At 72.1% G+C, this 45184-nt stretch carries 42 protein-coding genes, 1 pseudogene and 1 riboswitch; of the genes and pseudogenes, 17 read left to right on the forward strand and 26 right to left on the reverse strand.

What is annotated here, in order from left to right:
- The first annotated feature begins 182 nt into the window (after positions 1 to 182).
- Both ACTWQH_RS27280 and ACTWQH_RS27285 read left to right on the forward strand, forming a co-directional pair.
- On the forward strand, positions 183 to 521 hold the full coding sequence (locus ACTWQH_RS27280; protein WP_443289423.1) for a hypothetical protein: 339 nt from the start codon (positions 183 to 185) through the stop codon (positions 519 to 521).
- Positions 518 to 1408 (forward strand): NAD(P)-dependent oxidoreductase, encoded by an 891-nt coding sequence (locus ACTWQH_RS27285; protein WP_443289424.1) that lies wholly within the window; start codon positions 518 to 520, stop codon positions 1406 to 1408. The genes ACTWQH_RS27280 and ACTWQH_RS27285 overlap by 4 nt, the downstream gene beginning before the upstream one ends.
- A 62-nt stretch (positions 1409 to 1470) precedes the next feature.
- Here ACTWQH_RS27285 and ACTWQH_RS27290 read toward each other — a convergent pair whose 3' ends face one another.
- From ACTWQH_RS27290 to ACTWQH_RS27300, 3 genes are read right to left on the reverse strand one after another with little or no spacing between them, the layout of a single operon-like run.
- Positions 1471 to 2238, reverse strand: coding sequence for a leucine-rich repeat domain-containing protein (locus tag ACTWQH_RS27290; protein WP_443289425.1), 768 nt, complete (start codon positions 2236 to 2238; stop codon positions 1471 to 1473).
- Complete coding sequence (locus tag ACTWQH_RS27295) at positions 2223 to 2579, reverse strand: MerR family transcriptional regulator (RefSeq protein WP_443289426.1); 357 nt, start codon at positions 2577 to 2579, stop codon at positions 2223 to 2225. Before ACTWQH_RS27295 ends, ACTWQH_RS27290 begins: the two co-directional genes overlap by 16 nt.
- A 7-nt stretch (positions 2580 to 2586) precedes the next feature.
- Positions 2587 to 2862, reverse strand: coding sequence for a hypothetical protein (locus ACTWQH_RS27300; protein WP_443289465.1), 276 nt, complete (start codon positions 2860 to 2862; stop codon positions 2587 to 2589).
- Here ACTWQH_RS27300 and ACTWQH_RS27305 point away from each other — a divergent pair.
- A pseudogene (locus ACTWQH_RS27305) lies at positions 2821 to 3388 on the forward strand (aminotransferase class IV). The gene ACTWQH_RS27300 and the pseudogene ACTWQH_RS27305 sit on opposite strands and share 42 nt — an antisense overlap.
- A gap of 442 nt (positions 3389 to 3830) precedes the next feature.
- On the opposite strand, the gene ACTWQH_RS27310 reads toward ACTWQH_RS27305, so the two are convergent.
- The 3 genes from ACTWQH_RS27310 to ACTWQH_RS27320 all read right to left on the reverse strand — a co-directional run bounded on the left by ACTWQH_RS27310 (position 3831) and on the right by ACTWQH_RS27320 (position 7802).
- Complete coding sequence (locus ACTWQH_RS27310) at positions 3831 to 4931, reverse strand: Mu transposase domain-containing protein (protein ID WP_443289427.1); 1101 nt, start codon at positions 4929 to 4931, stop codon at positions 3831 to 3833.
- Positions 4932 to 5020: 89 nt separating this feature from the next.
- On the reverse strand, positions 5021 to 6220 hold the full coding sequence (locus ACTWQH_RS27315) for a hypothetical protein (RefSeq protein WP_443289429.1): 1200 nt from the start codon (positions 6218 to 6220) through the stop codon (positions 5021 to 5023).
- 919 nt (positions 6221 to 7139) lie between these two features.
- Entirely contained in the window at positions 7140 to 7802 is a 663-nt protein-coding gene (locus ACTWQH_RS27320) for a class I SAM-dependent methyltransferase (protein WP_443289430.1), read from the reverse strand.
- Between the two features lie 286 nt (positions 7803 to 8088).
- Between ACTWQH_RS27320 and ACTWQH_RS27325 the strand changes: the two genes are divergently transcribed.
- Positions 8089 to 10257, forward strand: a complete 2169-nt coding sequence (locus ACTWQH_RS27325) for an acyltransferase family protein (RefSeq protein WP_443289431.1) — start codon at positions 8089 to 8091, stop codon at positions 10255 to 10257.
- Positions 10258 to 10609: 352 nt separating this feature from the next.
- On the opposite strand, the gene ACTWQH_RS27330 is transcribed toward ACTWQH_RS27325, so the two are convergent.
- From ACTWQH_RS27330 to cutA, 3 genes are all read right to left on the reverse strand, one after another.
- Positions 10610 to 11650, reverse strand: a complete 1041-nt coding sequence (locus tag ACTWQH_RS27330; protein WP_443289432.1) for a glycoside hydrolase family 25 protein — start codon at positions 11648 to 11650, stop codon at positions 10610 to 10612.
- A gap of 277 nt (positions 11651 to 11927) precedes the next feature.
- Positions 11928 to 12314: a VOC family protein gene (locus ACTWQH_RS27335; RefSeq protein WP_443289433.1), complete on the reverse strand. Its 387-nt coding sequence runs from the start codon at positions 12312 to 12314 to the stop codon at positions 11928 to 11930.
- A 36-nt stretch (positions 12315 to 12350) separates the two neighbouring features.
- The gene (cutA, locus tag ACTWQH_RS27340; protein WP_443289434.1) at positions 12351 to 12698 is read right to left on the reverse strand and encodes a divalent-cation tolerance protein CutA; all 348 of its coding nucleotides are present in this window, start codon (positions 12696 to 12698) and stop codon (positions 12351 to 12353) included.
- Positions 12699 to 12964: 266 nt separating this feature from the next.
- Positions 12965 to 13134: riboswitch (cyclic di-AMP (ydaO/yuaA leader) on the forward strand.
- Between the two features lie 9 nt (positions 13135 to 13143).
- On the opposite strand from cutA, the gene ACTWQH_RS27345 reads away from it, so the two are divergent.
- Both ACTWQH_RS27345 and ACTWQH_RS27350 read left to right on the forward strand, forming a co-directional pair.
- The gene (locus ACTWQH_RS27345; RefSeq protein WP_443289435.1) at positions 13144 to 14565 is read left to right on the forward strand and encodes a M23 family metallopeptidase; all 1422 of its coding nucleotides are present in this window, start codon (positions 13144 to 13146) and stop codon (positions 14563 to 14565) included.
- A gap of 300 nt (positions 14566 to 14865) precedes the next feature.
- Entirely contained in the window at positions 14866 to 15171 is a 306-nt protein-coding gene (locus ACTWQH_RS27350) for a hypothetical protein (protein ID WP_443289436.1), read from the forward strand.
- Here ACTWQH_RS27350 and ACTWQH_RS27355 read toward each other — a convergent pair.
- Positions 15107 to 15706, reverse strand: coding sequence for a gamma carbonic anhydrase family protein (locus ACTWQH_RS27355; protein WP_443289437.1), 600 nt, complete (start codon positions 15704 to 15706; stop codon positions 15107 to 15109). The two genes, ACTWQH_RS27350 and ACTWQH_RS27355, sit on opposite strands and share 65 nt — an antisense overlap.
- Positions 15696 to 16184: a nuclear transport factor 2 family protein gene (locus ACTWQH_RS27360; protein ID WP_443289438.1), complete on the reverse strand. Its 489-nt coding sequence runs from the start codon at positions 16182 to 16184 to the stop codon at positions 15696 to 15698. Before ACTWQH_RS27360 ends, ACTWQH_RS27355 begins: the two co-directional genes overlap by 11 nt.
- 176 nt (positions 16185 to 16360) lie before the next feature.
- Here ACTWQH_RS27360 and ACTWQH_RS27365 point away from each other — a divergent pair, with 176 nt between their 5' ends.
- Entirely contained in the window at positions 16361 to 18397 is a 2037-nt protein-coding gene (locus tag ACTWQH_RS27365; protein ID WP_443289439.1) for an NPCBM/NEW2 domain-containing protein, read from the forward strand.
- Here the strand turns inward: ACTWQH_RS27365 and ACTWQH_RS27370 are convergent.
- Positions 18381 to 19202, reverse strand: coding sequence for an AraC family transcriptional regulator (locus tag ACTWQH_RS27370; RefSeq protein WP_443289440.1), 822 nt, complete (start codon positions 19200 to 19202; stop codon positions 18381 to 18383). The two genes, ACTWQH_RS27365 and ACTWQH_RS27370, sit on opposite strands and share 17 nt — an antisense overlap.
- 53 nt (positions 19203 to 19255) lie before the next feature.
- Between ACTWQH_RS27370 and ACTWQH_RS27375 the strand changes: the two genes are divergently transcribed.
- Positions 19256 to 19666: a DUF2000 family protein gene (locus ACTWQH_RS27375; protein ID WP_443289441.1), complete on the forward strand. Its 411-nt coding sequence runs from the start codon at positions 19256 to 19258 to the stop codon at positions 19664 to 19666.
- A gap of 239 nt (positions 19667 to 19905) precedes the next feature.
- The gene (locus ACTWQH_RS27380) at positions 19906 to 20484 is read left to right on the forward strand and encodes a hypothetical protein (protein ID WP_443289442.1); all 579 of its coding nucleotides are present in this window, start codon (positions 19906 to 19908) and stop codon (positions 20482 to 20484) included.
- An 88-nt stretch (positions 20485 to 20572) separates the two neighbouring features.
- On the opposite strand, the gene ACTWQH_RS27385 is transcribed toward ACTWQH_RS27380, so the two are convergent.
- Together ACTWQH_RS27385 and ACTWQH_RS27390 are read right to left on the reverse strand one after the other, a co-directional pair.
- Positions 20573 to 20770 carry a DUF397 domain-containing protein gene (locus tag ACTWQH_RS27385; RefSeq protein WP_443289443.1) on the reverse strand — a complete coding sequence of 66 codons (198 nt, stop codon included), beginning with the start codon at positions 20768 to 20770 and terminating at the stop codon, positions 20573 to 20575.
- Between the two features lie 12 nt (positions 20771 to 20782).
- Positions 20783 to 21676 (reverse strand): helix-turn-helix domain-containing protein, encoded by an 894-nt coding sequence (locus tag ACTWQH_RS27390; RefSeq protein ID WP_443289444.1) that lies wholly within the window; start codon positions 21674 to 21676, stop codon positions 20783 to 20785.
- Positions 21677 to 21916: 240 nt separating this feature from the next.
- Between ACTWQH_RS27390 and ACTWQH_RS27395 the strand changes: the two genes are divergently transcribed.
- Positions 21917 to 22204, forward strand: a complete 288-nt coding sequence (locus tag ACTWQH_RS27395) for an ATP-binding protein (RefSeq protein WP_443289445.1) — start codon at positions 21917 to 21919, stop codon at positions 22202 to 22204.
- 23 nt (positions 22205 to 22227) lie between these two features.
- A complete protein-coding gene (locus tag ACTWQH_RS27400) occupies positions 22228 to 22368 on the forward strand; it encodes a hypothetical protein (protein WP_443289446.1) in 141 nt (46 codons plus the stop codon).
- 180 nt (positions 22369 to 22548) lie between these two features.
- Here the strand turns inward: ACTWQH_RS27400 and ACTWQH_RS27405 are convergent, their stop codons facing one another.
- A complete protein-coding gene (locus tag ACTWQH_RS27405) occupies positions 22549 to 23001 on the reverse strand; it encodes a very short patch repair endonuclease (protein WP_443289447.1) in 453 nt (150 codons plus the stop codon).
- An 88-nt stretch (positions 23002 to 23089) separates the two neighbouring features.
- Between ACTWQH_RS27405 and ACTWQH_RS27410 the strand changes: the two genes are divergently transcribed.
- Positions 23090 to 24346, forward strand: a complete 1257-nt coding sequence (locus tag ACTWQH_RS27410) for a DNA cytosine methyltransferase (RefSeq protein ID WP_443289448.1) — start codon at positions 23090 to 23092, stop codon at positions 24344 to 24346.
- A 29-nt stretch (positions 24347 to 24375) separates the two neighbouring features.
- On the opposite strand, the gene ACTWQH_RS27415 is transcribed toward ACTWQH_RS27410, so the two are convergent.
- The 3 genes from ACTWQH_RS27415 to ACTWQH_RS27425 all read right to left on the reverse strand — a co-directional run bounded on the left by ACTWQH_RS27415 (position 24376) and on the right by ACTWQH_RS27425 (position 26873).
- Entirely contained in the window at positions 24376 to 25239 is an 864-nt protein-coding gene (locus tag ACTWQH_RS27415; RefSeq protein WP_443289449.1) for an NgoMIV family type II restriction endonuclease, read from the reverse strand.
- A gap of 13 nt (positions 25240 to 25252) precedes the next feature.
- Complete coding sequence (locus tag ACTWQH_RS27420) at positions 25253 to 26056, reverse strand: HNH endonuclease (RefSeq protein WP_443289450.1); 804 nt, start codon at positions 26054 to 26056, stop codon at positions 25253 to 25255.
- 208 nt (positions 26057 to 26264) lie between these two features.
- Positions 26265 to 26873 (reverse strand): hypothetical protein, encoded by a 609-nt coding sequence (locus ACTWQH_RS27425; RefSeq protein ID WP_443289451.1) that lies wholly within the window; start codon positions 26871 to 26873, stop codon positions 26265 to 26267.
- 197 nt (positions 26874 to 27070) lie between these two features.
- Here ACTWQH_RS27425 and ACTWQH_RS27430 point away from each other — a divergent pair, with 197 nt between their 5' ends.
- Positions 27071 to 28300: a hypothetical protein gene (locus tag ACTWQH_RS27430; RefSeq protein WP_443289452.1), complete on the forward strand. Its 1230-nt coding sequence runs from the start codon at positions 27071 to 27073 to the stop codon at positions 28298 to 28300.
- 133 nt (positions 28301 to 28433) lie between these two features.
- Here ACTWQH_RS27430 and ACTWQH_RS27435 read toward each other — a convergent pair whose 3' ends face one another.
- The 3 genes from ACTWQH_RS27435 to ACTWQH_RS27445 all read right to left on the reverse strand — a co-directional run bounded on the left by ACTWQH_RS27435 (position 28434) and on the right by ACTWQH_RS27445 (position 30641).
- Complete coding sequence (locus tag ACTWQH_RS27435) at positions 28434 to 28958, reverse strand: SRPBCC family protein (protein ID WP_443289453.1); 525 nt, start codon at positions 28956 to 28958, stop codon at positions 28434 to 28436.
- 32 nt (positions 28959 to 28990) lie between these two features.
- A complete protein-coding gene (locus tag ACTWQH_RS27440; protein ID WP_443289454.1) occupies positions 28991 to 29326 on the reverse strand; it encodes an ArsR/SmtB family transcription factor in 336 nt (111 codons plus the stop codon).
- 94 nt (positions 29327 to 29420) lie between these two features.
- Entirely contained in the window at positions 29421 to 30641 is a 1221-nt protein-coding gene (locus ACTWQH_RS27445; RefSeq protein WP_443289455.1) for a PrsW family intramembrane metalloprotease, read from the reverse strand.
- 95 nt (positions 30642 to 30736) lie between these two features.
- On the opposite strand from ACTWQH_RS27445, the gene ACTWQH_RS27450 reads away from it, so the two are divergent.
- Positions 30737 to 32092 (forward strand): outer membrane protein assembly factor BamB family protein, encoded by a 1356-nt coding sequence (locus ACTWQH_RS27450; RefSeq protein WP_443289456.1) that lies wholly within the window; start codon positions 30737 to 30739, stop codon positions 32090 to 32092.
- 118 nt (positions 32093 to 32210) lie between these two features.
- Here ACTWQH_RS27450 and trmB read toward each other — a convergent pair whose 3' ends face one another.
- Genes trmB through ACTWQH_RS27465 form a run of 3 tightly spaced genes read right to left on the reverse strand, consistent with a single transcriptional unit; the run spans position 32211 to position 35805 of the window.
- On the reverse strand, positions 32211 to 33026 hold the full coding sequence (gene trmB, locus ACTWQH_RS27455; RefSeq protein WP_443289464.1) for a tRNA (guanosine(46)-N7)-methyltransferase TrmB: 816 nt from the start codon (positions 33024 to 33026) through the stop codon (positions 32211 to 32213).
- A gap of 14 nt (positions 33027 to 33040) precedes the next feature.
- Positions 33041 to 34273, reverse strand: coding sequence for an L-2-hydroxyglutarate oxidase (gene lhgO / locus ACTWQH_RS27460; protein WP_443289457.1), 1233 nt, complete (start codon positions 34271 to 34273; stop codon positions 33041 to 33043).
- Between the two features lie 50 nt (positions 34274 to 34323).
- Positions 34324 to 35805, reverse strand: a complete 1482-nt coding sequence (locus ACTWQH_RS27465; RefSeq protein ID WP_443289458.1) for an MFS transporter — start codon at positions 35803 to 35805, stop codon at positions 34324 to 34326.
- Positions 35806 to 36564: 759 nt separating this feature from the next.
- On the opposite strand from ACTWQH_RS27465, the gene ACTWQH_RS27470 reads away from it, so the two are divergent.
- Entirely contained in the window at positions 36565 to 38667 is a 2103-nt protein-coding gene (locus tag ACTWQH_RS27470) for an asparagine synthase-related protein (protein WP_443289459.1), read from the forward strand.
- An 84-nt stretch (positions 38668 to 38751) separates the two neighbouring features.
- Here the strand turns inward: ACTWQH_RS27470 and ACTWQH_RS27475 are convergent, their stop codons facing one another.
- Together ACTWQH_RS27475 and ACTWQH_RS27480 are read right to left on the reverse strand one after the other, a co-directional pair.
- Complete coding sequence (locus tag ACTWQH_RS27475) at positions 38752 to 40569, reverse strand: sigma-70 family RNA polymerase sigma factor (RefSeq protein WP_443289460.1); 1818 nt, start codon at positions 40567 to 40569, stop codon at positions 38752 to 38754.
- Between the two features lie 109 nt (positions 40570 to 40678).
- Entirely contained in the window at positions 40679 to 41512 is an 834-nt protein-coding gene (locus tag ACTWQH_RS27480; RefSeq protein WP_443289461.1) for a helix-turn-helix domain-containing protein, read from the reverse strand.
- 228 nt (positions 41513 to 41740) lie between these two features.
- Here ACTWQH_RS27480 and ACTWQH_RS27485 point away from each other — a divergent pair, with 228 nt between their 5' ends.
- Together ACTWQH_RS27485 and ACTWQH_RS27490 are read left to right on the forward strand one after the other, a co-directional pair.
- Positions 41741 to 43093, forward strand: a complete 1353-nt coding sequence (locus ACTWQH_RS27485; protein WP_443289462.1) for an NAD(P)/FAD-dependent oxidoreductase — start codon at positions 41741 to 41743, stop codon at positions 43091 to 43093.
- A gap of 81 nt (positions 43094 to 43174) precedes the next feature.
- Positions 43175 to 44881, forward strand: coding sequence for an ATP-binding SpoIIE family protein phosphatase (locus ACTWQH_RS27490; RefSeq protein WP_443289463.1), 1707 nt, complete (start codon positions 43175 to 43177; stop codon positions 44879 to 44881).
- The last annotated feature ends 303 nt before the right edge of the window (positions 44882 to 45184 follow it).

Raw genomic sequence — 45184 nt, forward strand, 5'->3', positions numbered from 1 at the left:
GTGGGGGAGAGCGACGGCTGAACGATATTGACATGCCCGGATCAGGTGACGCGGCGGTGACGGATCGGCCAAGGGCGAACGCCGATGCCGAACGCCGAGTTCGAACGCCGAGTTCGAACGCCGCACGGGCGCCCGCGCCGCAGCGCAAATCCGCGGGGATGCTTGGATGCTGACATGGCACCATGAGCCCGACCCTGGCAGGCATTCTCGCCCGGCCGAGACGGCCACCGCGCGATCGTCGCCGACATCCCCCTGCTGCCGGACGCGGCGGTCGGACCGGGCTGCCGGGGGCGTTCAACGCCGGCGGGCTGCTGTTCTCCGCCGGCACCACCGACGAGCCCCGCCGGATGCTCGCCGCCAACCTCGCGCCGCTCGAGCTCCTCGCGCTGGTGTGGCTCGTCGCCGAGAAACACCGGGGCGACAGCGGGAAACGGCCCACCGCCGGCTTCCGCCGCCCTGGAGCGGACCGTCAGGGGACCGGCAGCGAACCGCAAGCCCGCCGGGGCACCGTGGCGCCATGAACGCACCATTGACCCCCGTCACCGTGATCGGCCTCGGCAACCTGGGCCGCGCGCTCGCCCTCGCGCTCGTCGAGCGCGGTCACCCCACGACCGTGTGGAACCGCTCGCCCGCCAAGGCCGACCCGCTCGTCGCCAAGGGCGCGCGCCGCGTCGGCACGGTCGCCGAGGCCGTCGCCGCCAGCCCTCTCGTCATCGTCTGCGTCCTCGACTACGACGCCGCCCGCGCCGCCCTCACCCCCAGCGCCGGTGCGCTCGCGGGCCGCGCCCTGGTCAACATCACCTCCGGAACGCCCGAGCCCGTCCGCGCCATGGCCGACTGGGCCGCCGAGCAGGGCGCGGACTACCTCGACGGCGCGGTCTACGCCGTCCCGCAGACCATCGGCACGCCCGAGGCGTTCGTCCTCTACAGCGGCTCGCGCGCCGCCTTCGACGCCCACCACCCGACCCTCGACGCGGTCCTCGGCGCCGGCACCTTCACCGGCGAGGACCCGGCCCTGGCCTCCGTCCACGACATGGCCGTGCTCGGCGGCATGTACGGCATGTTCGCCGGCTTCTTCCACGGCATCACCCTGGCGGGAACCGAAGGCATACCCGCCGCCGACATCACGCGCCCGATGGTGAGGTGGCTGGTCCAGGCGGCCCAGGCGCTGCCCGAGTTCGCCGGGGACATCGACTCGGGCGACTACGCCACGGACACCTCCACCATCGACATCAACCGCTGGGGCCTGGACGCGATCCTGACGGCGGGCCGCGCACGCGGCGTTGACGACCGCCTGCTCGCCCCGCTGCTCGGCCTCTTCGAACGCCAGGCCGCCGAGGGCCACGGCTCCGCCAGCCTGGCCCGGGCCTATGAGTCGTTCGCCCCTGGGGCCCGCCGCGCGGGTTAGAAGCCGAAGGTGAGCCGCTGGGCCCGGCCCGGCCCGGCCCGGCCCGTTGCCCGCCGGAGGGCTCACAGCAGGACGACGCAGCCGCGCGCCTCAAGCTCGGCGAGCAGCCGCTCGGCGGGCTCGCAGGCGCCGTTCCAGCGCAGGTCCAGCTTCTCCAGGGAGGGCAGGCGGGCGACCCAGCCGGGGAGGTGGGTGATGTGGTTGGCGCGCACGTCGAGGTGGCGGAGGCGGGGGAGGGCGGACAGCGGCTCGGGGAGGGCGGTGAGGGCGTTGTCGCGCAGGTCGAGGTGGCGCAGCTCGCGCAGGTCGGCCGTGGACGGCGGCAGGGTCTCGATCGCGTTGCCGCGGAGCCAGAGTTCGCGGAGGTGGGGGAGGCGGCCGAGGTCGGCGGGCAGGGCGGTGAGGCGGTTGTGCTGGGCCCGGAGCTCGATCAGGCTGGTCATGTGGGGGAGGGTGCCCGGGAGCGCGGTGAGGGCGTTCTCGCCGACGTTCAGGTAGCGCAGGCGGGTCAGGTTTCCCAGGGTGTCCGGGAGGCGGGTCAGGGCGTTGTCGTGCAGGTAGAGGCAGCCGCTCAGCCCGGTGAGGGCGCCCAGTTCCTCGGGGAGCGAGGCGAGTCGGTTGTGCCCGAGGTCGAGCGTGGTCAGGCGGCGCAGGCGGCCGATCTCGGGTGGGAGGGTGGTGAGGTCGTTGTCGGCGAGGACCAGCACCTGGACATCGGTGCGCCGCCAGACCGACGCGGGGACGGCGCCGAGGCGGTGGCGCCACAGGTTCAGCGTCAGCCGCCCGCTCTGCCTGTTCGGCTCGCTCAGCCTGTTCAGGTCGCGGGGCATGGCCCGCCCAGGTAGTCGGCGAGCGTGCTGCGGCGGCGCTGGAGGCTGCCGATCTGCTCGTCGATGGCGGCCAGCTCGTGGCCCAGGATGGCGCGCAGGTCGACGCACATGTCGATCTCGGGCCGCTCGCCCCGGGCGCAGGGCAGGACCTCGCGGATCACGTCGGTCGTCAGCCCGGCGTTCAGCAGGGCGCGGATCTGCCGCACGGTGACGACGGCGTCCTCGTCGTAGTCGCGGTAGCCGTTGGGGCCCCGCCGGGCTTCGAGCAGCCGCTGCTCCTCGTAGTAGCGCAGCAGCCGCGCGCTGACGCCCGTATGCCGGGACAGCTCGCCGATCAGCATCGCTCGCTCACTTGACCTTTCCACCGGTGTGAGGCCATAGCGTCGCGATCGGCAGCGGATATTCCATGGTCCGAGTTTTCTGTTTTCGGATTTTTACGAGCTTTTCCAGTTTTCCGAGAGTGCCGAGATTTCCGGGAGCCCACGCATGTCCACGTCCTTCGTCGTCCACCGCAATGAGCAGCCCGCGACCGCTGAGGAGCTGGCGCCGCTCGCCTTCGCCGGCTACGCCCACTTCACCGCGATGCAGGTGCGCGGCGGCCGGGTCCGGGGCCTGGATCTGCACCTGGAGCGGCTGCGGAACGCCTCGGTGGAGCTCTTCGGCCGGGACCTGCCCGACGACCGGGTACGGGCCTGCCGGGCCGCTGGCGCTCGCGGCCGTGGCGTACGAGCGGGTGCTGCCGGCCGTCAAGCACGTCGGCGAGGTGGCCAAGACCTACTTCCTGCGGCGGGCCGCCGCCGACGGCTTCGACGACGCCGCCTTCGTCGACCGCCGCGGCCGGCTCAGCGAGGGCACGATCTGGAACCTGGCGTTCTGGGACGGCACGGCGGTGGTCTGGCCCGTCGCCGAGATGCTGGGTGGGACGACGATGGGCGTCGTACGCCGCCAGCTCGACCGCCTCGGCGTGCCGCAGCGCGCCCGGGAGATCACGCTCGACGACGTGCCGGGGCTGGCCGGGGCCGTGGTCATGAACTCGTGGACGCCGGGAGTGCCGGTGAACCGGATCGGGCCGGTGCCCCTGCCCGAGGCGCCCGCGTTCCTGGAACTGCTGCATCGGGCGTACCGGGCGGAGCCGCTCGCCGCCCCGTGAGCGCGAACGCGAAAGCGCCCCGGACACCGGGGGGTGCGTCCGGGGCGGGCCTCCCGCAATAGGGGGACGGGAAGAGGCCGGGACCAAGAGTGTCGGGGGAAAGGGGGCACGTCAACGGCGGTGAGCGGGGCGGACGAGCGGCGTTGAGGCGCGGGGTGGGAGTGGTGTATAGGGCGGTTTGGGGCCTACGGGGACGGGGGGTTGAGTGGGTGGGGTCGTCACGGATGCGGTGGTGTGGACAGGATTGTTCCGGGTCGCCGGACAAGGCCGTGCGGGGTTGCCGGACAGGGGTGCCGGGCGGGAGTGGCGGACGGGGGGTGGCGGACGGGGTGCCGGGCAGAGGTGACCGGGCGGAGACGACCGGACAGAGGCGCTTGGACAGGCGACCGGCCGCCGACGGGGGTGGTGTCGGCGGCCGGTCGCGTCTGGTGGACGACGGAGGTCAGCCCGAGCCCGGGATGCGGTACCGGGCAACCTCCGTCAGGCCGGGGCGTATCGGCGCGGACCCCAGGTCGGCGACGACGATGAGCTCGCCGCGCGCCACCCGTATCCACACCTCACCGCCGGCCAGGCCGGGCGGCACCGGGTACCGCACCGACTCGAACTCCACGGTGTGATCGCGCCGCACGCCCGTTGCCGGCCCCAGCGCGCGGGTGTGCGGCGAGGGCGGCAAGGGGTGCAGGCGGGCGCGTTCGACTGGCAGGCGCTGGTGCGCCCCGCGCTGGTTGGTGCGGCGGGTCGCCTCGCGGCAGGCGTTCTGCAATTCGGTGAACGACCAGTACCGCGGGCGCAGCCGTACCCCCGTGGGCAGGGCGGGCAGCATGTCCTCCGCGTCGACCGGAACGCTCGCGGGCGTTCCGTCGTCGGGCGCGTCGTCGGGCACGCAGGTCAGCAGCTGAACGCCGTAGTGGCGGGCCGCCTCGATGAGGAGGGGGTGCCGGATTCCGGCGCCCGCGCTGGGCCTGCTGAGCACGTACGTCGGCGCGCCGCCCAGGGACCGGAACGAGGCGTCCAGGCAGCAGATCAGCGTGGCGAGCGAGCGGTCGCGGCACGGGATCACGATGCGGAACCGCGACCACGCGAGCCATGCGCTGAAGAGGAAAGTGCTGCGGGGATAGCCGTCCGGCCCCGGCACGACGGGACCTGGGCTCCAGCCGAACTGAAGCCATAAACCCGGCTCGGCGGTCCAGGGGCGACGCGCGCGGCGGGCCCCCTGACGCCAGCGGTCCTTGGCCTCGGCCACCATGCGGCGCGTGGTCCGCTCGCTGCCGGTGAAGCCGAGGCGCACCAGGCGCTGGTGGGCATTGGTCGCGCTGATCAGACCCTGCGACCGGTCCACCCACTCCTCGATCTTCGCCGCATACGGGTCGGCCAGGCGCGGCCGGCGTACGGTGCCGGTCATGGGCTGGCCCGTGTTCCGCGCGGTGACATACCGGTGAACGGTCTTCGGGTCGCAGCCCGCGATCTTCGCGGCCGCGTAGACGGATTCCGTGGCGTCGTAGGCCACGAGAATGTCGATGATCTCCTTGTCAGACTTTTTCACGGTCTCTCCCCTGAGGCGAGAGCGTGCAACGCCAGGCCCGGCGTGCATGCGCTCTCTGACTGGACTGACGGGGCGTTGGTACGCCCAGGTCAGCCGGGGAGTTCCGAGGGGGAGTGGGGCCGGTCGGGCAGCGGCGAGTCGGTGTCGTCGGGTCGGTGCTCGTCGCCCAAGAGGGTGGGGAGGGCGAACGCCGGGAGGCTCGCGTAGGTGTCGAGGGCCCGCTGGGTGTGCTCGCTGCCGAACTGGGAGGAGGAAGATCCGGGGGCGCCGCCGCCGGGTGCGGGTACCGGGGGAACGGCCGGGACGCGGGGGCCGGCCGGGGTGCCGCCGGGGCCGTTCGGGTGGGACGGGCTCGAGGGCGCGAGGTCGGGGGGTGCGTCGGCGAGCTGGCGCGTGTCGGGCTGCGCGGACGCGCGGTCGTTCCGGGGGGACGGCGCCTGCTGGTTGGCGTCGGGGCCCGTGCCGTACGCCTGCGGGCCGTGGACGGGGCGGTCGGCGCCGGCCGAGTTGCCCTGCGGCTTGGAGGCGTTGGAGGCGTGGGACGCGTCGGGGGTGGCGGGGGTGCTGGGCGGGGTGGCGGCGCTGGAGCCGGTCGACGCCTCGTCGGGCAGCGCGGGCGGCTCGCCGCCCGCCGCGTCGCCAGCCCCGGCGTCCACGGCGTTCGAGCCCTCGTCCGAGGACGGGTCCTGCGCCTCCGAGGGCCTCTCCGCGACCGGGGCCGCGGGCTCTGCCGCCTCGTCCCCGGCCTGATCGGGCGCCTGCCCCGCGTCGTCGGCGACGTCGTCGGCGGCCTGCTCCGGCTTGTCGTTGGCGATGTGGTCCGTGTCGGTGTCGTCGCCGGTGTTCGTGTCGTTGTGCGCGGGCGGTGGCAAGACAAGGCCGGCATTGTCTGGCTTGCCGGGGGTGGCGCCTTCGTCGTCGACGCCAGGCGCTGTGCCGGTGCCGGTGCCGGTGCCGGTGCCGGGGTTCGTGTCGTTCTCGGCGTGGGGCGGTGGTGTGGCGGCGCCAGGGCTGTCTGGCTTACCGGGAGTGGCGCTTTCCCCATCGACGCCGGCGTCTGCCTCGTTGCCGGTGCCCGGGTTCGTGTCGTTGTGCGCGGGCGGCGGCGTGGCGGCGCCGGGCTCGTCTGGCCTGCCGGGCGCGGGGGCGGGCGCGTGCTCGTGGGGGGCGGCGCCTTCCCCACCCGCGTCCTGCTCCTGCGGCGGCGCGGCGGCGCCAGCGTTGGTGCCTGCCTCCGGGGCGGGGCCTCCGGGCTGTGTGTGGTCGGGCTTCGCCGGCCTGCCCGGCACGGAGGCGTGCTCGCCCGGGCCGACGCCTTCGCCGCCCGTGCCGGCACCGGTTCCAACGCCGGGGTCCGGGGCAGCTCCTTCAGCGGAACCGGCGCCGCCAGCGTTACCACCTGGAGTCGGGGCAGGGCCTGACGGGCTGTCGGCTGGGGCGTCTCCACCAGCAGCGTCAGCGTCAGCGCCTGCACCTGCGGCGTCCGTCCCGGTGCTGCCGTCGGGGCCGGCCCCCGGGGGCGCGCCTCCGTTCGCAGCTGAGCCTGCGGAGCTTCCTGCCGCGCTGCCCGGGTCCGTGCCGTTGAACGCACCCGTGTTCGCGTCCGTGTTCGCGTCGGCTCCGGCCGAGTCGCTTTCCGCGTCAGCGGCTGCCGGTTCCGCTTCCGGTTCCGCATCCGCGTCTGGCTGCTGAGCAGTGTCGGCGCTGGGGTCCGTGCTGGTGGCAGCGTCAGCGTCCGCGCCAGCGGCGTCCGTCTCGGTTCCCGCGTCAACGCCGGAGTCGAGGGCTGCCGCGTCGGTTTCCGTGTCTGCGCTCGTGTCGCTTCCGCTCGCGGCGGCGTCGTCCGCGTCGCCCGCGTCCGTGCTCGTCGTGCTACCTGAGTCCGCGTCGGTCTCGGCGTCGGTCTCCGTGTCCGCGGCATCGGTGGCATCGGCGGCATCCGCCGCGTCGGCGTCCGTGCTGGTGTCAGCCGCGTCAGCGTCAGCATCAGCTTCCGCGTCGGCGTCCGTGGTCGCGGCGCTTGCGTCCGCGCCCGCGTCAGCGGCCTCCGCACCGGCGCCCGCCTCCGCGGCCTCCGCGCGGGTAGCGAGGATCGTCGCCAGGATCAGGATTCCGGCCGTGAAGAGCAGCACAAGCAGCAGGCGTTGCATCACAGATGCAGTACGGCGGAGAACGCTTGCCGTCACGGTCCGGGTCCCCTCCCTCCGGCTACCGCAATGGGCGGTTTATCGCAGGAATCAAACAGGAGCATTCGTGTTCTGGCAAGCCCTCTCTCACATTCGACGGTTTCGACGACGAGGAGCACGTGGGATCACGCTGGAAGCGGTAGGGGACTGGTGAGAGTCCTGTGGAGCAGCCTGCCGCGTGGAGATGTGAACGCAGCTCGTCGAGAAAGTCGACGGATCGACCTGTTCCCTGAACGACAAGCAGGTAGATGCGAACCTCGTGCCGGGAGACGCGCACCAGTTCGTCGAGAGTGGCGCGGTGCCAGGCGGCGTCGAGGCGATCCGACCACGTAAAGAGCGCGTGCGAACACAGCACGAGATCGAAACTGCCGTCGGCGAAGGGCAGGTGCGGCAGAGTCGCGGCGATGTAGCGGCCCGGGTGCGCGGTGAAGTCGCTCAGGCAGGAAGCGGCGCGCCGACGTCCGCCGCATCGTTGTGCGGCGTTCGGGCGTTCCGTATCAATCCCACTCGAAACGGTCGGCGTGTGCCTCGAAGATGCGGTCGCCGTCGTGCAGCGCGGCGTCGACGCGGGCGGCGAGATCGCGCCGCCCGCGCAGCAGTCCAGCACCGAGGCGTTGGCCAGCTCCCCTGCCGACAGGCCGAACATGGCGCGGTACTCCGCGCCCGACATGTACGTGATCAACACAACACCAGTGCCGCAGAGGCAGAGAAGGCGGACGGAAACGGATCCGGGATCGCGTACAACCCATCCCGGGGGAGCCGAGTCGTACGAAGTGCATCGGATAACCGGGGCCCGGGTGACAGCCCAGAGGACCATGAGGGGGGTTTGCCTCTGCCGGGCCGGCGGCTCCGTCTGTCTTTCGCGCTCCTTGCCGCATTCCGTCAGCGTCCTGAAGCCCTGAAGTCGTCCTGAAGTCCTGAAGTCAACTCTGCCCGGGGGGAAGCATGTTCATGCACGTCCAGGCCGGTCTATGGTGACCCTGGCCACCGGCGAGATCCGCGTCCCGCCGCGCGACGTCCGACGCCGGGAAAACGGGGAGGAGAACGCCGGACACGCGCTGCGTCTCGACATTCAGGGACTGCGCGCCCTCGCCGTCTCGCTCGTCGTTCTCTCGCACGCCGGCGTGGACCGGCTGAGCGGCGGATATGTCGGCGTCGACGTTTTCTTCGTCATTTCCGGCTTTCTCATCACCTCACTCCTCCACCGCGAACTCGCCGCCACCGGACGCATTTCTCTCCGCGGCTTCTACGCCCGCCGGGCGCTGCGGCTGCTGCCGCTGGCGACGCTCGTCTCCGTGACGACGCTGGCCGGCGCCTGGCTGTTCCTGTCCAAGGTGCGGTTCGAGGAGTACGCCGGCGACGCGCTCGGCAGCGTGCTGTACGCCATGAACCTCCGCCTGGCGGGCAACGAGACCGACTATCTCGACGCCGGCGCCCCGCCCTCTCCCTTACAGCACTTCTGGTCGCTCGCGGTCGAGGAGCAGTTCTACCTGCTGTGGCCACTGCTGTTACTGCTGAGCTGGCGACTGGCCAGGGGCACGGGCAGGGACAGGATCACGGGCAGGGACATCGCGCGGCGGCGGCGCCTCGCGCTGCCCCTCGCGCTGCCCCTCGCCGCGCTCTGCGCGGTCTCCCTCTCGCTGAGTGTGTGGCTGGGCTCCGGCCCCTGGGCGTACTTCGGCTCGCACACCCGCTTCTGGGAGCTCGGCACCGGCGCGCTGGTGGCGCTCTCCGCCCCCCGCCTGGCCCGCCTGCCCGCCGCCCTCGCCGCGCCCATGACCTGGCTCGGGCTCGGCTGCATCGGCCTGGCTGCGGTCCGGTTCGACGAGGCAACACCCTTCCCCGGCCATCACGCGCTGCTGCCGGTCCTCGGCACGGCCCTGGTGCTGGCCGGCGGCTGCGCCCCCGCGCCCGGCGACGCGCGCCTGGTGCTGGCCCGGCGCCCTGCCGTGTGGGTGGGCGGGCTGTCGTACGGCTGGTACCTGTGGCACTGGCCGGCGCTGATCATCGGCCCTGCCGCGCTGGACCGGCCCGGCGGCGTGCGGACGCGGCTCGCGCTCAGCGCGGCGGCGCTGGTGCTGGCCTGGCTCACGTTCCGCCTGGTCGAGAATCCGGTGCGGTTCCATGCGGCGTTCCGCCGTCGGCCCCGGCGCGCGCTGGCGCTCGGGCTCGGACTGACGGCGGGCGCGACGGCGTTAACCCTGGTCGCCGCCGCCTTCCCGCCGCAGATCCCGTCGGGCGCGCCGGGGACCGAGTTGGGGCCTGCCCTGGCCGGGGCGCCGGATCCGGAGGCGGAGCTGGTGGCGCTGGTGGAGTCGGCGGCGGACGTCGATCGGCTGCCGGGGAACCTCTCGCCGCCGCTCCTGGATATCAAGGAGGGCCGGTCGGCGGTCTACGAGGACGGCTGCCACGTCGGCTTCACCAGCACCGAGACGCCGATGTGCGAGTACGGCGATCCGGACTCCGACACGGTGGTCGTGCTCTTCGGCGACTCGCACGCCGCCCAGTGGTTCCCGGCGCTGGAGCCGCTGGCGGTGGAGCGGGGCTGGCGGCTGGTCTCGCTGACGAAGGCGTCCTGCAAGATCGCCGAGGTGACGGTCGCCAAGAGCGGCGGGCCGTACGACTCCTGCGACGAGTGGCGCGGCAAGGCCCTGGAGATGATCGCGGAGCTGGACCCCTCGCTGGTGCTCGCCTCCTCCTCGGAGGCGGGACAGGGCTGGCGCGACAACAGCCGGGGGGCGTGGACCGAGGGGTTCGCGGAGACCTTCGGGCGGCTGACGGACACGGGCGCGGAGGTGGCGGCCCTCCTCGACACGCCGTGGCCCCGGCGTGACGCCGTCGAGTGCGCCGCCGCGCACCCGCTGCGGCTCGATGCGTGTGCCAGCGGCCTGCCGGAGGCGTATCGCGACCCGGTGCGGCGGGCGGCGACGGAGCGGGCGGCGGAGGCGAGCGGCGTCGCCGTCGTCGATCCCCTGCCATGGCTGTGTTCGGGCACCGGGGCGTGCCCGGTGGTCGTCGGGGACACGCTCGTCTACCGCGACGCCAACCACATGAGCGAGGCGTACGCCGAGGTCATCGCGCCCGTGCTGGACCAGCGGCTGGCCGCGCTCTTCGGAGGCTCGGAAGTCTTTCGGCGGTAGTACCGGAAGGGTGCCGGAATATTGGTGGTGCCGACGATCGGTGACGCCTCGCGCCGCCAAGCGGCCACCGCGTCTGTCCAGTTCGCTTGAGGTGGCACGATGCGCCGAAGGCCGAAAACGATCCGATAATTTCCGGAAGACGGCGTTGACGGGGGGTGGGGACGGCGCAATACTCCCAGCGATCGTCACGGGCGAAACAGCCACGGGCGAAACAGACGGCGCGGCGGCCCCCGGGCGGGTTGGGCCGCCGCGCCTTACGCCTCCTCCGGCGCCGCGTGAGGGCGTTGTCGCCCCAGCCGTCAGCTTGGAACGTTGAACGTGGTCAGTGGCGCAACTACGGTTCGCCCGTTCCTCACCCAGCGGGCCACCACAGGGTCTCGGCGCGGGCACGGTCGACGGTGACGGGCTCGTCGCCCTTGTGCCTGACCTCCACGCGCACCCGGCCCCGACGCGCGCCCGGCACGAAGCCGGTCCAGGTGTGGACGACGTGAAGGTCGCCGCCGACATGGACCGGGGACTGGCTCGGCATCCCCACCGTGCGTTCGAACTCGCCGCTGCCGTCGCCCTTCTCCCGGTAGTTCGCCAGCCGCACGCTGAACTCCCCGCCCCGTGACAGGCCCTTCACCCGCACCCCGACCGACGCCGTGTAGTAGCACGGCCCGTAGATGATGCCGGTCTCGTCGTCCTTACCGACCCAGTCGCCGTCCTCGTAGCGGCGGTTGAAGCGGAGCGTGGTCCACGCTCCCGGACGCACGGTCCGCGTCAGCTCGTGGGCGTCGAAGAGCGAGCGTCTGGGAGGCTCCTCGTCCTCGCCGCCCTCGCCGCCGCCGCCCGAGCCGCTCTCCCCGGCCGCCCACGCGCGCATGTCCTCGCGGCTGTCGAACCGGGCGACGTTGGTGTCGATCGGGTCGGAGGTGTACTGGTGGATCAGCCAGCGGTGCTCGATGTCGGGGTTGCCCGGGTCGCCGTTGTACTGCGCTATCCACAGGCCGTCGCCCGCGAACGACGAGGTGTCGCGGTTGAGCCAGAAGTCGACGTTGCAGTACAGGAGCACCTTGCGGCCGCCCGCGCGGTCCTGGAGGCGGCGGATGGCGTCGTCCTTCTCGTCGCTGGAGACGCCGCTGTCCTCCCAGTCCACCGCCAGGAACTCGTCCTTCCGGGCCGCGATGTGGTCCAGGAAGTAGTCCATCTGCGCGGAGATGCCGCTGCTGGGGCTGATGAAGTGGTAGTGGCCGACGACCCGGTTGTTGGACCGGGCGCGGTCGACCTGAGCGGAGTGCCGGGGGTTGACGTAGCTGGTGCCCTCGGTCGCCTTGACTATCACGAAGTCGTGGCCGTCGAGCGGGTAGTCGGTTGACTGGTACCCGGATACGTCGATGCCTTTGATCGTCATTCGGGCCTCCCTGCCCCTCGCTGGGCGTTCGCTTCGTCTACCTGGCCCCTTCCCGGAATCCGGGGCGTTTCACCATGGATCGCCCTGGAACTGCCGTGAGGCTGTGGGCAATTCTCTCCTCGCCGAGGGCGCGGGCTGGCGGGAGGCGCTGGACTTGCCGGGTCGTTGACCCGCGCACGACTGGGCGTTCGCCTACTGGCGTTCGCCTAAGGGGCGTTCGCCTCGCGACGCCCGTGGTGTGCCCACCCGTGGCCTGGGGGAGGACGCCTCGACGGCCTCAGCCCTCGACCCACAGGCAGAACGGGTGCCCCGCCGGGTCGAGGCAGACCCGCACGTCGTCCTGCGGCTGGCTCGCGGCGAGCGTGGCCCCGCACGCGGTGGCGTGGGCGACGGCCACGTCCAGGTCCTCGACCCGTATCTCCAGGTGCATCATCATCTGCTGTTCGCCCGGACTCGCGGGCCACGCCGGCCGGGCGTAGTCCGACTCGCTCTGGCAGGCCAGCGCCATCCCGCCCCGCGGATCCCGCAGCAGCACCCAGCCCGGCTCCTCGACGGCGATCTCGTACCCGAGCAGCCGGTGGTAGAAGCGGGCGAGGGCGGGAGGGTCGGGCGCGCTGATGTTGACGGTGGTGATGGTGAGCATGGGGCGTGTGTCGTTGCTCATGCCGTTCATCGTGCCGCACGCCACTGACAACGCCGCTCAGTCCACGTCGGCCTCGCGCGTCTCCTCCTCCAGCCACGCCAGATAGTCCGCGCTGCCCCGGACCACCCCCGTCGCGATGATCTCCGGCGTGGCGTAGCCGTGCTCGCTCCTGATGTGTGCCTCCAGCGCCTCGTACCGGGCGGCCGTCGTCTTGTACAGCACCCGCCACTCCGGCTCGCTCTCGATGGCGCCCTGCCACCGGTACACGCTCCGGATCGGCCCGTCGATCTGCGCGCACGCGGCCAGCCGAGCCTGTACCGCGCCGCGGGCGAGACGTTCGGCAACCTCCTCGCTGTCAGTGGTGGTCATGACGGTCAGGAAGGGAGACGAGAAATCGGCGGCCATGGGAACCACGGTATCCGCGAGGCGGGGAGGTGACTAGGAGTAGCGAGTGCGCGCCGCTCCATAACAACTGACGCTCGATCAGGTATCAGTCCGGCGCGAAGCGGACTACATTTCCTCTGAAGTTATGCCCGGTTTGCAGGGCTTGTGGGCTGAAAGTCCTGGCCAAGACAGGGTTTTATTTCGCGTAGGCCCTTGGAATCTGGCGAGCCCGTCTATTAACGTTCGATAACGCAGCGCGGTCGTCACTGTCGTCGCAAGGACGGCACCGTGCTCCGTCGCCGAATCTGGCGCGTGCGTCACAACTGCACCAAAGGAACCGGGGAACCATCATCCGGGGTGAATCGGGCAGCTGGCAGCCACCGCCGCCTGCCGCTCGTAGGAGACCTTCCTGCTCCGAACCCGTCAGCTAACCCGGTAGGCGAAGGAAGGAAAGGAGAGCGCCTCCGTGGCGTCGAACCGGTATGCCGCCCCCGCGGACACGGATCCCCATCCGTACGCCTATGCGGGCTCCAGCGAAGACCCCCATGGCACACACGTCACGTACGGCGGGCACGGAACGGCCACCGCCTACGCCGACCCCCACACCGCCACGGTGGCCACGCCCGGCATACCCGAACCCCACGACCCCTACGGCCCGCACGGCTCGTTCGCCCCGCACGAGGCGTACGGCCCGCACGAGGCGTACGGCTCCACCGGCCCGGGCTCGGACGACCCCTACGGCCCCGGCCCCGACGCCGGCCCTCCTCCCGGCGACGGCTTCGACGGCTTCGACGGGCTCGGCCGCCTCGACGGTCTCGACGGTCTCCACCCGCACGACCAGCTCACCGACCTCGCGGCGTTCGACGCCCCGGCGAGCCTCGCCCCCACCGCCACCGGCGAGTGGAACCCGGGCGGCGACGACGACCTCCCCCCCATACGCGGCCGCCACCGCGTCACCCGCAGCCGCGGCGGCACCATCGCCCGCAGCCGCGCCGTCCTCGGCGTCGGCGTCATAGCGGCGGTCGGCGCCGGCGGCATGGCCACGGCCAACGAGGACGGCGCCGCCGTCCCCGGCCTCGACGGCGCCGCCGACCGGGTCAGGGCCATCCAGGACAGCATCCCGCTGATCAACGGCATCGTCCCCGGCCAGGGCTCCGGCTCCGGCTCCGACTCCACGCCCGACACCCACGCCGAGATGGTGGCGCAGGCGCCCTTCACCACCGCCGGCATCACCGAGGCCGACGTCGAGGCGGGCCAGACCGACGCGGGCGAGGCGTTGCGAGCCCGCATCCTCCAGCAGGCCGACCAGCAGGAGACCAACGCCGACGCCGAGGCCCGCGAGGCCGCCATTGCCGAGGCCGAGGCGGCCGCCGCACAGGAAGCCGCCGCCCAGGCCGAGGCCGAGCGCCAGGCCGAGCTGGAACGCCAGCGCCAGGAGGAGCTGGAACGCCAGCGCCGCGAGGAGGAGGAGCGGCTGCGCCGGCTCCGCGAGAGCTACACCATCCCGCTCTCCGACTACACCCTCACCTCCAGCTTCGGCGAGTCCGGCTCCTACTGGTCCTCCACCCACACCGGCCAGGACTTCGCCTCCCCCACCGGCACCCCCGTCAAGAACATCCACACCGGCGTCGTCGCCGAGGCCGCCTGGGCGGGCGACTACGGCTACCGCATCATCGTCGAGCTGGAGGACGGCACCGAGGTCTGGTACTGCCACCTGTCCTCGATGAACGTCAGCGTCGGCCAGGAGGTCGTCACCGAGGACGTCATCGGCAACGTCGGCTCCACCGGCAACTCCAGCGGTCCCCACCTCCACGTCGAGGTCCGCCCGGGCGGCGGCGACCCCGTCGACCCCCTCGCCTGGCTGCGCGACAAGGGCCTCACCATCTGACCCGCTCCCGCTCCCCGCGCGCGCGTCCCCCCACCGCCAAGACGCCGACGGCCCTGGTGACTCCCCCCGACGCCGGGGCCGTCGGCCTCCACATGTCCCGCCATCTGTTCATCGTCCCTACATCGTCGCTGCATCGATTCGGCAGCGCCGCTGCGTCACACTCGTGGCGTGTGAGGCTCCGCGCCGAGCGACGGGGGTAGGCACAATCGGCCGGAACGCAGGAGATGCCGACCGCTTGTGCCTCAACGCCCGGCGGCGGGCCCTCACCGACATCGACTCCTCTAGGACTCCTCTAGCCTGGTGTGCGCCGGAGAGACGCGGAGACGATACGCGCGCGGCCTGAAGCTCAGCCGCGAGATCGGCACCCGCCGTATGGAGGCGGTCATCCTCAACCGGCTGGGCGACACCCACGCCGCCGTCGGCGACCCCCGCGCCGCCCACCACGCCTGGCGGGACGCCCTCACCATCCTCACCGACCTCGCCCACCCCGACGCCGCCGCCGTCCGGGCCAAGCTCAGCAAGGTCAGCAAGCTCAGCAAGCTCAGCCGTCCTCCATCGGCCGGTCGTCCCGATGCGCCGCGTAGAACTCGGCCTGCCGCGCCATGATCGCGCGCATCGACGTCCCCCGCGGCACCCCGTACACCGTCCCGGGAAAGTCCATCCCCCGCTGCCGCTCCCAGATCTCCTCGTGCCTGTCGGGGGAGAAGACCTCGGCCGGGTCCCCCACCGCCACCCACCCGATCGGCACGACCGCCCCGGGCGCCAGCCGCGAGTTCACGTGCACCACGCTGTTGATCCGCAGCTCCGAGCCCGCGCCGGCCACCGCCCCCGGGAAGATCGACACCCCCGTCGCCACGAACACCTCGTCCTCGACCACCGCCCCGTTGACGTGCGCGTGCGGCCCGATCAGCACCGCGTCCCCCACCACGGCCGGATGAGCGGCCCGCCCCCGCACCAGGGCGTTCTCCATCACCACCACGTCCGCGCCCGTCCGCACCTCCCCGTCCTCGGCGGTGAGCACGGCCCCGTGCAGAACCCGCGCCCGTTCCCCCAGCACGACGGCCCCGCACAGCACGGCGGACGGCGCCACGTACGCCGACTCAGGAACGACGGGCCGCTTCCCCCGGTGCTCAAGCAGCATCTGAAGACCCCTCCGGGGTGAGCCGCTCGGTCGCCCCGCCGAACGCCAGCACCAGTGTCCGCCTCGCCAGCAGCCAGGCGCCGTCGGCCCTCCGGAACGTGTCCTCGTAGTGCCCGACGTTCGCCGGCAGCCGGGGCGGCACCAGCGTGCCCTCCGCCCAGCCGTCGACCCGGTAGGTCGCGAAGTACGTGGTCGCGCGGGCGGCGTCCGGGGAGTCGACGGTAACCAGGACGTTCGTGCAGATCCGCCGCGAGAGGCGATCCGCCGGCCGCGACCCGAAGTACGCCCGCAGCGCCTCCTGCCCCTCGACGCGCCGCTCGCCCGCCGGCCACTCCCACACGCCGTCGGGCGTGAACAGCTCCGCCACCGTGCCCGGCTCGCCCAGGTCGAGCCGCCTCACCAACTCCAGGATCAGCCGCTCGCATGCGCGCTCCACGAGGAGGCGTTCCAGCGGCTCAAGCTCCGCAGGACTGCTCATCCCCACTTCCTACCAGCCCCACCGCCACGCCCACGAACATCGACCACCCCTCTGCCCGGATGCGAAGTAACTGATCATCTTCCGCCATCTTCCACCACGTTGACGCAGGACCTAACATGAGCGGGCTCCTGCGCCGACAGGAGCAGATCCGGATGACATCGTGCGAGGAGGCACGCATGCGCAGAACCGACCGGAAGCCGAGCCGAAAAACCGCCGCCGCCCTGACCGCCGTCCTCATCGGCGCCGGAGCCCTCACCGGGCCCGCGACAGCGGCCGACCGCCCCGCCGACACGAGCGCCGACACGAGCGCCGACGCCAGCGCCCGGCTCGACGACGGCCTCGCCCTCACGCCACCCATGGGCTTCAACAACTGGAACTCCACCCACTGCCGCCCGGAGTTCGACGAGGAAATGATCAAGGGCGTCGCCGACATCATCGTCGAGACCGGCCTGAAGGACGCCGGATACGAATACGTCAACCTCGACGACTGCTGGGCCCTGCCCGAGCGCGACGCCGACGGCAAGCTCGTGCCCGACCCCGAGCGCTTCCCCAGCGGCATCGCCGCGCTCGCCGACTACGTCCACGCCAAGGGCCTCAAGTTCGGCATCTACACCAGCGCGGGCACCATGACCTGCGCCAACGACATGCCCGGCGCGCTGGGCCACGAGTACAGCGACGCCCAGCAGTTCGCCGACTGGGGAGTCGACTACCTCAAGTACGACAACTGCAACAACCAGGGCGTTGACGCCATCGAGCGCTACACCACGATGCGCGACGCCCTCGCCGCCACCGGCCGCCCCATCGTCTACAGCATCTGCGAGTGGGGACAGAACGACCCCTGGACCTGGGGCGCGGACGTCGGCCACCTGTGGCGCACCACCGGCGACATCAGCGACAACTGGCCCAGCGTCCTGTCGATCTTCGAGGCGAACGTGCGTCTCGCCGAGTACGCCGGACCCGGCCACTGGAACGACCCCGACATGCTGGAGGTCGGAAACGGCGGGATGACCGCCACCGAGTACCGCAGCCACTTCAGCCTGTGGTCGATCATGGCCGCACCACTCCTCATCGGCACCGACCTGCGCGTCGCCACCGACGAGACCATCGACATCCTCGGCAACCGCGAGGTCATAGCCGTGGACCAGGACCCGCTCGGCAGGCAGGCCACGGTCGTCTCATCCGAAGGCGGCCGCTGGGTTCTCACCAAGAAGATGTCCGACGGCAGCCGCGCCGTCGCGCTCTTCAACGCCTCCGACACGGCCCAGCGCATCGAGACCACCGCCGCGGCCGCCGGGCTGCCCGAGGCCCCCGGCTACCGGATGCGCGACCTGTGGCAGCACACGACGTCCCACACCGCCGGGACCATCGCGGCCACCGTGCCCGCGCACGGCACCGCGCTCTACCGCGTCCGGCCGGACGACGGCTGGGCCGCCTACCCGCCCGCCGTCGAGGTCGGCGCCACGGGCATCGCGGACGCCGAGGCCGGCACCACCTCCGAGGTGACGGCCAGCGCCACCAACCTGGGCGGCACCCCCGCGCGTTCCGTCTCCCTCACCATCACCGGCCCGGACGGCTGGGACATCCAGCCCACCACCGCCACCCGCGCCCCTCGCCTCCGCCCCGGCGAGACCCTCACCACCCGCTGGACCCTCCGCATCCCCGAGGACACCCCACCAGACACCTACGAGATCACGGTCTCGGCCACCCACCGCCCCTCCGCCCACACCACGACCACCTTCACCACCCACGTACTCCAGCCACCCCCAGCGGGCACCTCTCACATCAGCGATCTCCCCTGGACCCGGGAGGCGAACGGCTGGGGCCCCGTCGAGCGCGACACCAGCGTCGGCGAGAGCGCCGCGGGAGACGGCCGGCCCCTCACGGTGGGCGGCACCACCTACGCCAAGGGCCTCGGCGCACACGCCCCCAGCACCGTCGCCTTCTACGCCGGCGAACGCTGCACCGATCTCACCGCGTACGTCGGCGTGGACGACGAGGTGCCCGAATCCGCCGGCACCGTCGCCTTCGAGGTCTGGGCAGACGGCACCCTCCTGGCCTCCACTCCAACCCTCACCGGCGCCGACGGGCCCCACCCCCTCACCGCCGACGTGACCGGCGCCCGCCACGTCGAACTCGTCGTCACGGACGGCGGCGACGGCATCACCTCCGACCACGCGGACTGGGCCGACGCGACGATCAGCTGCGCGGCGTAACCGCCCCACGCGCATACCGGCCAGGCGGCACCCCCATCACCCTCCTGAAGTGCCGCGTCAGATGTGACTGGTCGTAGAACCCCGCCCGCGCGGCGGCCTCCGGCGGCGGGCAGCCGTCGAGCAGCAGGCGGCGGGCGGCGTCGACGCGCAGGCTGATGAGGTACTGGTGCGGCGGCATGGCGAAACGCCGCGTGAACGCCCGCACCAGGTGGGCGGGATGGGCGTGCAGGCGGCCGGCGGCCTCACGCAGCGCGATGCCCTCGACGGCGTACGCCTGAAGCAACTCCCGCAGCCCCTCGGCCAGCTCCCGCCCCCGGCCGGGGGGTCGCGCCTCCTGCCGCCGCAGATGCCACCCGATCCGCTCCGCCACGAACGCCAGCCGCGACTCCGCCTCCAACTCCTCGCCACGCCCCGCCGCCAGCACCCCGTGCAACTGGTCCAGCCGCCTGCGCAGCAGCGGATCGGCGATCCCCGGCCGGTCGGCGGCCCGGCCGATCAGCTGCTGGGACGGCCCGATGGCCGCCTCGTCCAGGTACAGCACCCGCTTGCGCAGGCCGTCCGGCGTGGCGGGCGTGCCGTTGTGCGGCACGTGCGGCGGCAGCACGGTGACGTGCGCGGTCGCCGCACCGTGCGCGTGGTGGTCGAGGTCGTAGCGGACGGCGCCGTCGTCCAGCAGCAGGACGGTCCAGGTGGCGTGGGCGTGCATGGGGTAGCCGTGGCCGACGAGCCGGGCGTGCAGGACCTCCTCGATGCCCGCGACCCCCGGCCGCCAAGCGGTCATTTCCGACGGAACGGGCACGGTCATGGTGCAAAGATCGTACAAGACCGCGCAACCCCGGCGCGGCCAGCCTTACCACCATGCGTTTCGACACCAAACTGGCGGTCCTCCTGCGCGACGACCTCCAGACCTGGCAACGCCTGAACGTGACGGCGTTCCTGGTCAGCGGCATCCCCTCCCGCCACCCCGAGGTCATCGGCGAGCCCTACGCCGACGCGGACGGCACGGCGTACCTCCCGATGTTCCGCCAGCCCGTCCTCGTCTTCGAGGCGGCGAAGGAGCGGCTCACCGCCGCCTACGAACGGGCACTCGCCCGCGGCCTCGAGGTGGCGGTCTTCACCGCCGACCTCTTCACGACGGGAAACGACGACGACAACAGGGCGGCCGTGGCCGCCGTCCCCCGCGAGGCGTTGGACCTCGTCGGCATCGCCGTCTACGGCCCGCGCAACGCCGTCGACCGGTCACTCAAGGGCGCGCGGATGCATCCGTAGCAGCTGCGTACGTCCATGATCCCCGCGAGTGCGACGGAATGGCCGCGTATGGCGCGAAAACGGTGCGAACCGTCGCACTCGACGGCCGAACCTCCCTCCCCGCGGACGACATCGAAGACGAACGGCCCGGATATTCCGGTCTGTTCGTCACCGAACCCGGTCCCGAACCCGGTCCCGAACTCGGTCCCGAACTCGGTCCCGAACTCGGTCCCGAACTCGCGGGCGCTAGCCTGAAGCCCGTGATCGACGCCTCAACCAGCGCGTTAGTCGTCGCGATCGTCGGCGTCCTCGGCACCCTCACCTCCGGCGCTCTGGCCCACCGCGGCGCACTGCGCGCCAAGACCCTCGAACTCGACCATGCCCGCGAGGAACGCCGCGAGGAGCGCGAGGCCCAGGAACGCCACGACCTGCGCGAGGCCCGCCGCGCGTCCTACGCCACGTTCAACCAGAGCCTGCGCCAGCACCACGCCGCACTCTTCTCCCACCACCGCGCCCTCACCTCCGGCGAGCCGCCGGCCCCCGGCCCTCTCGCCGAGACGGAGGAGACGCGGCAGGTCCTGCGCGGTGTCTACGCCGAGGTGCAGATGGTCGCCTCGGACGAGGTGCTCAAGAGGGGCGGGGACTTGTTCCACCTCCTCGGCAGGATCTACACAGCCCTCAGAGCCGAATCCCCCGACGGGACCGACCACCTGGCCGAGGCCAAGGACCACCTGGACCGTGCCTCGGAGATGCTGTATGAGGCCCGCCAGACCATGCGCAGCGATCTCGGCATCACCGACCTCCCCATCGAACGCCCCGCGGACCACGGCATCTTCTGACCCCGACCGGCGACACCGCCACCCCTCACGAAAACCCCCCCGTGCCCCCTCCGGCTCCCCGTCGGCGAGCGGGCCGAGTTCGTGCCCGTTACTGGCGGGTGCGCCAGCCGCCACCCTTGATCGCGGAGAAGAGCGCCGCCACGCGGGCGGGGTGGGTGGTCAGCACCGTCTCGGGCTCGTCGCTCTCGCGGAAGAGCAGCGCGTCGGGGATCCGGGTCACCTCCAGACACTCGCCATTGCCGCCCGAGCCGCTGAAGCTGGACCTCTGCCACGCGTTCCCGGACATGTCGTGCGCCCCTCACAAGTCGTACAGCAAGCGTTGGACCAGACCCAGGGAGTCTCGCCGCGTGGGAATGCTACTCGCGGCATCCAGGTCGATAGGAGGGAGAGCGACGGCGCTTAGCTTGCTGAACGCCTCCGAAAACTGCACCAAGTTGGACTGATCGGTTACAAATGGTGATCGAGCTGGGTGCTCGACGTAGACCGTGCTGAGCTCGGCCACGGGTGCGTCGTAGCAGACGAACGGCGTGCTGTAGTTCACCCGGTGGACGTTGGCGCGGAACGGCAGGATCTGAACCCGCACATGGGGAAGCCTCGTCATCTCGACCATGTGCTCGATCTGGCGCTCCATGACACCACGGTCCGCGATCTCCATGCGGAGCGCAGCCTCGTGAACAACGGCGTGGAACTCGGGTGGTCTCGCCTCTGTCAGGAGTCGTTGCCGGCGAAGGCGGAAATCGGCGAAGCCCTTCAAGTCGTCCTCGGACGCATCAGGTTCACCACTCCGGAAGAGAGCTCTCATGTACTCGGCGGTCTGTAGCAGTCCTGGGACCTGCATCCACTGGAAGGCCCGGATCCGCACGGACATGCCCTCGAGCTCGGCAAGGTCACGAGCGTTGTCGTTGTGCGGCGGGTGCCTGTACTCGGACCACCAGCCACGCCCGTTCGACTGGCACATCGCAACCAGGGCATCGATCAGCTGTTCTTGCTTGAAACCGTAGAGGCTCATGAGAGTACGGAGCTTGCCCGGCTGAATCGCCGTGCGACCCGCCTCGATGTGGTTCAGGTGCGCTGCGCTGAGGCCAACCTCGGCTCCAGCCCTGGTGGCGGTGAGCCCGCACGCGTCGCGGAGTCTCCGCAGCTCTATGCCCAAACGCCGTTGTCGCTGGCTTGGGTTGGGGCGTAGTCCCATCGATGCACCTCCCGTAGGTGCGCCTCAGTCTGCCCGCTGCGGCGCACCTTGAGCCAGCGTCGTCACCCACACGAGCGAAGTTACTCCTCTGCGTTGCATGTCCTCAGTGAAGCCTCTAGCTTGAAACTCTCCGGCCGACGTAAGACCGAAGTGCACTCGCCGCCAAGTCCGTTGGCGCGCGAGCGAGCCACGGCAACCGGCCACGACCCCCACCAGTACGCAGAGCAGAGGGGCACCCCGATGACGACCGCTCCGCAACGACTTCCTGATGTCCGCACCTACACCTTCACGACCCTCAACGCCCCCGACGCCGCCAAGCTCGCGCGCGATCACGTGGCTTGGCTCCTCCGTCACAACGCCTGCCCGGTCGAGACGGACACGGCCCGACTCCTGGTCTCCGAGGTCGTGACCAACGCCCACCAGCACACCGTCACCCCGGTCATCTGCCTCACCACCACCATCCACCCGGCCGGCGTCCGCGTCGCCGTCTACGACACCCACCCACCCGCCTCCCGACGCTGCCCCTGAATGACCGCCCGCCCACCATCCTCATGAACGAGCACGGACGCGGCCTGCGCCTGCTCCAGACCTGCGCCTCAGCCTGGGGCTACAAGCTCCACGGTGGCCCTAACCCCTTCGGCAAGACCGTCTACTTCGTCCTACTCAGCAACCACCACCAAGGCACGCCGTGACAAGCAAAGGTGGCAACGAGCACGGACGTTACGTCGCTGACACGGGCGCGGGCCCACCCACGAGCGGATCAACGGGGGTGCCTTGCCTCACATTGTCAGCAACTGCCAGTACGGTTGTGACAACTTCTGCCAGAAGCTCACTAGAGTTGATAGGCCGTGATCGATCTCGCCAGAGGGCCATCAGGAGTCGCGAGAGCTTTTGGAAGCATCGAGAACATCGATGATGCGCTTCACGGCCTCCTCCGGAGCCTCGTGCTCCCACACACGGACTACGGCCCAGCCTGCGGCGCTAAGAGCCCCGTCGGCGGCCCGGTCCCGTGCGATGTTGCGTTCGAGCTTCGGTCCCCAGTAGCCGCCGTTGACGCCGGGCTGTCGGCCATGCTCGGGGCAGCAGTGCCAGAAGCAGCCATCCACGAAGACAGCCACTCGTGCGCGCGTGAAAACGATGTCCGGTCGGGGCTTCGCGCCCTCCAGATCCAGACGCACATCGACGCGATACCGCCTCCCAGCCGCGTGAAGCAGGGACCGGATGGCTCGTTCGGGCCTTGTGTCGCGTCGCTTGATGGCGGCCATGTTGCGCGAGCGACCAGGAGTCGGCCGCCTCGACGCTGCGGGGTCGGAGCTCGGGGTCATCGCCTACACCGTAGCCGAGGTGTCAGACTCAGGGTGTTTGATGGGTCAGGACGGTAGACCTGTGCAAGCCGAACCTGGAGGTAAGAGCGTGGCTGATCTGTCGGCCGTGGAGATCTGTGCGGGCGCTGGAGGCCAGTCGCTCGGCCTTGAGCTGGCAGGATTCGACCACGCCATCGCCGTGGAGCTAGACGAGAACGCTGTCAACACCCTTCGTGAGAACCGCGATTGGGATGTGAGACAGGGGGACGTCGCCGACAAAAGCATCTGGAAGCCGAACGAATATCACGGCATCGATCTTTTCGCTGGAGGGGTGCCATGCCCGCCATTCTCGATTGCCGGCAAGCAGATCGGTGCAACCGATGAGCGAGATCTGTTCGCCTGGGCGGTGGAGACCGCAGGGGAAATGAAGCCCCGGGCGTTGCTGCTTGAGAACGTGCGGGGCCTCTCGATGCCTCGCTTTTCCGCCTACCGCCAGTATGTGAAAGATCGCCTCAGGGATTTCGGGTATTGGTCTGACTGGCAGGTCTTGCATGCAAATGACTACGGAGTTCCGCAACTGCGGCCGCGTTTTGTGCTCGTTGCCATGCGCCATGAGGATGCCCAATGGTTTGAGTGGCCTCAAGAAACACCTACAGGGGACACCGTCGGCACCGCACTCCATGAAATGATGGCAGCAGATGGCTGGCTCGGTGCAGATGCCTGGGTCGAGAAGGCGAATGCAATTGCGCCGACAATCGTCGGCGGATCAAAAAAGCACGGTGGAGCCGACCTTGGGCCAACACGCGCCAAAGCAGCATGGCGCAAACTTGGTGTAGATGCTTTGGGTGTTGCCGACGCGCCGCCTAATGCGTCGCATCCTGTAACTTTCCTGCCTAAACTCACTACTGACATGGTAGCGCGCCTTCAAGGCTGGGGTAGAGAGCCTGAGTACGAGTGGGACTTCACGGGACGCAAGACGACTAAGTACCGGCAGATCGGCAACGCATTCCCGCCTCCTGTAGCACGAGCTATTGGCACATCCATCGCTAATGCGCTGAACCGCAAGGGCAAACCGAAGGAGCTAGCTGACGTAGAGAATGAGGTCATGCATGACCGGCTCTACCTGGCCTTGAAGAACGCTCCAATTGCGCTGACGGAAAAGGAACTGGTGAAGCTATCCGGTGAGAAGATGGACTCTCTGGCATTCGAGCGACGCATGGCCATGCTCGCGCGGGACTTCATGATCGATGAGGAAGACCAGCTTGGAGGCCGAGCGTACCGACTCGTGGGCTTCAAGGGCTTCACCGGGCAGGAAGACCACGAGCGGCACGCACGCTTCGCTGAGATGCGGGCTCGGATCAGCTAGCCGTCACGCCGACGGGTGAGACCCCGCCCCTATACGGCTAGATCGAGCGGCAGATCGCTGATGTCCCTGAGGCGCTTACCGGTAACCAATGTGCTAAGCATGCTCATTGCCTCGTCGTTCTCTGTTTTGGCGACTGCCCCGATCAGTTCCGGCAAGGCGAAATGATATACAGTGTCGATGTCGCCGGTGCCGAGTGCCAGGGATGCCAATCTAGAGGGTGAGGGTTCACCGGTGACGACCGCGATGTGTGGAGTGCGTCCTTTCCGGTTTCGGATTACATTAAGAGCTTCCGATCGCGCATTCTGAGCACGGTCGCTACGAAGCGTCCACTTGCATGAAACTATGGCGTGAACGATGGGCTGTTGCTGATTGACCTTCCTGATGACAGCGTACCGACCTGACTCCATGTCCACGAGATCGTGATCGCGATTAATTGTCTCGTCCGGCTCAGGATGCCGGAGGATCAGGATGTCGGGGCTAATCTCGTATGAGTTGCCGAGTACCGAGGCGAGATTTCGATCGTTCTCAATTGCTCTGGCCAGGTCGGCCAGATGAGAATAGGGTTCGTATTTGGAGATTTGATACTCGGCGCGCGATCCGCCGACATTCTCAATAGCCCAGTCGCCTGGACGGAGAGATTGAAGGACAGGGAATGTTCTCTTTAGGAATCTTTCCACGGCCTCCTCGAACTGCTTCCCGGCTCGCTGCCCCGTAAGCTTCTTCGGGGCGATTTGAGCAGAGAGGTCTGTTGCGATACTCAGTGCGATTTCTACGCTACTCTTTTGACCGCCGTCGGCATTCGACGCCACCTTATCAGGCGACAGAGAGAGCGTTTGTCTATCTACAAGGTCCAAGTGGAAGCTATTCCTGGCCGCGGTAAGCGCCGCTGTCACGTGAGAAACGCTCCTAACTGGAGGAAGCTGAACTGTTCTGCAGGTAGGTGATGAGATCCTCTTTCTCGCCGTGAGTGAGGATCCGTGCATGATCGTAGACGCGGTCAAGCTCTGAGCGAGTGCGCTCCCCCCGCTGTAGCCAGTTGAGCAGGGTTCGCTTGTTGCTGCGGGATAGTCGCCTCACCTGGGCTAGTACTTCGTCGTATTGCCGGGGGTCTGGGATCTCGTCTCGCACCGGCTCATTGCACCGAGCGCACTCGGTTCGCCAGTTGTCGATGTCGTCAGTGGCTCCGCGAGCCCTCAGACGCTCTTGTGGTACTCGGTGTCCGATGGTGAGGCGTGCCTTGCTGCTGGGCTCGCCGGGATACGACTCTCCGTTCGCGATGCCGCAGATAGCGCAGCGGCCTCCGTCTCGGTCGATCACCAAACGCCGAACACGAGCGGACGGCGCGAAACGTCTGTGAGCTCGACGGTCCTCATCCAGCCAGTACCGAGCGCCCTTGACTTCCACGCGGTACTCACCCGGCTTGAGCGAGCCATCATCATTGTGAGAGGGAACTACCCATCCCACTGCGCGCAGAGTACGCAGACGGCGGTTGAGGTGCTCGGACTTGCCGACGATGTCCTGCCCCAGCGCCTCGCGCAGCTCGTTCATGGTGAATGTGTCACCGATCTCCTTGTTGAACCACAGCCAGGCTGCCAAGCGCCGCTCTTGGCCGAACGGCTTTGCCCGGGTCCCCGGCACGATCGTGAGCTCCCACCATGGCGTCCCGTCGGGGGCCGTCGGTCCGTCATGTGCGCTGGAGTCCAAGTGCATGTGTAGGAGTATCGCCGGCCCAAATGAGCGAGTGCTAACGGAGTCTGTGCACAGAGCGACTTCTGCCGCGAGAGGTTGAGCACTGTCCCGGGGCTCCCCTAACTCCGTCGCCCGGCTGCAGGCGTGTGCCGGAGCTGATGCGCCAGCCCTCAGCTGAAGGGCCGCGGTTGATGGGGTGCTGGTCTCGTTGAGCCTCGGGGCAGCCACGTTAGCCACCCGACGACGGCCGCGTCCGCGTCCCCGCCCGCGTCAGCAGCGTCAGGTCCGCGCTCGTCGCTATCGCCAGTGTCCGGCCCGACGGCGAGAAGCCGCAGGTGCGCAGGGTGGAGTGGGTGGCGTGGTGGATGTGCCACCAGTGGGTGCCAGTGGGGCCGTGGTAGAGGCCGCCGTCCGTGGAGAGGAGGATGCGGTGGTGGGGCCAGTCGGGGCTGACGACGTCGAGGGTCCAGCCGTCGTCGGTCGTGGTGTGGAGGCCGCCGCCGTGGAGGCCCGCGATGGGGATGCGGGTGCCGGCGAGGGGGCCGATGCCGGGGACGGTGAGGCCGGGGCCCGTGGGCTCCCAGGCGTCGGCGTCCGGGTCGCGGTCGCGGGCGAGCAGGGCGCCGGTGGCGGCGTGGAAGAGGCCGTGCCCGCCCTGGGAGACCACCATCAGCAGGTCGTCGCCGGTCGCCGGGTCCGTGGCGAAGCCGATGCCGAGGAGGCCGCCGATCGGCAGGGCCGGGGCCGGGCGGAAGACCGGGTGCCAGGGCGGCGGGGCGGGACTGACCGGGGCGGCGAGGAAGCGTTCGCGCAGCTGCCGCTGGTGCTCGGTGAACATGGTTTCTCAACGCTCCCACGCGCCATGTCAGGACTGTGAGGGTGACGTTACGTTCCGTGCGGGTGCCGCGCTAGAGGCCGTATCCCCAAGAGGTCCCCAAGACCGACCGCAGCCTACGGCTGGTTGTCAGATAGTGTTCACCTTCTTGGCGCCTTTGGGTCATGTGATGACCGGAACGGTACGGCAGAGTCGGACATATGAAGAGGTCCTGGGCAGCGGGGTTGGCCAGGCTACGGCCCGGCAGCGTGGCGCGCGCGGAGAGCCTGCTCAACGCCTGCGTGTGGGAGTGCGCCGGACACCTGGCGGGGCTCAACAGACCGCCCGGGCCCCGGCGTACCGAGCTGGTGGCCGCGATAGGCGCGCTCGTCGTTGAGCACACCGCCGCCGAGCCCGAGCCGGAGCGGACCTTCGAGGCGCTGCTGGCCGTGGGCCGGGCGGCGCTGGAGGCCGAGCAGAAACGCCTGGCGCGGCACGTCGCCGACACGGCGGTCGCGCTGCGCAGCAGGTCCAAGGGGGCGTGGCGGCTGCGCGGCGAGGTCGGCCAGGCGGACGGCCGGGAGAAGGACGCGCTGGACGCCTACGAGCGGTACGAGGCGCTCGGGGGCCGTGACGGCGAGATCGTCAAGAGGCGGCAGCTGCTGAAGGACAAGGCCGGCGCGCTGGCGACGGCGCGGCACATAGCCCCGGAGGCGCGGCTGGAGGAACGCCCCGCGCCCGAGATACCGGAGGCGCTCGTCGGCGCGGTGGAGCGGCGGCTGGCCGAGCCCGGCCCGGCGGCCGAGGACACCAGGCGCCTGGCCGCGGCGTACACCACCTACACGCGCCTGGCCACGCAGGGCCGGGTCGAGGACCCGCTGCTCGGCGGCAGCGAGCCCATCGGCGTCGGCCTGCTGCGCAACCAGATCAAGGACCGCGGCGTGTGCGTCGTGGCGAACGGCGAGGGCGTGGCGGGGAGTGACCTGGGGGAGGAGATCGATGCGTACGACCTGATCGTGCGGCTGGACTCCTTCACCACGGGGAGCCCGAGGGGAACGGGGAAACGCCTCCACCTGCACGCGGTCTCGCACCGCAGCAACGGCACGGGCTGGCGGCGGAAGGCCGAGATACGCCTGGTCTTCGGCGACAAGCCCGTCCAGTGGCGCGACGCGATACGCCACCGCCTCGTGCCCGGCGCCCAGACCTACGTCGGCGACAAGTCCCTCTCCCGCCCGGTCCGCGATCCCGCGCTGATCGGCGAGCCGGGCTGGGCCGCCGAGGCCAGCACCGGCTTCGTCATCGCCCGGCTGCTGGACTTCCTCGACGTGAGCCCGAGGATCGACCTCATCGGCTTCACGCTGCCGGGGCAGCTCCGGGCCGAGGAACGCCAGTGGGTGCTGGCCCACGCGCGGCGCACCGACGCGGACGGGCTCAGGATCGCGCTTCGATAGACCCCGGGATAGACCCCGGGGGGATAGACCCCGGCCCGGCACGATCGGGGGACCGGGGTCGAACACGCTGGCCCACGCCGGTGTGGCCGGCGCGTTCTTCCCGGTCTGCGGCTCCGGTCCGACGAGCCCGCGCTCATTCGCGGCCCGGAATCGGCGCGCCCGAGGGCATCCCGGCGGCGACGTACCACTCGTAGATCGGCTCCCAGGGCGCGGCGCCCTCGCCGTCCGGGCCGGCGAGCGGCTCGCCCGCCAGGCGCTTGTTCAGCTCGCCCAGGCACACGGTCCAGCCGGCGGCGGTGCGGGCGGCCGTGTCGCGGGCCTCCAGCACGTTGATCATGGTGAGGGTGCAGCCGCCGTCCTCGCGGGGCGTGAGGTCGAAGTGCATCTCGTCACCGCCCCAGCTGAAGGAGAGCCCGCGCGGCGGGTCGTAACGCAGCACGGTGCCGGTGAAGTCCAGGACCGTGTCGTCGAAGAACGTGATGCTGCCGCCCTTCCTCGGCTCGATCTCCACCCGCTGCGGGAACCAGTGCGCGAGCTCGTCCGGCTCGGAGACGGCGGCCCACACGCGCTCGACCGGGTGCGCGTAGGTGCGCTCGAAGCGCAGGGCCGGGCGGCCGTCGAACTCGATGTAGCTTCCCTTGTCCGTCATGTCCGTCATATTTGTCATACTTGTCATATTTGTCATGTCTGTCATGGTTGATCCTCCTCGTGTCTCCCGCTCGTTTGGTCAAGGTGGCGGCCCAGCGCGTCCAGGCGCTCGTTCCACAGCCGCCGGTAGGGCGCGAGCCAGGCGTCGAGCTCGGCCATCGGCGCCGGGTCTATGGCGTAGACGCGGCGCTGCGCGTCCACCCGGGACCGGACGAGCCCGGCCTCCCGCAGGACCTTCAGGTGCTTGGACATGGCCGGCTGCGCGGCGCCGAGCCGCTCGGCCAGTTCGCCGACGGTGCGGTCGCCCTGGCGCAGCAGCTCCAGCACCGCGCGCCGCCTGGGGTCGACCAGTGCCGACCAGATCGCGTCTCTCGCCACATGGTCAATATGTCTCTACCGGAATATGCCCGTCAAGGAATGTAAGAGCAGAGAGGACTAGAAGAGGACGAAGCCGGGAGACGGGCGCCGCGGGTCAGGCGCGCACGTACCGTTCGGCCTCCTCGCGCGCCAAACGCCGCTGCTCCGCCTCCGCCGCCAGCGTCGGCGCCGCCGCCACCTCGCGCAGCTGCCACAGCCGCCCCAGCAACGCCCGCTCACGCGCCACGAAGTCCGGCCCCGCCGTGCCCCGCTCCGCCCGCCGCCGCAGCAGCGCCAGCGAGGTCGCCGTCGCCTGGTAGCCCGCCACCGCCCGCAGGCCCGCCCACCCCTGGTCCTTGCGCGCGATGCGCCGTGCCCCCGCCCGCGCCCGCGGGGAGCCGAGCGCCGACGGCTCGGCGGCGTACAGCCAACCGGCCGCCGCGTACTGCGGCAGCGCCTCCCGCACCGTCCGCAGCTCCCGCCCCCGCGACCACACCGCCACCCACGCCAGCAGCACGAAGACCGGCAGCATCAGCAGCCCGTACACGGCGGCGAAGCCGTGGAGCGACAGCGAGGTGGAGGCGTTCCAGGCCGAGTGCAGGCCCATGGCGGCGGCCAGCCCCAGCGCCGGCAGCGCCACGCGCCACGCCCGCCGCCCCGGCCCCAGCGCCGCCGCCAGCCCGAGGCCCAGGCCGGTCAGCGCCGTGAAGACCGGGTGCGCGAACGGCGCCATCACCACCCGGACGAAGAAGGTGGCCACCGTCGAGCCGACGCCGTCCGAGGCGCGGTCCTGGGTGACGGCACTGCCCAGATAGAGGACGTTTTCGGTGAACGCGAAGCCCGTCGCCGTGACGCCCGCCGCCGCGATGCCCGACAGCACGCCGTGGAAGGAGTGCGGCCGGTGCAGGAAGAGCAGCAGCACCGCCGCCGCCTTCGCCGCCTCCTCCACCACCGGCGCGATGACCGTCAGCTCCAGCGTGTCGAGCGGATCGCTGCTCGCCGGGGCCAGCACCGCGTCATCGCCCGTGAGCAGCCGCACCAGCAGGCCGTTGACGACCAGCGCGGCCAGCGTCGCCGCGCACGCGCCCCACGCGAAGGCGAACGCCAGCTGCCGCCACGACTTGGGCGCCACCCCGTCCAGCCAGCGGAAGGTGCCGACCAGGAACGGCACGGGCAACGCCGCCAGCGCCAGCCCCACCGCGAAGCCGTCCGGCCCTGTCTCGCGCCGCACCAGCGCCAGCACGATCAGCCCGCACACCGCCAGCGGCACGCCGACGGTGACGGGGAGGCCGAGGGCGCGCACCCGGGGCGGGAGTGGGGGGACGTGGAGGCGCACCCCTCGACCTTACGGGGAACCGCTCGGCGGCGGGGGGCGTCGTCCCGTTTGACCGCTGCATGTGACATGGAAACCGGGGGACTTGGGGGACGGTCGTGGCGGACGGGGACGGGGAAGGTCGCATAGGGCTGCTCGCGACCGTGGGCGTGGTGCTGCTGGCGCTGCTCACGGTGGGCGTGGTGGTGTTCAGCCGCGAGGGTGGCAGCCAGGAGGTGCGCGCCACCGAGCTGGCGGCCAGTCAGCGGCCGGGCGAGGGCGAGCCGCCGGAGCTGGCGGAGGTGTGGCAGGCGCCGGACGCGGCGAGCGGCGCCGGCGCGCTGGACGACGCCGTGCTGTGGCCGGGGGACGCCGCGCTCACGCGCGTGACCGGCGGCGGCGTGGAGGCGTTCGACACGCTCGACGGCGCGCGGCTGTGGCGGGCGGAGACGCCGGAGGGCGCGGAGCCGCGGCCGTGCGCGGCCAGCGAGCGGGCCAACGCCGCGGGTGTCGGCGCCGTGCTCTACGAGTCGGCGAGCGGCGGGGGCTGCTCCGTGCTGGGGGTCGTGGACACGCGGGCGGACGGCGCGCTGGCGTGGTCGGTGGACCTGACGGCCGACCTGACGGCCGACCTGACGGCCGACCTGACGGCCGACCTGACGGCCGACCTGACGGCCGACCTGACGGCCCCGCAGGCGGCGGTGACGATCGGGGAGGAGACGGTCACCGTCAGTCTGGGCCGGGAGGGCGGCCTGGCCGGATTCCACCGCTTCGACCTCGACAGCGGCGAGGAGCTGCCGCTGCCCGCGCCGTCCGAGCCGCCGGCGGAGGACGGGTGCGCGTGGCAGACGCTCTCCGTCTGGCACGCCGGCTCCCGCTTCCTCACGCTGAACGCCTGCGGCGCGGCGGGCGCGCTCACCGTGTACGACGCCGACACCGGGCGGCTCGAATGGACGCACGTGGCCGAGGAGGGCGTGGGCTGCACGGGGATGCTGGCCGGGGACCCGGTGCTGCTGTCCGAGGGCGACGAGCTGGTGGCGTACTCCGAGACCGGTGAGGAGCTGTGGCGGCGGCCGGTGGGGGAGGGGCCCGGCGAGCTGGCGCCGCAGGACGCGGTCGTCGTGGACGGCGTGCTGCTGTCGCGGTACGCCGACGCTGACGGGCGGGCCGCCGTCGCCGGATACGGGCTGACGGACGGCGAGCGGCTGTGGAGCCGCCGACTGCCGCCGGATACGCAGTTCTTCGGCGTGGACAGCAACGGGCTCCCGCTGGTGGGCTTCGTGGTGGACGACCGGCTGCGGCTGCTGTGGCTCAACCCGGAGGACGGAAGCCGCCTCCCGGCCGGGTCCGTGCCGCTCGGCCCGTCCCACGACGGCAACCGGGTCCTTGTCGCGGCCGACGAGCACCAGCTGTACGTGATGACGCGGCTGGTGACGGAGGAGCCCCGGCTCCGCCTGCGAGCCTTCGAGCGCTGAAGCGCTGAAGCGATGAAGCGATGACGACCCGGTCGTGTACGCGCTCGCGCGGCCCCGGGAAGCGGGCGCGGACGCGGACCCGGACGCGGGGGAGGGAGGGCCCCGTCCACCTGGTCGCTTACGAGCTGCCCGGCTGATCCCGGTCTACCCGGCGGAACCGCAGGTCCCGCACCACATGCCCCTTGGCCATGCCCTGGCGTTCGAAGCGCGTCAGCGGCCGGTCGGCGGGGCGCGGGGCGTAACCGTGGCCGCCGGGCGCGGCGTTCTCCAGCAGCGGGCTGGCGGTGAGCACCTCAAGCATCTGCTCGGCGTACGGCTCCCAGTCGGTGGCGCAGTGCAGCTCCGCGCCCGGGGCCATGCGGGAGGCGGCCAGCGCGACGAAGTCCGGCTGGATGAGGCGTCGCTTGTGGTGGCGCTTCTTCGGCCAGGGGTCGGGGAAGAAGACGCGGACGCCGGCGAGCGAGTCGGGCGGGATCATCTCGCGCAGCAGCACGAAGGCGTCGCCGCCCGCCACGCGGACGTTGGTCAGGCCCATCTCCTCGATCAGGCGCAGCAGGTTGCCCTGGCCGGGGGTGTGCAGGTCGGTGGCGAGGATGCCGGTGCCGGGGTCGGCGGCGGCCATCCGCGCGGTGGCCTCGCCCATGCCGAAGCCGATCTCCAGCACCACCGGCCGCCCGCCGAACAGCTCCGCCAGGTCCAGCCGCGTCCGGGCGGCGGCGTCGGCGTCGATGTCGACGCCCCACGCCGGCCACAGCCGCTCGCGCGCCCGCCGCTGGCCGGGGGTGGCCCGGCCCCGCCGGGGCTGGAAGCCGCGGACGCGGCCCGCCTCGTCGGTCTCACCCGGTCGGGACATCGCTCTCTCGGTACCGGTCGTCTCGGTCGTCTCGGTCGTCTCGGTCGTGTCTGTCGTCTCGGTCGTCACAGTGCTTCCGATGGTACGGACACGCCCTAGCGGCCCTCGAACGCCGCCAGCGCGGCCAGCGCGCGCCCCGCCACCTCGCGCCCGATGGGCAGGCAGGCGGTCGCGGCGGGGGAGGGGGCGTTGAGCACGTGTACGGCGTGCGGGCCCTCGGCGATGCGGAAGTCGTCGGCCAGCGAGCCGTCCGGCAGCACGGCCTGGGCGCGCACCCCGGCCGGGGCCGGCAGCAGGTCGTCCTCGGTGACCTCCGGCAGCAGGCGGCGCACGGCGGCCGTGAACTCCCGCTTCGACAGCGAACGCCGCATCTCGGCCGCGCCCGCGCGCCAGTGCCGCCGCGCCATCCGCCACAAGCCGGGGTACGCCAGCGTGGCGGCGAGCTCGCCGGGGCGCACGGTCCGCCAGTCGTAGCCCTCGCGCGCCAGGGCGAGGACCGCGTTGGGGCCGATGTGCACCTCGCCGTCGATTCCGGCCGTCAGGTGCACCCCGAGGAAGGGGAACGCCGGGTCCGGCACCGGATACACCAGCCCGCGCACGAGCCCGGCGGCCTCCGGCCGCAGCCGGTAGAACTCCCCCCGGAACGGCACGATCCGCAGCCCCGGCTCGTCCCCCGCCATCAGCGCGACCCGGTCGGCGTACAGCCCGGCGGCGTTGACCATCACGCGCGCCCGCAGCACGTAGCCGCCGCGCGAGCCGGCCGCGCCCACCCTCACCGCCACCCCCGCGCCCGCGCGCTGCTGCACCGCCGTCACCCGCGCGCCGTACCGCACGTCGCCGCACAGCCGCGCCAGCGCGCGCGCCACCGCCCGGTAGTCGACCACCCCCGTGGTCTCCACGCGCAGCGCCGCGACTCCCCGCACGTGCGGCTCGCGCTCCGCGATCTGCGCCGCGCCCAGCTCCCGCACCGGCACGCCGTTGCGCCGGGCGCGCTGCGCCAGCTCGTGCAGCGCGCGCAGCTCGCCGGCGTCGGCCGCGACGATCAGCTTCCCGGGCACGGCGTGCGCGATGCCGTGCTCCGCGCAGAACGCCACCAGCTCCGCCTGCCCGCGCACCGCCAGCCGCGCCTTCAGCGAGCCCGGCCGGTAGTAGACGCCGCTGTGGATGACCCCGCTGTTGCGCCCGGACTGGTGCGTGGCCGGGGCCGGCTCCTTCTCCAGCACCACCACCCGCAGGCCGGGCCGGGCCGCGCGCAGCGCGTGCGCCGTGGCGAGCCCGACCACGCCGCCGCCCACCACGAGCACGTCGCAGTCGTACGTCACCGTCATGCGCCGCTACGCACGTGTGGGCCGGAGGGTTGCCAATGTCATGTGCGCCATCATGCCGGAGCGGCCAGCAGGGTGCGGGCCTGCTCCCGCAGCTCCTGGACCAGCGGCTCGTTCTCGTACGGCTCCAGGCGGTGGAGCAGGTCGCGGACGTAGTCCGTGGTGCGCGCGGAGGATATGCGCCCGGCCACCTCCAGCGCCTTGGCGCCGACCTCGCAGGCCGCGTCGAGGTTCCCCGACTCCAGCTCGGCGACGGCCGCGACCACCAGCCGCAGCCCGTGCGAGCGGACGAACTCCTCCGTCGGCTCGCTCAGCGCCTGCTCGGTGAAGCGCCGCACCTGTCCGGGCACCTTCAGGTCGATGTAGCACTCGGCGGCGTCGGCGGCCAGCCGGTCGTAGGCGTAGAAGTCGAGCCAGCTCGGGTCGCCGTCGCCCACCCGCGAGCGCTCCAGCCAGCTCTCGGCGGCCGACAGGGCGCTCGCGCAGCCCGCCGCGTCCTTCGCCTTGGCCAGCGCGCGCGCCTCCACCAGGTGGAAGAAGCTCATCGTCCGGGCCGTGGCCAGCGAGCGGTTGCGCTCCAGCGCGGCCTGCGCCAGGTCCACCGCCTCCTCGCCGAAGCCCCGGTAGGTGGCCTGGAGCGACATCGACGCCAGCACATACCCGCCCAGCGGCACGTCGGCCGCCGCGCGGGCCAGCCGCAGCGCCTGGATGTAGTACCGCTGGGCGGCCTCCTGCTGGCCGGTGTCGAACGCCATCCAGCCCGCCAGCCGCGTCAGCTCGGCCGTGGCGCGGAAGAGGGAACGCCCCACCTCGTCGCTGTAGCTGCCCTGCAGCAGTGGCGCGGCGTCCGTCCGCAGGCACTCGGGCACCATCGACGAACGCCAGTCCCCGCCGCCGTACTTGGAGTCCCAGCGCCGCGCCTCCTCGGCGGCCTCGCGCAGCTTGTTGACGTCCGAGTGGCCCACGCGGCCCCAGCCGCCGCCGCTGTCGCCGCCCGGCCCGCCCGGCCCGCCCGGCCCGCCCGGCCCGCCCGAGCCGCCCGGCCGTGCCGCGCGCCGGGCCGTGGCCGTGCCGCGCGCGACCGAGGCGTCGGCCGGCGTGATGAGCCAGCGGGATATGGGTGTGGCATAGGCGCTGACGGCGAAGGACCCCGCGAGCATCTGCCATATGCCCTTGCCAGGGGCAACATCGAGGCGGTAGAGCTCCGTCGCGGCATCGACCGCGGCCCGCACGTCGCGCGGGAAAGCGAGGCCCACCTCGGGGGCCGGGTCGCTGTCGGCGAGCCCGATCTCGTGCAGCGGCACCGGGCGGCCCAGCTTGCTGCTGATGGCGGCGGCGATCAGGTGGGGGGCGGAGCCCTGCGGCACCATGCCCTTGGTCACCCAGCGCGCGACCGAGGTCTTGTCATATCTCAATGTCAATCCCCGTTGCGCGCCAAGGTCATTGACGCGGCGGGCGAGTCCGGCGTTACTTATCCCGGCGAGGGCGAGAACCGCCCCCAGCTTTTCGTTCGGCCCGCGTGGCTCCCTGGACATGCGCGCACCCACTCCACACACCAACGGCAGCCCTGCGACCAGCGCAGGGCCTTCCCGTACCTCCGCCAACCCAGCGTAGTTCGGTGCCTCCTGACCGTTAAGGGGGTGGATGCTGGATGGCGGATTCTTGACCGTACGCGCGTGCGAGCGCTTCCCCGTACAGGTTCCCGTGCGCGACTGTGCTCCCGGCATGTGGCCGTGCGCCCGGGTGTGCGCTCTGGGCAGCGCCGGGCGCCGCCGGTTCGATGGAATCGCGTGGGTCGGCCTGCTGTCCTCAGGGGTCAGCGGGCCGGGGGAAGCCGCCGTCTCATTCCCCGCGGACGGCGGCCGGTCCGGGAGACGGCGTGCGTCTCCCGGACCAAAACGCACGCCCCGCACCGCCGAAGGACCGCCTGAGATCTCCGCCTGCCCCGTCGCACCGACCTTCAAGCGACCATCCGCCAGCCAGACTTTGGCCGAAAATAGCCGGTTTCCGTTGATCGTCGGCCGATCGCCCCCGGAACATCGCCGATCGCCGCCGATCGCCGCCGATCGCTGCCGATCGCCAACCGGGCGGCGCCGGTCACACCCGGTCGCCGCCGCGCCGCGCCACAGACCCCACAGACTGACAGAGCGTGCCAGGTAGTTCGCCGCACAAGCGAACTACCTCCACGTCATGCCCCGTTCTCCCCTCTCCCATGGCAGCATGGCCTCAACACCAACGCTGCTGTCAGCGTCCTACAAAGGGGTCATGCGTCCTAGCAAGGGGGAGGCGGTGCGATGCGGTGGTTGGTCGGGTGGTGCGGCGCCTCGGCCAGCGCTGCCCGCGACATCCAGCCCCTGGGCGCGATGCCCCTGTGGGATGGCCCGGACCCGCTCTGGGCGGTCGGTGACTGGCGCCCGGACGAGATCCGCACCATCCACGCCGACGGCGACACCCTGCTCGCCGTCTTCGGATACTGCGGCGCCGACGACGCCCAGCTCCGCCGATCCCTCGTCTCCGCGCGCGCCGGCGCGCTGCGCCAGCTCACCACCTGGCCCGGCAGCTACACCGCCGTCGCACGCTTCGGCCGACGCACGGTCATCCCCACCGACCTCGCCGGCACCCGCCCCGTCTTCCACACCGCCTGGGCCGGCGGCACCGCGTACGCCACCGCCGCCCTCCCCCTCGCCGACCTGACCGAGGCCCAGCTCGACGTCGAGCACCTCGCCGCCCTCCTCGCCTGCCCCGACGCCCCCGAGGCCATCGGCACCGGCACGCCCTACCGCGGCGTTCACCGCGTGCCGCCCGGCCACGCCCTCACCCTCCGCGAGGGCGGCAGCCGCGGCACCGTCGACTACGAGCCCGCCACCCCCACCGTCGTCGCCGCGCCCCCCGTCGAGCGCGACGAGGCCGTCGCCGGCGTGCGCGACGCGCTCGTCGAGGCCGTCCGCACCCGGCTGGCCGCCCCCCGCCACGCCCCCACCCGCGACCCCGGCCCCGTGCCCGGCCTCGGCCCCGCCGACCGCCGCGCCGCCCGCTCCGCCGACCCCGCGCCCGGCGTCGGCGCCGACCTCTCGGGCGGCAGCGCCTCGGCCACCCTCGCCCTGCTGGCCGCCGGGATGCCCGGCATGCCCGGCACGGTCTACGGCACCGGCGCCACCCTCGCCGGGGAACGCCTCCTCGCCGTCACCTTCAACGACCTCACCGCCGCCGGCGCCGGCTCCCCCGCCGCCGTCGCGCGCGCCGCCGAGATGGAGCGCGCCCGCGCCATCGCCGCCAGCCCGCGCCTGCACCACCTCATCGTCGCCGCCGGCGAGGAGGCCCTGCCCTACGCCGACCTCGACAGCGGCCCGCTCACCGACGAGCCGGGCCCCGCCCTGGTCATGGCCGCCCGCCACCGCCGCCGCCTCGCCTCCGGCAGCGCCGACCACCTCATCGGCAACGGCGCCCGCCAGGTGCTGGACGCCCACCCCGCCCGCCTGGCCGACCTGCTGCTCGACCGCCGCCGCCGCCACCTGCTGCGGCCGGTCACCGCGCTCGCCAGGGCCAGCCGCGGCGGCGGCGCCGGCCGCAGACCGGCGTTCGTCGTGCCCTTCACCGTCTACCGCGCCGCCCGCCGCCTCGCCCGCACGCCCTACCCCGAGGGCATCTCCAGCGCCGCCCTGCTGCTGCGCCAGCCCACCGACCTCGACACCGGACACGGCCTCAACGGCTCCGGCGGCGCCCTCGGCGCCTCGCTCGCCGCCCTCGCCTGGTGCCGCCCAGGACCGGCCGCCCGCTGGCTGACCGGCGAGGCCCTGGCCGAGGTGTCGATCCGTCTCGAAGCCGTCGCCGCCCGGCCCCGCGCCACCGCTGTCGGCGGCCGCCCCGGCGAGCAGCGCGCCCGCGCGGCCCTCGCCCGCCACGCCGCCGACCACCGCGTCTTCGAGCAGGCCGTCGAGGTGCGCCACCAGCGCCTGCACGCCCCCTTCTACGACAACCAGGTCGTGCGCGCCTGCCAGGCGCTGCCCGAGAGCCTGCGCGTCCAGCCCGGCGCGCGCGCCGATGTGCTCGGCGCAGTCCTGAAGGGCGCCGGCGTCCACGAGCTGCCCCCCGGCTGGGGCGCCACCAGCCACCCCTCGCACACCGACGCCGTCCGCCTGGGCCTGCGCGCCAACATCGGCGAGCTCATCGACCTCTTCGAGGCCCCACTGCTGGCCGACGCCGGGCTGATCGAGGCCCGCACCGTCCGCAAGGCGCTGCGCTCGGCCGCCGAGGGCGAGCCGCTGCCGCTCGACGGCCTGGCCGAGCTGGTCTCCACCGAGATCTGGCTGCGCCGCCTGCTGACCCGCCGCGGCTCCTGCTGGACCGCCGAGGGCCACCACGACCCGCGCGCCGTCACCAGCGGCGTCAGCCCGTAAGGGCTCCTCCCGCCCGCGCGCCCCGCGCCGGACCCCGTACGCCGCCCACACCCCGGTAACGCCACCGAGGGCTGAGCGCCGCCGTCAGCCGCACTCGATCTCCGACTCCGCCCAGTCCGCCAGCGCCATCCCGCTCAGGAACGTGTCCTCGTCCGGCTCGACCTGAAGCCGCAGCGACTCGACGCCGTCCAGCGGCACGCTCACCGGCACCGCCGCCGCCTCGCCCGCGACCACGCCCGAACGCCACAGCTCCTCCCCGTCCCCGTACACGCTGAACACCACCGCGCCCCACCCCTTCGTCGCGTCGTCGACCCCGGCCATCGCCCGGTAGACCCGGCACTCCCGGTTCAGCTCGATCGTCACCGACGACCGGGCCCGCACGCTCACCCCGTGCTCGTACTCCTGGCCGCCGATCGCCACGCCGCCCCGCCGCTGCCACACCGTGCTGCTCTCGAACAGCGCGATCGCCGGCTCGGTGCCGTCGCTCAGCACGTCGTACTCCAGGTTCCGCACCTCGTACGCCTCCGGCCCGGGCGGCGGCGTCGGCGTCGGCGTCGGGCTCGGTGTGGGCTCCGGCTCCGGCACCGGCGAGGGCTCCCGGCTCGGCGGGGGCTCCGGCTCCGGCGTCCGCGTCGGGCTCGGCTCCGGCTCCGGCTCCGGTTCCGGCTCGGGCATCGGCCTCGGCTCCGGCTCCGGCTCCGGCGTGGGAGACGGCTCCGGCTCGGGCTGCGGGCTCGGCTCCTCCACCACCCGCCGCGGCGGCTCCGCCACCGGCCGCTCCTCCCGCGCCCCCTCGCCGCCGGTCAACGCCAGCGCCAGCGCCGCCGCCAGCGCCGACCCCACCACCCCGGCCGCGATCCCCGCCTTCGCCGCCCCCCCGACCCCCTCGCCGGCGGCACCGCCCGCCGCACCACCGGCCGCGCCCTGCGCCGCGCCACCCCCGCCCATGGCCGCCGCACCCCCCGTGCCCGCCGCCCCCGCACCCGCCGCGCCCGCCGCGCCCGCGAAGAACGCCGTCCCCCTCAGCGAGGACTCCGCCGCGAACCACCCCACCACCGCCAGCGGCAGCAGCGACCGCAGATGCTGATTGACGTCCCGCACCTCCGACGCCGCCGTCGCACACCGCGCGCACACCTCCAGGTGCTTGAGCAGCCCCCGCTCCGCCCGCGAGCGCAGCCGCCCCCGCGCGAACGCCCCCAGCCGCCCGGCGTACCGCGCGCAGTCCCCGTCCTCCGTCAGCACCTGGCTGACGTGCGCCTTCAGGTACTCCTCCTTCAGCTCCTCCCGCGCCCGCCACGCCAGCTGCGCCGTGGCGTTCGGCGTCAGCCCCAGCAGCGGCGCCACCTCGCTCGGCGACGCCTCCTCCACCACCGTGTGCCACAGCACCGCCTGATGCCGCTCCGACAGGCTGCGGAACGCCCGCACCGCCATGCTCGTCTCGGCCTCGCGCATCGCGCGCACGTCCGCGCCCAGGTCGAGCGTGTCCGCGTCGCGCGCGCCGGAGGCCGCCGCCGCCGAGACCGCGAACGCCGCGAAGTCCTCCACCAGTTGCTCGCGCCTGGCCGTCCTGGCCCACTCCGCCGCCACCCGCCGCACCGAGGTCAGCAGGTACGCCCGCACCGCCGATCGCGGCCCCGCCCCGCCGCGCACCGCCTGCAACGTGGCGGCGAACACCTCGTTCGTCAGGTCGTCCGCCGTGTCCGCGTCCCGGCAGCACGCCCGCGCGTACCGGCGGACGGCGTCGGCGTGACGCCGGTACAGCTCCTCGTACGCCCCCGGATCGCCGGCGCGCATCCTGTCCACCAGCGTCAGATCGGCCGCGCCCGCCTCGCGCCGCTGCGGCGGCACCTTCGAGGAGTTCTCCCCGTCTCCCGGACCGGCGACCGGACCATCAACGCCCATGGCGGGAAGCCCCCGTATGTGCCCAACTGTCAGCGACAGCAGTCAGAGTGCCACACCAATGGAGCACACCCGCCCGCCTCAGCCGAGATCCACCCGTTCGTGGCCGTGGTCAGGCGCCGGCCCGGTGACCGTCGGCGTCCGGCCGCCGCAGCCCCTGGAGCAGGATCTCCAGCAGCCGCCGCCCCGCCGCCGTACGCCGCGCCGGATCCTCGAAGCGCGGAGGCGTCGTCGCGATCACCAGCATCAGGTCCGCCACCGTCACATCCGCCCGCAACTCCCCGGCGGCCCGCGTCCGTTCCACCAGCTGCCCCACCGCCGACAGCAGCTCCCGCGTCTCCTCCCGGCGTATCTCCCGCTGCTGGGGCACCCGTTCCCCCCGTTCCCCCCGTTGTCCGCGCTCCCCCTTCCCCTCCTCCGGCGCCTCGCCGTTGGCCGAGGCAGCGGGCGCACCCGCCGCGGTCGTCGTCGCCGCCAGCAGCTCCGGCGGCAGCAACCGCCCCGTCCCCGCCGCCGCCGACCGCTGCACGAACCCCTCCAACGCCCCCCACGGCTCGCCGTCCAGCGCCAGCGCCTCCCGCGCGCTCGCCGTCAGCCGCTGCGTCTCCTCCTCCGCGATGTGCCGCACCAGCGCCTCCTTGTTGGGAAAACGCCGGTACACCGTCCCCACCCCGACCCGGGCCCGCCGCGCCACCTCCTCCATCGGCGCGCCGTACCCCTGCTCGCCGAAGACGTCCCGCGCCGCGCTCAGCACCAGCCGCAGGTTCCGCTGCGCATCCACCCGCAGCGGACCCGACCTCCCCGCCACCGTCTTCGCCGCCACGCGCCCGTCCGCGCGTATATCCGCAAGCCCGTCGCCGCGTTCCTCGGCACGCCCCTCCGTGGCACGACCCTGCTCCGCCGAAGGCGCCCCGTCCCGGCTGCCCTCGGTCCCCTCTATCCGCATATCCATTCCCCCGGTGGTGCGGACGCCCCCCTTAAAAGACGCCCCGCCCCGTCAGTCGCGTCAGTTCGATCAGTTCGGTTCATATCCCGTTGGGAGTACGAACATAGTTCAGAGCGCCACGTCAGAGAAGCACTGCGCACACGCCCGAGCCACCCTGCGGACCCCGAACGGAGCAGCATCATGTCCAAGCTGTGGACAAAGTGCCGAGCCCGGGTGCCTCATGGACGGGTGAAACGACCCACCCGCATCCTCGTGGTCGGCGGCGGGTACGTCGGCCTGTACGCAGCGCACCGCCTGCAACACACTCTGCGGCGCGAGCTCCGGCGCGGCGACGCCGAGATCACCGTGGTCAGCCCCGCGCCGTACATGACCTACCAGCCCTTCCTCCCCGAGGCCGCCGCCGGCAACATCTCCCCCCGCCACGTCGTCGTCCCCCTCCGCCGCGTCCTCGACCGCTGCCGCTTCATCGCCGGCGAGGCCACCGGAGCCGACCCCGAACGCCGAACCGTCACCGTCCGCACCCTCGCCAGCCGGGAAGAGGAGGACGCCGAGCCCCTGCGACTCGACTACGACCACCTCGTCCTCGCCCCCGGCTCCATCTCCCGCACCCTCCCCGTCCCCGGCCTCGCCGAGCACGGCATCGGCTTCAAGACCATCGAGGAGGCCATCGGCCTGCGCAACCACGTCCTCGAACAGCTTGACATCGCCTCCTCCACCCGCGACAGCGCCGTCCGCGACGCCGCCCTCACCTTCGTCTTCGTCGGCGGCGGCTACGCCGGCGTCGAGGCGCTCGCGGAGCTGGAGGACATGGGACGTTTCGCGTGCCGTTACTACCACAACATCCGCCCCGCCGAGCTGAAGTGGATCCTGGTCGAGGCAACCGACCGGATCCTTCCCGAGGTGGGTGAGCAGATGGGCCAGTACGCCCTGCGCGAGCTGCGCGCACGCGGCATCGACGTACGCCTGAACACCCGGCTCGAATCCTGCGAGGGCCGCACCGCCGTCCTCAGCGACGGCTCCCGCCACCCCACCCGCACCCTCGTGTGGACCACCGGCGTCAAGGCCAACCCCGTCCTGCGCGACTTCGGCCTCCCCCTCGACGACGCCGGCCGCCTCCGCTGCACCACCGCCCTGCGCGTCGAGGGCAACGACCACGTCTGGTCCGCCGGCGACGCCGCCGCCGTCCCCGACCTCACCGCCGAGCGGCCCGGCACCCTCTGCGCCCCCAACGCCCAGCACGCCCTCCGTCAGGGCCGCCACATCGCCGACAACATAGCCGCCACCCTGCACGGCAAGCCCGTTGCCGACTACCGCCACCGCCACGCCGGCTCGGTCGCCTCCCTCGGCCTCCACAAGGGCGTGGCCCGCGTGTACGGCAGACGGCTCAAAGGCATCCCCGCCTGGTTCCTCCACCGCACCTACCACCTCAGCCGCCTGCCCACCTTCAACAGGAAGGCGCGCGTCGCAGCCGAATGGACCCTTGCGGGATTGTTCAAACGTGAGATCGTCTCACTCGGCTCGCTTGAGCATCCGCGCGCGGAGTTCGAGGTCGCCGCGGGTGCGGAGCGCCGCCGCCCATGACCCATGTGACGATGGGTGGGCCGCGACTCGACGAAGAGTTGTAACAGACCAGCAGACCAGGACGAACCAGATCGGAACGCTGTGAATTTGACGCGCTGGAGCATCCGGCTGCCCGGCACGCAGCGGCGCAACGCCGCCGGCGCGAGGGAGCCCGGCGGCGTACCCGCGGCCCGCACGGAGCAGAGGGAGCCGAGGGAGCCGACGGACCAGAAGGACACGGCCCCCGCGAGCACCGCCACCGCCACCGCCACCGCCGCCGGCAGAGGCGTCGACGCACTCGCCGTCCACGAGCTCCTCGGCCAGGTTCCAGCTCCCGTCGCCGTCGTCCACGGCCCCGACCACCTCGTGGCGTACGTCAACGCCGCCTACGCCGCCGTGTTCGGCTCCCGCGACGCCGGCGCCCCCGCCCGCGAGGCCCTGACCGAACTGGTCGACCTCGGCCTGCTGCCCCTGATGGACCAGGTCCGCCGCTCCGGCACCCCGCGCACCCTGAAGTCCCGCCGCGTCCCCGGCCCCAACCCCCACCGCGAGACCTTCCTCACCTTCACCTGCACCCCCATCCTCCTCACCGCCCCCGGCCACGGCCCCTCCCGGGGCGTGCTCGTCTTCGCCTCCGACGTCACCGACCAGGTCGTCTCCGCCGAACGCCTCCGCGAATCCGAACGCCACCAGCGCGAGGCCGCCGTCACCCTCCAGCGCAGCCTGCTGCCCCAGGAGCTGGAGCAGCCCGACGACCTGCGCGTCGCCGCCACCTACCAGCCCGGCGGCATCGACGCGGCCGTCGGCGGCGACTGGTACGACGTCATCACACTCGGCGCCGGCCGCACCGCCGTCGTCATCGGCGACGTCATGGGCCGAGGCGTGCGCGCCGCCGCGGTCATGGGCCAGCTCCGCACCGCCGTCCGCGCCTACGCCCGCCTCGACCTGCCTCCGCACGAGGTCCTGCAACTCCTCGACGGCCTCGCCGCCGACATCGACGCCAGCCAGATCGCCACCTGCGTCTACGCCGTCTACGACCCCAACGAGGGCACCCTCACCTACGCCTCCGCCGGCCACCTGCCCATCTTCATCCGCGAGGCCGACAGCACCGTCCACCGCGTCAGCGAGCCGACGGGCCCGCCCCTCGGCACCGGCGGCTGGCTCCACGCCTCCGGCACCGTCCCCTTCGGCCCCGGGGCCAGCGCCGTCCTGTGCACCGACGGCCTGGTCGAACGCCGCGACGCCGACATCGACGACGGCCTCGACGCCCTCGAACGCGCCCTGGCCGCCGGCGTCGGCGACACCCCGCAGATCGTCTGCGACCGCCTGCTGCGCACCCTCGGCGTCACCGCCGAACACGACGACGACGTCGCCATCCTCGTCCTGGCCTGCCCCGAACGCCACGGCGAGGACGCCGACCTCTTCCGCGGCGCCGCCCTCGACCTCCTCGGCGGCATCGAGGCCGCGCCCCGCGCCCGCGCCTTCGCCGACGGCGTCCTCGCCAGCTGGCGCTTCCCCGAGGAACTCCGCGAACTCGGCGTCCTGGCCGCCAGCGAACTCGTCGCCAACTCCCTCAAGCACGGACGCGCCCCCATGGGCCTGCGCCTGCGCCGCACCGACCGCCGCCTGATCGTCGAGGTCACGGACGGCGACGAGCACCTCCCGCGCCGCCAGCGCGCGGCCCCGGCCGACGAGGCGGGGCGCGGCATCGCGGTGGTCGCCACCATCGCGGCCGAGTGGGGTGCCCGCCGCCTCCCCGAGGGCGGCAAGGCCGTGTGGGCGGAGTTCGCCCTTCCGGCGGCGAGTTGACTCCCGTCACCGCTGCGGCGTAACGTGGCCAAGCGCTCGTAATGAGCGCGTCATCTACCACTGAGCGAAGGCCCGCGAGGGCCTGTTTCCGCCTGTCCAGATCCGATTGAGCAGACCCGGATTTTGAATTCGGCGGGGAACGCTCTAAGGTGGTGGACACCGAGAACGAGGCAACACCCGGTGGGTGTCCGTTCCTTGAGAACTCAACAGCGTGTCATGCTTGTCAATGCCAGATTTTTTCGAGATTCATTGCGAGGATTGTCTCGCGTGGATGGTCTCTGTTTTGAGTATGCATTCACGGAG

The sequence above is a fragment of the Streptomyces sp. 6N223 genome, from assembly GCF_052246635.1.
Classification (GTDB): domain Bacteria; phylum Actinomycetota; class Actinomycetes; order Streptomycetales; family Streptomycetaceae; genus Streptomyces.

What these genes read in the sequence shown, in the direction of transcription:
- ACTWQH_RS27370 (WP_443289440.1), bottom strand. Translation starts at nt 19,202, where the DNA reads ATGACCGTGCCCGTTCCGTCGGAAATGACCGCTTGGCGGCCGGGGGTC.
- ACTWQH_RS27425 (WP_443289451.1), bottom strand. Translation starts at nt 26,873, where the DNA reads ATGTTCACCGAGCACCAGCGGCAGCTGCGCGAACGCTTCCTCGCCGCC.
- lhgO (WP_443289457.1), bottom strand. Translation starts at nt 34,273, where the DNA reads ATGACGGTGACGTACGACTGCGACGTGCTCGTGGTGGGCGGCGGCGTG.
- ACTWQH_RS27400 (WP_443289446.1), top strand. Translation starts at nt 22,228, where the DNA reads ATGAACGAGCACGGACGCGGCCTGCGCCTGCTCCAGACCTGCGCCTCA.
- ACTWQH_RS27470 (WP_443289459.1), top strand. Translation starts at nt 36,565, where the DNA reads ATGCGGTGGTTGGTCGGGTGGTGCGGCGCCTCGGCCAGCGCTGCCCGC.
- ACTWQH_RS27420 (WP_443289450.1), bottom strand. Translation starts at nt 26,056, where the DNA reads ATGCACTTGGACTCCAGCGCACATGACGGACCGACGGCCCCCGACGGG.
- ACTWQH_RS27405 (WP_443289447.1), bottom strand. Translation starts at nt 23,001, where the DNA reads ATGACCCCGAGCTCCGACCCCGCAGCGTCGAGGCGGCCGACTCCTGGT.
- ACTWQH_RS27375 (WP_443289441.1), top strand. Translation starts at nt 19,256, where the DNA reads ATGCGTTTCGACACCAAACTGGCGGTCCTCCTGCGCGACGACCTCCAG.
- ACTWQH_RS27475 (WP_443289460.1), bottom strand. Translation starts at nt 40,569, where the DNA reads ATGGGCGTTGATGGTCCGGTCGCCGGTCCGGGAGACGGGGAGAACTCC.
- ACTWQH_RS27290 (WP_443289425.1), bottom strand. Translation starts at nt 2,238, where the DNA reads ATGCCCCGCGACCTGAACAGGCTGAGCGAGCCGAACAGGCAGAGCGGG.
- ACTWQH_RS27360 (WP_443289438.1), bottom strand. Translation starts at nt 16,184, where the DNA reads ATGAGCAGTCCTGCGGAGCTTGAGCCGCTGGAACGCCTCCTCGTGGAG.
- ACTWQH_RS27395 (WP_443289445.1), top strand. Translation starts at nt 21,917, where the DNA reads ATGACGACCGCTCCGCAACGACTTCCTGATGTCCGCACCTACACCTTC.
- ACTWQH_RS27335 (WP_443289433.1), bottom strand. Translation starts at nt 12,314, where the DNA reads ATGAGCAACGACACACGCCCCATGCTCACCATCACCACCGTCAACATC.
- ACTWQH_RS27465 (WP_443289458.1), bottom strand. Translation starts at nt 35,805, where the DNA reads ATGTCCAGGGAGCCACGCGGGCCGAACGAAAAGCTGGGGGCGGTTCTC.
- ACTWQH_RS27355 (WP_443289437.1), bottom strand. Translation starts at nt 15,706, where the DNA reads ATGCTGCTTGAGCACCGGGGGAAGCGGCCCGTCGTTCCTGAGTCGGCG.
- ACTWQH_RS27325 (WP_443289431.1), top strand. Translation starts at nt 8,089, where the DNA reads ATGGTGACCCTGGCCACCGGCGAGATCCGCGTCCCGCCGCGCGACGTC.
- ACTWQH_RS27385 (WP_443289443.1), bottom strand. Translation starts at nt 20,770, where the DNA reads ATGTCCGGGAACGCGTGGCAGAGGTCCAGCTTCAGCGGCTCGGGCGGC.
- ACTWQH_RS27430 (WP_443289452.1), top strand. Translation starts at nt 27,071, where the DNA reads ATGAAGAGGTCCTGGGCAGCGGGGTTGGCCAGGCTACGGCCCGGCAGC.
- ACTWQH_RS27280 (WP_443289423.1), top strand. Translation starts at nt 183, where the DNA reads ATGAGCCCGACCCTGGCAGGCATTCTCGCCCGGCCGAGACGGCCACCG.
- ACTWQH_RS27480 (WP_443289461.1), bottom strand. Translation starts at nt 41,512, where the DNA reads ATGCGGATAGAGGGGACCGAGGGCAGCCGGGACGGGGCGCCTTCGGCG.
- ACTWQH_RS27285 (WP_443289424.1), top strand. Translation starts at nt 518, where the DNA reads ATGAACGCACCATTGACCCCCGTCACCGTGATCGGCCTCGGCAACCTG.
- ACTWQH_RS27365 (WP_443289439.1), top strand. Translation starts at nt 16,361, where the DNA reads ATGCGCAGAACCGACCGGAAGCCGAGCCGAAAAACCGCCGCCGCCCTG.
- cutA (WP_443289434.1), bottom strand. Translation starts at nt 12,698, where the DNA reads ATGGCCGCCGATTTCTCGTCTCCCTTCCTGACCGTCATGACCACCACT.
- ACTWQH_RS27435 (WP_443289453.1), bottom strand. Translation starts at nt 28,958, where the DNA reads ATGACGGACATGACGGACAAGGGAAGCTACATCGAGTTCGACGGCCGC.
- ACTWQH_RS27330 (WP_443289432.1), bottom strand. Translation starts at nt 11,650, where the DNA reads ATGACGATCAAAGGCATCGACGTATCCGGGTACCAGTCAACCGACTAC.
- ACTWQH_RS27390 (WP_443289444.1), bottom strand. Translation starts at nt 21,676, where the DNA reads ATGGGACTACGCCCCAACCCAAGCCAGCGACAACGGCGTTTGGGCATA.
- ACTWQH_RS27295 (WP_443289426.1), bottom strand. Translation starts at nt 2,579, where the DNA reads ATGCTGATCGGCGAGCTGTCCCGGCATACGGGCGTCAGCGCGCGGCTG.